Origin of the sequence: Streptomyces sp. NPDC020681 (assembly GCF_044334895.1) — a bacterium.
In the GTDB taxonomy this organism is placed as follows: domain Bacteria; phylum Actinomycetota; class Actinomycetes; order Streptomycetales; family Streptomycetaceae; genus Streptomyces.
In genome coordinates this window covers 169,420-224,411 of record NZ_JBIRTX010000014.1, presented here as the reverse complement: position 1 = coordinate 224,411, position 54,992 = coordinate 169,420, and the positions used below count along the sequence as shown (strand labels likewise).

Annotated in this window: 55 protein-coding genes (2 of these 55 only partly in view); 25 read left to right on the top strand and 30 right to left on the bottom strand. The window is 70.1% G+C overall.

The window, feature by feature from the left end:
• A protein-coding gene (locus ACH4YL_RS29185; protein WP_398510424.1) for an FAD-dependent monooxygenase crosses the window boundary here: on the top strand, positions 1-506 show its 3' portion. 904 nt of this gene lie to the left of the window's left edge; the window shows 506 of its 1,410 coding nt (coding positions 905-1,410); its start codon lies beyond the left edge, outside the window; the stop codon is at positions 504-506.
• Here the strand turns inward: ACH4YL_RS29185 and leuE are convergent.
• Both leuE and ACH4YL_RS29175 read right to left on the bottom strand, forming a co-directional pair.
• Positions 493-1,146, bottom strand: coding sequence for a leucine efflux protein LeuE (gene leuE / locus ACH4YL_RS29180; protein WP_398510423.1), 654 nt, complete (start codon positions 1,144-1,146; stop codon positions 493-495). The two genes, ACH4YL_RS29185 and leuE, sit on opposite strands and share 14 nt — an antisense overlap.
• Positions 1,147-1,217: 71 nt before the next feature.
• Entirely contained in the window at positions 1,218-2,816 is a 1,599-nt protein-coding gene (locus ACH4YL_RS29175) for a methylmalonyl-CoA mutase (protein WP_398510422.1), read from the bottom strand.
• Positions 2,817-3,006: 190 nt separating this feature from the next.
• On the opposite strand from ACH4YL_RS29175, the gene ACH4YL_RS29170 reads away from it, so the two are divergent.
• Positions 3,007-3,879, top strand: a complete 873-nt coding sequence (locus tag ACH4YL_RS29170; RefSeq protein WP_398510421.1) for a L,D-transpeptidase family protein — start codon at positions 3,007-3,009, stop codon at positions 3,877-3,879.
• Positions 3,880-4,094: 215 nt separating this feature from the next.
• Here ACH4YL_RS29170 and ACH4YL_RS29165 read toward each other — a convergent pair whose 3' ends face one another.
• The 5 genes from ACH4YL_RS29165 to ACH4YL_RS29145 all read right to left on the bottom strand — a co-directional run bounded on the left by ACH4YL_RS29165 (position 4,095) and on the right by ACH4YL_RS29145 (position 7,984).
• Positions 4,095-5,093, bottom strand: coding sequence for a hypothetical protein (locus ACH4YL_RS29165; protein WP_398510420.1), 999 nt, complete (start codon positions 5,091-5,093; stop codon positions 4,095-4,097).
• Complete coding sequence (locus tag ACH4YL_RS29160; protein WP_398510419.1) at positions 5,093-5,812, bottom strand: RNA polymerase sigma factor; 720 nt, start codon at positions 5,810-5,812, stop codon at positions 5,093-5,095. Before ACH4YL_RS29160 ends, ACH4YL_RS29165 begins: the two co-directional genes overlap by 1 nt.
• Positions 5,813-6,120: 308 nt before the next feature.
• Positions 6,121-6,849: a hypothetical protein gene (locus ACH4YL_RS29155; RefSeq protein WP_398510418.1), complete on the bottom strand. Its 729-nt coding sequence runs from the start codon at positions 6,847-6,849 to the stop codon at positions 6,121-6,123.
• A gap of 4 nt (positions 6,850-6,853) precedes the next feature.
• Positions 6,854-7,441, bottom strand: coding sequence for an RNA polymerase sigma factor (locus ACH4YL_RS29150; protein WP_398510417.1), 588 nt, complete (start codon positions 7,439-7,441; stop codon positions 6,854-6,856).
• 84 nt (positions 7,442-7,525) lie between these two features.
• Positions 7,526-7,984 carry a hypothetical protein gene (locus ACH4YL_RS29145; RefSeq protein WP_398510416.1) on the bottom strand — a complete coding sequence of 153 codons (459 nt, stop codon included), beginning with the start codon at positions 7,982-7,984 and terminating at the stop codon, positions 7,526-7,528.
• 212 nt (positions 7,985-8,196) lie between these two features.
• Here ACH4YL_RS29145 and ACH4YL_RS29140 point away from each other — a divergent pair, with 212 nt between their 5' ends.
• The gene (locus ACH4YL_RS29140) at positions 8,197-9,759 is read left to right on the top strand and encodes an SMI1/KNR4 family protein (protein ID WP_398510415.1); all 1,563 of its coding nucleotides are present in this window, start codon (positions 8,197-8,199) and stop codon (positions 9,757-9,759) included.
• 12 nt (positions 9,760-9,771) lie between these two features.
• On the opposite strand, the gene ACH4YL_RS29135 is transcribed toward ACH4YL_RS29140, so the two are convergent.
• The 6 genes from ACH4YL_RS29135 to ACH4YL_RS29110 form a co-directional block, all read right to left on the bottom strand.
• Positions 9,772-10,017: a DUF397 domain-containing protein gene (locus ACH4YL_RS29135; RefSeq protein WP_398510414.1), complete on the bottom strand. Its 246-nt coding sequence runs from the start codon at positions 10,015-10,017 to the stop codon at positions 9,772-9,774.
• Positions 10,014-10,835 (bottom strand): Scr1 family TA system antitoxin-like transcriptional regulator, encoded by an 822-nt coding sequence (locus tag ACH4YL_RS29130; protein WP_398510413.1) that lies wholly within the window; start codon positions 10,833-10,835, stop codon positions 10,014-10,016. The genes ACH4YL_RS29135 and ACH4YL_RS29130 overlap by 4 nt, the downstream gene beginning before the upstream one ends.
• 178 nt (positions 10,836-11,013) lie before the next feature.
• Entirely contained in the window at positions 11,014-13,044 is a 2,031-nt protein-coding gene (locus ACH4YL_RS29125; protein ID WP_398510412.1) for a hypothetical protein, read from the bottom strand.
• 290 nt (positions 13,045-13,334) lie between these two features.
• A complete protein-coding gene (locus ACH4YL_RS29120; RefSeq protein WP_398510411.1) occupies positions 13,335-13,919 on the bottom strand; it encodes a hypothetical protein in 585 nt (194 codons plus the stop codon).
• Between the two features lie 350 nt (positions 13,920-14,269).
• Positions 14,270-15,067, bottom strand: a complete 798-nt coding sequence (locus ACH4YL_RS29115) for a DUF4328 domain-containing protein (RefSeq protein WP_398510410.1) — start codon at positions 15,065-15,067, stop codon at positions 14,270-14,272.
• A gap of 142 nt (positions 15,068-15,209) precedes the next feature.
• Positions 15,210-16,817 carry a glycoside hydrolase family 20 protein gene (locus ACH4YL_RS29110; protein ID WP_398510409.1) on the bottom strand — a complete coding sequence of 536 codons (1,608 nt, stop codon included), beginning with the start codon at positions 16,815-16,817 and terminating at the stop codon, positions 15,210-15,212.
• A gap of 293 nt (positions 16,818-17,110) precedes the next feature.
• Between ACH4YL_RS29110 and ACH4YL_RS29105 the strand changes: the two genes are divergently transcribed.
• From ACH4YL_RS29105 to ACH4YL_RS29080, 6 genes are all read left to right on the top strand, one after another.
• Positions 17,111-17,635 carry a 2-oxo-4-hydroxy-4-carboxy-5-ureidoimidazoline decarboxylase gene (locus ACH4YL_RS29105; RefSeq protein WP_398510452.1) on the top strand — a complete coding sequence of 175 codons (525 nt, stop codon included), beginning with the start codon at positions 17,111-17,113 and terminating at the stop codon, positions 17,633-17,635.
• Positions 17,636-17,803: 168 nt separating this feature from the next.
• Positions 17,804-18,184, top strand: coding sequence for a succinate dehydrogenase, cytochrome b556 subunit (gene sdhC, locus ACH4YL_RS29100; protein WP_398510408.1), 381 nt, complete (start codon positions 17,804-17,806; stop codon positions 18,182-18,184).
• 9 nt (positions 18,185-18,193) lie between these two features.
• Complete coding sequence (locus ACH4YL_RS29095) at positions 18,194-18,685, top strand: succinate dehydrogenase hydrophobic membrane anchor subunit (RefSeq protein ID WP_398510407.1); 492 nt, start codon at positions 18,194-18,196, stop codon at positions 18,683-18,685.
• A 21-nt stretch (positions 18,686-18,706) separates the two neighbouring features.
• A complete protein-coding gene (gene sdhA / locus ACH4YL_RS29090; RefSeq protein WP_398510406.1) occupies positions 18,707-20,461 on the top strand; it encodes a succinate dehydrogenase flavoprotein subunit in 1,755 nt (584 codons plus the stop codon).
• A complete protein-coding gene (locus ACH4YL_RS29085) occupies positions 20,461-21,219 on the top strand; it encodes a succinate dehydrogenase iron-sulfur subunit (RefSeq protein ID WP_398510405.1) in 759 nt (252 codons plus the stop codon). Before sdhA ends, ACH4YL_RS29085 begins: the two co-directional genes overlap by 1 nt.
• Before the next feature lie 178 nt (positions 21,220-21,397).
• On the top strand, positions 21,398-21,940 hold the full coding sequence (locus ACH4YL_RS29080; RefSeq protein WP_398510404.1) for a hypothetical protein: 543 nt from the start codon (positions 21,398-21,400) through the stop codon (positions 21,938-21,940).
• A 119-nt stretch (positions 21,941-22,059) separates the two neighbouring features.
• Here ACH4YL_RS29080 and ACH4YL_RS29075 read toward each other — a convergent pair whose 3' ends face one another.
• Positions 22,060-22,503, bottom strand: coding sequence for an Lrp/AsnC family transcriptional regulator (locus ACH4YL_RS29075; protein WP_398510403.1), 444 nt, complete (start codon positions 22,501-22,503; stop codon positions 22,060-22,062).
• A gap of 77 nt (positions 22,504-22,580) precedes the next feature.
• On the opposite strand from ACH4YL_RS29075, the gene ACH4YL_RS29070 reads away from it, so the two are divergent.
• The 4 genes from ACH4YL_RS29070 (at position 22,581) to ACH4YL_RS29055 (ending at position 25,147) form a co-directional block, all read left to right on the top strand.
• A complete protein-coding gene (locus ACH4YL_RS29070) occupies positions 22,581-23,510 on the top strand; it encodes an SMP-30/gluconolactonase/LRE family protein (protein ID WP_398510402.1) in 930 nt (309 codons plus the stop codon).
• Between the two features lie 83 nt (positions 23,511-23,593).
• Entirely contained in the window at positions 23,594-24,031 is a 438-nt protein-coding gene (locus ACH4YL_RS29065) for a hypothetical protein (RefSeq protein WP_398510401.1), read from the top strand.
• Between the two features lie 7 nt (positions 24,032-24,038).
• Entirely contained in the window at positions 24,039-24,437 is a 399-nt protein-coding gene (locus ACH4YL_RS29060; protein ID WP_398510400.1) for a thiol-disulfide oxidoreductase DCC family protein, read from the top strand.
• An 11-nt stretch (positions 24,438-24,448) separates the two neighbouring features.
• Positions 24,449-25,147 (top strand): TetR family transcriptional regulator, encoded by a 699-nt coding sequence (locus tag ACH4YL_RS29055; RefSeq protein WP_398510399.1) that lies wholly within the window; start codon positions 24,449-24,451, stop codon positions 25,145-25,147.
• 48 nt (positions 25,148-25,195) lie between these two features.
• On the opposite strand, the gene ACH4YL_RS29050 is transcribed toward ACH4YL_RS29055, so the two are convergent.
• A complete protein-coding gene (locus ACH4YL_RS29050) occupies positions 25,196-27,646 on the bottom strand; it encodes an MMPL family transporter (protein ID WP_398510451.1) in 2,451 nt (816 codons plus the stop codon).
• A gap of 158 nt (positions 27,647-27,804) precedes the next feature.
• On the opposite strand from ACH4YL_RS29050, the gene ACH4YL_RS29045 reads away from it, so the two are divergent.
• Together ACH4YL_RS29045 and ACH4YL_RS29040 are read left to right on the top strand one after the other, a co-directional pair.
• Positions 27,805-28,491, top strand: a complete 687-nt coding sequence (locus ACH4YL_RS29045) for a response regulator transcription factor (protein WP_398510398.1) — start codon at positions 27,805-27,807, stop codon at positions 28,489-28,491.
• A complete protein-coding gene (locus tag ACH4YL_RS29040) occupies positions 28,488-30,035 on the top strand; it encodes a sensor histidine kinase (protein WP_398510397.1) in 1,548 nt (515 codons plus the stop codon). Before ACH4YL_RS29045 ends, ACH4YL_RS29040 begins: the two co-directional genes overlap by 4 nt.
• On the opposite strand, the gene ACH4YL_RS29035 is transcribed toward ACH4YL_RS29040, so the two are convergent.
• From ACH4YL_RS29035 to ACH4YL_RS29025, 3 genes are all read right to left on the bottom strand, one after another.
• A complete protein-coding gene (locus tag ACH4YL_RS29035; RefSeq protein ID WP_398510396.1) occupies positions 30,022-31,575 on the bottom strand; it encodes an ABC transporter substrate-binding protein in 1,554 nt (517 codons plus the stop codon). The two genes, ACH4YL_RS29040 and ACH4YL_RS29035, sit on opposite strands and share 14 nt — an antisense overlap.
• A 119-nt stretch (positions 31,576-31,694) precedes the next feature.
• Positions 31,695-33,017, bottom strand: coding sequence for a metallophosphoesterase (locus ACH4YL_RS29030; RefSeq protein WP_398510450.1), 1,323 nt, complete (start codon positions 33,015-33,017; stop codon positions 31,695-31,697).
• 13 nt (positions 33,018-33,030) lie between these two features.
• Complete coding sequence (locus ACH4YL_RS29025) at positions 33,031-33,282, bottom strand: SCO4848 family membrane protein (protein ID WP_398510395.1); 252 nt, start codon at positions 33,280-33,282, stop codon at positions 33,031-33,033.
• Positions 33,283-33,403: 121 nt separating this feature from the next.
• Between ACH4YL_RS29025 and ACH4YL_RS29020 the strand changes: the two genes are divergently transcribed.
• Positions 33,404-34,618 (top strand): D-alanyl-D-alanine carboxypeptidase family protein, encoded by a 1,215-nt coding sequence (locus ACH4YL_RS29020; protein WP_398510394.1) that lies wholly within the window; start codon positions 33,404-33,406, stop codon positions 34,616-34,618.
• On the opposite strand, the gene ACH4YL_RS29015 is transcribed toward ACH4YL_RS29020, so the two are convergent.
• Genes ACH4YL_RS29015 through ACH4YL_RS29000 form a run of 4 tightly spaced genes read right to left on the bottom strand, consistent with a single transcriptional unit; the run spans position 34,587 to position 37,403 of the window.
• Positions 34,587-35,486 (bottom strand): YihY/virulence factor BrkB family protein, encoded by a 900-nt coding sequence (locus tag ACH4YL_RS29015; RefSeq protein ID WP_398510393.1) that lies wholly within the window; start codon positions 35,484-35,486, stop codon positions 34,587-34,589. The genes ACH4YL_RS29020 and ACH4YL_RS29015 overlap by 32 nt on opposite strands.
• Positions 35,474-35,911 carry a GtrA family protein gene (locus ACH4YL_RS29010; RefSeq protein WP_398510392.1) on the bottom strand — a complete coding sequence of 146 codons (438 nt, stop codon included), beginning with the start codon at positions 35,909-35,911 and terminating at the stop codon, positions 35,474-35,476. Before ACH4YL_RS29010 ends, ACH4YL_RS29015 begins: the two co-directional genes overlap by 13 nt.
• Positions 35,908-36,855, bottom strand: a complete 948-nt coding sequence (locus ACH4YL_RS29005) for a decaprenyl-phosphate phosphoribosyltransferase (protein ID WP_398510391.1) — start codon at positions 36,853-36,855, stop codon at positions 35,908-35,910. The genes ACH4YL_RS29010 and ACH4YL_RS29005 overlap by 4 nt, the downstream gene beginning before the upstream one ends.
• Positions 36,852-37,403, bottom strand: coding sequence for a phosphatase PAP2 family protein (locus ACH4YL_RS29000; RefSeq protein WP_398510390.1), 552 nt, complete (start codon positions 37,401-37,403; stop codon positions 36,852-36,854). Before ACH4YL_RS29000 ends, ACH4YL_RS29005 begins: the two co-directional genes overlap by 4 nt.
• 172 nt (positions 37,404-37,575) lie before the next feature.
• On the opposite strand from ACH4YL_RS29000, the gene ACH4YL_RS28995 reads away from it, so the two are divergent.
• Positions 37,576-38,961: an FAD-binding protein gene (locus ACH4YL_RS28995; protein WP_398510389.1), complete on the top strand. Its 1,386-nt coding sequence runs from the start codon at positions 37,576-37,578 to the stop codon at positions 38,959-38,961.
• Positions 38,962-39,007: 46 nt separating this feature from the next.
• Complete coding sequence (locus ACH4YL_RS28990; protein WP_398510388.1) at positions 39,008-39,763, top strand: decaprenylphospho-beta-D-erythro-pentofuranosid-2-ulose 2-reductase; 756 nt, start codon at positions 39,008-39,010, stop codon at positions 39,761-39,763.
• A 26-nt stretch (positions 39,764-39,789) separates the two neighbouring features.
• Here the strand turns inward: ACH4YL_RS28990 and ACH4YL_RS28985 are convergent, their stop codons facing one another.
• On the bottom strand, positions 39,790-40,371 hold the full coding sequence (locus tag ACH4YL_RS28985) for a 2'-5' RNA ligase family protein (protein ID WP_398510387.1): 582 nt from the start codon (positions 40,369-40,371) through the stop codon (positions 39,790-39,792).
• A gap of 186 nt (positions 40,372-40,557) precedes the next feature.
• Positions 40,558-41,589 (bottom strand): tryptophan--tRNA ligase, encoded by a 1,032-nt coding sequence (gene trpS, locus ACH4YL_RS28980; RefSeq protein WP_398510386.1) that lies wholly within the window; start codon positions 41,587-41,589, stop codon positions 40,558-40,560.
• A gap of 46 nt (positions 41,590-41,635) precedes the next feature.
• Here trpS and ACH4YL_RS28975 point away from each other — a divergent pair, with 46 nt between their 5' ends.
• The 3 genes from ACH4YL_RS28975 to ACH4YL_RS28965 all read left to right on the top strand — a co-directional run bounded on the left by ACH4YL_RS28975 (position 41,636) and on the right by ACH4YL_RS28965 (position 43,995).
• Positions 41,636-42,262 (top strand): RNA polymerase sigma factor, encoded by a 627-nt coding sequence (locus ACH4YL_RS28975; protein WP_398510385.1) that lies wholly within the window; start codon positions 41,636-41,638, stop codon positions 42,260-42,262.
• A complete protein-coding gene (locus ACH4YL_RS28970) occupies positions 42,255-43,076 on the top strand; it encodes a hypothetical protein (protein ID WP_398510384.1) in 822 nt (273 codons plus the stop codon). The genes ACH4YL_RS28975 and ACH4YL_RS28970 overlap by 8 nt, the downstream gene beginning before the upstream one ends.
• A gap of 172 nt (positions 43,077-43,248) precedes the next feature.
• A complete protein-coding gene (locus ACH4YL_RS28965) occupies positions 43,249-43,995 on the top strand; it encodes a hypothetical protein (protein WP_398510383.1) in 747 nt (248 codons plus the stop codon).
• A 28-nt stretch (positions 43,996-44,023) separates the two neighbouring features.
• On the opposite strand, the gene glyA is transcribed toward ACH4YL_RS28965, so the two are convergent.
• Positions 44,024-45,292: a serine hydroxymethyltransferase gene (gene glyA / locus ACH4YL_RS28960; protein WP_398510382.1), complete on the bottom strand. Its 1,269-nt coding sequence runs from the start codon at positions 45,290-45,292 to the stop codon at positions 44,024-44,026.
• A 220-nt stretch (positions 45,293-45,512) separates the two neighbouring features.
• Here glyA and rocD point away from each other — a divergent pair, with 220 nt between their 5' ends.
• Positions 45,513-46,745, top strand: a complete 1,233-nt coding sequence (gene rocD / locus ACH4YL_RS28955; RefSeq protein WP_398510381.1) for an ornithine--oxo-acid transaminase — start codon at positions 45,513-45,515, stop codon at positions 46,743-46,745.
• Positions 46,746-46,769: 24 nt separating this feature from the next.
• Here rocD and ACH4YL_RS28950 read toward each other — a convergent pair whose 3' ends face one another.
• Entirely contained in the window at positions 46,770-47,951 is a 1,182-nt protein-coding gene (locus ACH4YL_RS28950) for a glutathionylspermidine synthase family protein (protein ID WP_398510380.1), read from the bottom strand.
• A gap of 20 nt (positions 47,952-47,971) precedes the next feature.
• A complete protein-coding gene (locus tag ACH4YL_RS28945) occupies positions 47,972-48,244 on the bottom strand; it encodes a hypothetical protein (protein ID WP_398510379.1) in 273 nt (90 codons plus the stop codon).
• 122 nt (positions 48,245-48,366) lie between these two features.
• Here ACH4YL_RS28945 and ACH4YL_RS28940 point away from each other — a divergent pair, with 122 nt between their 5' ends.
• Complete coding sequence (locus ACH4YL_RS28940; RefSeq protein WP_398510449.1) at positions 48,367-49,230, top strand: hypothetical protein; 864 nt, start codon at positions 48,367-48,369, stop codon at positions 49,228-49,230.
• Between the two features lie 83 nt (positions 49,231-49,313).
• Here the strand turns inward: ACH4YL_RS28940 and ACH4YL_RS28935 are convergent, their stop codons facing one another.
• Entirely contained in the window at positions 49,314-50,714 is a 1,401-nt protein-coding gene (locus ACH4YL_RS28935; protein ID WP_398510378.1) for a PLP-dependent aminotransferase family protein, read from the bottom strand.
• Between the two features lie 47 nt (positions 50,715-50,761).
• On the opposite strand from ACH4YL_RS28935, the gene ACH4YL_RS28930 reads away from it, so the two are divergent.
• Positions 50,762-51,262 carry a carboxymuconolactone decarboxylase family protein gene (locus ACH4YL_RS28930; protein ID WP_398510377.1) on the top strand — a complete coding sequence of 167 codons (501 nt, stop codon included), beginning with the start codon at positions 50,762-50,764 and terminating at the stop codon, positions 51,260-51,262.
• Between the two features lie 12 nt (positions 51,263-51,274).
• The gene (locus ACH4YL_RS28925; RefSeq protein WP_398510376.1) at positions 51,275-51,994 is read left to right on the top strand and encodes an isocitrate lyase/phosphoenolpyruvate mutase family protein; all 720 of its coding nucleotides are present in this window, start codon (positions 51,275-51,277) and stop codon (positions 51,992-51,994) included.
• A 160-nt stretch (positions 51,995-52,154) separates the two neighbouring features.
• On the opposite strand, the gene ACH4YL_RS28920 is transcribed toward ACH4YL_RS28925, so the two are convergent.
• Both ACH4YL_RS28920 and ACH4YL_RS28915 read right to left on the bottom strand, forming a co-directional pair.
• Positions 52,155-53,108, bottom strand: a complete 954-nt coding sequence (locus ACH4YL_RS28920; RefSeq protein WP_398510375.1) for an ABC transporter substrate-binding protein — start codon at positions 53,106-53,108, stop codon at positions 52,155-52,157.
• 75 nt (positions 53,109-53,183) lie between these two features.
• Positions 53,184-54,992, bottom strand: partial view of an ABC transporter permease subunit gene (locus ACH4YL_RS28915; RefSeq protein ID WP_398510374.1) — the 3' portion only. It continues 177 nt past the right edge of the window; only the last 1,809 of its 1,986 coding nucleotides appear in the window; the start codon falls outside the window, past its right edge; its stop codon occupies positions 53,184-53,186.

The following is a 54,992-nucleotide window of genomic DNA, read 5'->3' as shown; positions in this document are numbered from 1 at the left end:
ACACCAGCGTCCAGGACGCGTACAACCTCGGCTGGAAGCTCGGCCAGGTGCTGCGCCACGGCGCTCCCGAGTCACTGCTCGACAGCTACGAGCAGGAGCGGGAGCCCGTCGCCGCCGAGATGCTGGGCCTGTCCACCCGTATCCACCGAGGCGAGCAGCGGCGCGGCGCGGCCACCATGCAGCTTGGCCTCGGCTACCGCGGCGGCCCGCTCTCCGTCGGCGGCGCCGGTGCGCTGGAGGCGGGCGACCGCGCTCCGGACGGCCCGCTGCCGGACGGTCGGCGGCTCTTCGACCTCTTCCGCGGCCCGCACTTCACGCTGCTCGCCGTCGGCACCGATGCCGAACTGCCGCCGCTGGACGGCGAGTTGGTCCATGTGCACGGGATCGACGCGTACGAGCCGTACGGCAAGGGCGTCTTCCTGGTCCGGCCGGACGGGTATGTCGGCTGGGCGGGCGAGGACGCGACGGGCCTCACCGGCTATCTGGAACGGGTCAGCCGCTGCTGAGCGAGAGCTTCACCGCGAAGCCGAGGAACAGCGCCCCGGCCGCCGATGTCGCGCCCGCCGACAGCCGCTTGCGACGGCGGAACGCGGCCGCCAGATGCGTGCCGGTGAAGATCAGCAGCGTCAGGTAGAGGAAGCTCGCGAGCTGCGCGAGGACGCCGAGCACCACGAAGGACAGCGCCGGATAGGCGTACGCCGGATCGACGAACTGCACGAAGAAGGCGATGAAGAAGAGGATCGCCTTCGGGTTGAACAGGCTGATCACAAAGGCCCTGCGGAACGGCCGCTCGGCGGTCGATCCACCGTCCGCGGCCGGCTCCTCGATCGTCCGCTCACGGCGCGTACGCCACATCGACCAGGCCGCGCGCAGCATCCCGATCGCCAGCCAGGTCAGATAGCCGGCTCCGGCGAACTTCACGATCCCGAAGAGCACGGCGTTGGCCTGGAGCAGCGAGGCGACGCCGGCCGCGGACAGCACCATCAGCACGGTGTCGCCGCACCACACACCCGCGGCCGCCTGGTAGCCCGTGCGCACACCGCGGCGTGCGGCGACGGACAGCACATACAGCGAGTTCGGTCCCGGCAGCAGGACGATCAGGACAAGGCCCGCGAGATAGGTCGGCAGATCGGTAACACCCAGCATGAGGCGGAGTGTCGCACATGGGTACGACACTCCGCCTTTGTGTTTCGCATCTCGGAACCGCGGCGCCCGGCTCAGAACGCATCGGTCGGAACGTACGTGCCCCAGACCCCGCGCAGCGCATCGCACACCTCACCGACCGTGGCCCGCGCCTTCAGCGCGTCCTTCATCGGGTAGAGCACATTCGCCGTGCCCTCCGCCGCCTTCTTCAGCGCGGCGAGCGCGTCGTCGACCGCCGCCTGGTCCCGCTCGGCCCGCAGCTTCGCCAGCCGTTCCGCCTGCTGCGCCTCGATCGCCGGATCGACCCGCAGCGGCTCGTACGGCTCCTCGACGTCGATGGTGTAGCGGTTGACGCCGACGACGACCCGCTCGCCGCTGTCGGTCTCCTGGGCGATGCGGTAGGCGCTGTGCTCGATCTCGTTCTTCTGGAAGCCGTGCTCGATCGCGCGGACCGCGCCGCCCAGATCCTCGACCCGCCGCATCAGCGCCAGCGCCACCTCCTCCACGTCGTCCGTCATCTTCTCGACGACATACGAGCCGGCGAACGGGTCGACGGTGGCGGTGACATCGGTCTCGTACGCCAGCACCTGCTGCGTACGCAGCGCCAGCCGGGCCGACTTGTCCGTCGGCAGCGCGATGGCCTCGTCGAAGGAGTTCGTGTGCAGCGACTGGGTGCCGCCGAGCACGGCCGCGAGCCCCTGGACCGCGACCCGCACCAGGTTCACCTCCGGCTGCTGCGCCGTCAGCTGCACCCCGGCGGTCTGTGTGTGGAAGCGCAGCATCTGCGACTTCGGGTTCTTCGCGCCGAACTCCTCACGCATCACCCGCGCCCAGATCCGGCGCGCGGCACGGAACTTGGCGACCTCCTCCAGCAGCGTCGTCCGGGCGACGAAGAAGAAGGACAGCCGCGGCGCGAACTCGTCGACGTCCATCCCGGCGGCAACGGCGGTCCGGACGTACTCGATGCCGTCGGCGAGCGTGAAGGCGATCTCCTGCGCGGGCGAGGCGCCGGCCTCCGCCATGTGGTAGCCGGAGATCGAGATGGTGTTCCACTTCGGGATCTCGGCCTGGCAGTACTTGAAGATGTCCGCGATCAGCCGCAGCGACGGCTCCGGCGGAAAGATGTAGGTGCCGCGCGCGATGTACTCCTTGAGCACATCGTTCTGGATCGTGCCGGTCAGCCGGTCGGCCGGGACGCCCTGCTCCTCGCCCACCAGTTGGTAGAGGAGAAGCAGCAGCGCGGCGGGCGCGTTGATCGTCATCGACGTGGAGACCTTGTCCAGCGGAATCCCGTCGAACAGCACCAACATGTCGTCGACGGAGTCGATGGCGACGCCCACCTTGCCGACCTCGCCGTGCGCGATCGGGGCGTCGGAGTCGTGGCCCATCTGCGTCGGCAGGTCGAAGGCGACGGACAGGCCATGGGTGCCGTTGGCGATCAGCTGCTGGTACCGGGCGTTGGACTCGACGGCCGTGCCGAAGCCCGCGTACTGACGCATCGTCCAGGGACGGCCGGTGTACATGCTCGGGTAGACACCGCGAGCGAAGGGATATGCACCCGGTTCGCCCAGTTTCTCCGCCGGGTCCCATCCCTGGAGTGAGTCCGGACCGTAGACCGGCTCGATCGGCAGGCCACTCTCGGTGAATCGGCCACTGCCTGACTCGCGCGCCATTTCTCCGCCTCCGCTGGAGCTACTCACTGGTAACAAATCCTCGCCGCGGACTGTAGCGGCGGCTCCGCGGCGGTTGGAGTCCCGCCCGCTGGGAGCTTGCTCACAGCCCTTCCCCATAATGCGCGGGATTGTGCAACCGGGCAGTGCGGGAATCCATCTCTTCAGGCACAGGACTTACAGGGGGGCGCACATGCTTCGGAACATCGTCATACGCAGATCTCTCGCCGCGGCGGCCGTGCTGGTCGTGACCGCGGTGACCGCGGGCTGTACGGCACAGGCCGCCGTGTCCGACCGGCCGGCCGGCGCCGACGCCAAGCCGGGCAGCGCGTCGCCCGCGGCCGCCGCGACGCCGTCGGCAACCGACTCCGCCACGCCGACTCAGAAGCCGAAGGACACGGCGACTCCCGGCGAGCAGTCGAGCGCGCCGGCCGAGGTGCTGATGGCGAGCGGGTCGAAGGGCGAGAAGGTGCGTGAGCTCCAGGCCAGGCTCGCGCAGATCGGCTGGTTCGACGACCGGCCGTCCGGCACGTACGGTCCGGTCACCACGGCAGCCGTGAGCGGCTTCCAGGGCAAGCGCGGACTGCCGCAGACCGGCGACACGGACACCGTGACCTGGCAGCGGCTGCTCGGCATGACGACAAAGCCGACGCGTGACGAGCTCAACGGCAAGGAAGTCAACAAGCCGTCGGCGAAGCTGGATCCGCGCTGCAAGACGGGCCGGGTGCTGTGCATCAGCAAGACCACCCGCACGCTCTCCTGGGTGATCAACGGCAAGGTGCAGTCGACGATGGACGTGCGCTTCGGCTCGCAGTACACGCCGACGCGTGAAGGAACGTTCAGCGTGTTCCAGAAGTCCCGGGACCACGTGTCGACGATCTACCACACGCCCATGCCGTACGCGATGTTCTTCAGCGGCGGCCAGGCGGTGCACTACTCGTCGGACTTCGCGGCCCGCGGCTACAACGGCGCCTCGCACGGCTGCGTCAACGTCCGGGACAAGAGCGCGATCGCCTCGCTGTTCAACCAGGTCCACACCGGCGACAAGGTCGTCATCTACTGGTGACGAGCCGAAGGTGCAAAAGGCGGGGTTCGGGAGGCGGAGTGTAAGAGGCGCGGGCGGGACCGGGGGAACGTGTCCCGCCCGCGCCATGTGCGCCCTGCCGTAGGTACGGGGGGAACCCCGGCACGGGCGCGGCCGATGACCAGTCGGCTCACTTTCTACTGCGTCGTAGGCTCAAAAAACGTCACACCGACCGGCCGGTTTTATGAATCGCCTGGTCAGGAGGTGTGGAAGATGCCGCTCGGAGCCGGCGTGGGGGTGTTTTCGGACGGAGCGGGCGCGGGCAGCGGCTGCGGCTTCGTCCAGGAAACGGGTGGCATGGACGGGCCCGAGGAGCCACCGCCGTCGGAGTCCGGTCCGCCGTCGTCGCCGTCGTTCTTGCCGTCGCCGGTGCCGCCGCCGTCGTGGCTGCCGTCGCCGCCGCCGTTGCCGTCCCGCGAGTCACCGTCGAGGAGCCGGTCGCAGAACTCCTGCACCCTCCCCGGGCCGTTGGCGACGATCTCGAGTCGCTTCTTGCGCTGCGGGTCGATGGTGCCGTCGCGGTACTGGCGGCAGGCCTCGACCGTCTTGCGGTACAGCTCGGCGCGCCGCCTGTCCTTGCCGTCGCTGTCGCCCCTGTCGTCGCCGTTCCCGTCGCCTCTGCCGGTCGGGTCCGGGCTTGCTCCGCCGCTCGCGGGCGGTGAGACCGGCGGTGAAGTGACCGGCCCCGGCGTCTCGACGGGAGGCGCGAGGGTGCCGCCGGACGGCGACTCGGAGAGCAGCGGTCCCGGTGTCGCCGCGGCCGAGACCGAGGATGCCGGCAGCGGTCTGCTGTCGAAGGGCGACGGGAGCAGACCCGTGCCCGCGGCGACCGCGACCCCGCCGAGCGCGCAGCCCGCCACGGCGGCGGCGAGCCCGAAGCGGACCGGCCTGCGCAGGCGTGCGCCCATCGTGGAGCCCGGCGCGGACGTCGCGAGACGGATGGTTCCGAGGCTGTCGCCGGGATCTGCCGCGGCGTCCGCCCTGGCTTTCCGGAAGGCCGCCAACGCACTGGCCTCACCTGGCATTTCGCCGTCTTCGGGGTGACTGGGCACGACGGGGCGACCCGCGGCGTACAGTGCGCGGGACAGTCGCGCGGCCTGTGTGCGGGCGTGTTCGTCAGCGGTCTCGACCGGTTCGCCGCGCAGCAGCCGTTCTGCCGCGTGCTTGTCCAGCCACTCGTACCGCTCGTCGGCCATCACATGTCCTTCTGCGTCCGCACGCGTGATTGCGTCACACCGGCGGGCGCCGTCGCACCGGGCCGGGGACCGCGCTGCGGAGGCACGCCGTTGAGATCCACGCCGCGGTCGGCGGGACCGGTCACGCTGTCGGAAGCGGAGTCCGAGCCGATGTCCACGGCCACCGCGCCTTCCGCGCCCAGCAGCTCGGAGAGCCTCTTCAGCCCGCGGTGCGCCGCGGTCCGTACGGCTCCGGGCCGCTTGCCGAGCGTCTTCGCGGCGCTCTTCGCGTCGAGGCCGACCACGACGCGCAGCACGACGGCCTCGGCCTGGTCCTGCGGCAGCTGGGCGATGAGGGCCATGGTGTTGCCGGTGGCGAGTGCCTCCATCGCCTCGTCGGCCGTGTCCGATTCGGCCGGTTTTGAAGTGAGTTCGGTCTCGTCGGCGCCGACGGCCGGACGGCGGCCGCGCATCCGGATGTGATCGAGGGCCCGGTTGCGGGCGATCCGCGCTGCCCAGCCGCGGAAGCGGTCCGCGTCGCCGCTGAACCGGCCGAGGTCCCGGGCGATCTGCAGCCAGGCCTCGGATGCGACGTCCTCGGCGTCCGGATCGCCCACGAGCGTCCGCACATAGCCGAGCAGCCGCGGGTGCACGGCGCGGTACACAGTACGGAAGGCGGATTCGTCCCCGTCCTGTGCCGCGAGCACCGCGGTGGTCAACTCCGCGTCGTCCCCCAGCACTACCTCAACCTGTCTCAAATCGCAGCTGGTCATGACTGCCGCGCCATGCGCGAATCAGCACGCTACGTCCTTCCGCAGGGCCACGTCCATGCCTTGTACAACCTGCAACAATTTGCTGACCGAGCGCGGTGTGACAGAAAACGCACGCTCGGCGCTGAGAGAAGTACGGGGCGGCCCTGCCGCCCCGTAGGACGACGACCGGGGCCTCTCCTGTGGGGGGTGGCGGCCCCGGTCGTCCTTCCACCTCACAGGTTTCGCAGGCGTCACGGGTTTCGCACGCGTAACAGTCGCGGCGTCCGGACGGCCGGTCAGCGGGACCGACTGTCGGCCCCTTGCCCCTTTTCGGCAGCTTTCTCCCCGGACTCCGCCTCGGGGGGCTCCACTTCGGCGGACTCCACATCCGAGGGCTTCCCGTCCACCGGGCTCTGCCCGGTTTCCTCCTGCTCGGCCGCCAACTGCCGCTCGCAGTAGTCCCGTACCTCCTGCGGGCCGCCCGCGGCCGCCTCGAGTTCGGCCATCGCCTCGCCCCGCGGCGCCTTTCCCCGTCGCGAAACGGCGTCCAGGTACACCCGGCAGTGGGCCGCTGTGTCCCGCGTCGTGCCCGGAGGCTGAGACGGGGCTCCGGACGTCGGGACGGGCCGCACCGATTCCTCAGGTGCGCCGCGCCCACGCTCCTCGCTCTGCCCGGGACCGGGCTCCGCGGGCGCGCTCGGTACCGGCTTCGGCTCCGAGGCGTCCACGAACGGGAAAGGAATCGGACCGTCCCCGGCCGCGACCGCGACCCCGCCCAGCCCTGTGATCGCCACCACACCCGTCACCAGGGCTTTGAGGGCCCGCGCCCGGCGGCGGGCACCGGCCGGCCGCCAGTCGTCCCGGCTGCGCCGCCACCGCACCGCGCGCACGCCCTCCGCACGCGCCGCGCGGAACGCCAGGAGAGCCCGCTCCTCAGCGGCCGGATCGAGCGCGCCGTGGCGGCGCGCCGCCCCGAGCAGCGCGTCGAGTTCGGCTGTGTGCGGGTCTTCCCGTTCGGGTTTCATGAATTCATCCTTTGGCGTGCGGTGTTGCCAGTAGCTCCGCGAGTCCTTTCAGTCCCCGGTGAGCCGCGGTGCGCACGGCTCCAGGGCGCTTCCCCAGCACCCGTGCGGCGGCCGGCCCGTCGAGCCCGACGACCACCCGCAGCAGCACGGCTTCCGACTGCTCGCGCGGCAGTCTGCCGATCAGCTCGAGGGCCGCCTCCGTCGAGAGCGACTCCAGCGCCGCTCCGGCCGTGTCGTGCCCGCCCGCAAGTTCCAGTACGTCCTGGTCCAGCAGCGAGGTCCGCGGACGCCGCTTCTGCTTGCGCAGATGATCCAGGGCGCGGTGGCGGGCAATCGTCGCCGTCCAGCCCCGGAACCCCGCCCCGTCGCCCCGGAACCGGCCCAGATCACGGGCGATCTCCAGCCACGCCTCGGCTGCCACGTCCTCGGCCTCGTCGCCGACGAGCCCTCGGACATAGCCGATCAGACCCGGCTGCACCAGCCGGTAAGCGATCGCGAAGGCGTCCTCGTCGCCCTGCTGCGCCCGCTCGACAGCGGCCCCGAGCTCCGCGTCGTACGACCCCACACTTCCCTTTCCGTACGAACTCCGCATCACCTCCCGCGCACACGCCGCGGCGGTCGACGCCCCTTACATCTCTGCGTACGAAGACGAAGAAACGTCACCACGACGGAGAGGTCACCGTCCGCAGGCGACTTTCAGGCCCGGCTCGTCGGCCCTGCGCGCGCGTCCGTGCAGCAGCAGATAGAGGCGGCTCACGGACTCCTCGGGTCCGCCGAGCTCGAACCGGTTGACGACCTTCCCGAGCGGATTCCACTGCCGCCCGTCGGGCATCCGGATCCCCACCGGCTGCCCGAACAACTCCCGCTCCTCATTCCCGAAGTCCACCCATCGGGCCCCCGCCCGCCGCACGATCACCTCGCCGGCGTAGGCCCCCAGCCCTTGAAGCAGCCCGGCGACCTGCCCGCGCTCCGGACGGCCGCGCCGCACGCCGTCCACCATGAAGTCCACGAGCCGCAGGCTGGCCACGGAGTAGTCGAACGGCAGCCGGCTGCGCTGCGACAGACGGTCGACGACCCCGGCGACGTACGGGCGCATGTCGGCAGCACGCGGCAGCACTCCAAAGTCCGTATCCATGTATGACCCAGCGGCGGGCGGGCGCAGAACATCACGCGATGCGGGAGTGTTCGTTGTCACACCGGAGTTCGAGCCACCGGAATGCGACGGCCTACACGAGGCGCATTGTCCGCTTTGTCCGATCGCGTGTGTCGCGACGCGGCACTCATGTATAACCGCTGCGCCGTCCGACGGAAATACGGATCCCCCAACTCCGAACACAGGAGAAGTGCATGGTGGAGCAGGCGGTACGACCGATAGTCGAGGCGATCGTCGCGAACGCCCCGAGCGGCTGGACGGACGCAGTACTGCACAGCAAGGCAGGGCCTGGCGGTACCTCGGTGACCGGCGGCTACACCCCGCGGAGGGGCCGCTGGAACGACGGTGTGCCCAACCCCTACGTGGAACTCATGGCACTGGCGTTGACACTCCGCGAAGACCGCGGCTGGGAATCCGTCAGCCTCGAGATCCGGTGCCGGCCGTCCGGCGAGTACCGGCTCGTCGCCTTCCACGACGCCGTCACCCGCGTGACCGGTACGGGCGGCGGCTTCCAAGTGGTCCTGGACCCCGACTACCAGTTGCCCCAGCCCGGCTTGCACCAAGAGCCCTGCACCGCCGCACCGGCAGGCGACTCCGAGCTGGCCGTAACCCGCTTCCGCGCCTACCTCGAGCGGCGTGCCACGATCCTTGGGCAGCCCGACGAACTGCCCCCGCCCGCCACCGCCGCCGCGATCGACGCAGCCGAACGCCGCCTCGGCCGCCGCCTGCCCGCCGACCTGCGGGCGCTGTACGCGATCGCCGACGGCGACGGCCTGGGCTACGAGACCCGCGGCCTCTTCCGGGGCAACACGTGGCTGTCGCTGGAGAGCCTCGTCGCCGAGCGCACCGAGTGGGCCAGTGAACGGCCTTGGTTCGGCTGGGACTTGGAATGGGACTCCGTCGTCTTCGACACCACCCCCGCCAATACCGTCCGCCGCTGCGGAGGCCACCGCGGCTGGGTGCGCTTCGCCACCAGCGAGGACGGCAACTATCTGGCGGTCGACACCGACCCGGCCCAGGACGGCCGCCCCGGCCAGATCATCCGCACCGGCCGCGACTACCACGACGGGCCCTCCTACGTCGCCGAGTCGGTCACCTCACTCCTCGGCCACTACCTGGAACTGCTGGACCAAGGCGCATACGAGATACGCGGCGAATACATCTCCCTGCTGGAACCCGCCCGCGCCCACGCCCCGCAGCAGATCATCGGCGACATCCCCGACGAGGTCCCGTCCACCATCCAGGCAATCCACATCAACGACGCCACCGCCCTCGTCGACCTCGCCCCGCTCACCGCGGCCCCCAACCTCCGCCGACTGCACCTCAACCGCTCCACCACGGCCGACCTGACGCCGGTGCGCGAACTGCCCGTCGAATCTCTGCGCATCACGCTCGACGACGGCAATCTGACCGCGCTCGCAGGCCACCGCCACCTCGCCTCGCTCGACCTGACCACCACCGCGCCGACGGACCTCGCTCCGCTGCGCACCGTCCCGCACCTGCACGGCCTCGACCTCTCCGGAGCCGACGTCCCAGACCCGACCGTCCTGGCCGAACTGACGGGCCTCCGCTATCTCTCCCTCACCGGAGGCCAGTGGACCACTCTGCTGAACGAAGGCACGGTGCCATCCACCGTCACCGCCGCCCGACTGGCCGACGAAGACTCCTCGCTCGACGACGCCCTCGCCTGGGCAGCCCGCCTCGGCCTCAACACCGAGAACGCGCTCCGCGTCACCGGCACGCTCAAGCAGCCTTGAGCCGTCGCGTTCTTAGCTGGCCGCGAAGGAGACGAAGGATGCCCAGGCGGCGGGGCCGAGGGAGAGCTGAGGGCCGTGCTGGACCTTGGAGTCGCGGACGTGGACGGTGTCCGGGCAGGCCGCGACCTCGACGCAGTCGTCACCATCGCCGCCGCTGTAACTGGACTTGTGCCAGGAGAGGGCGACTTCGACGCAGTCGTCACCATCGCCGCTGCTGTAGCTGCTCTTGAACCAGGCCAGTTCGTCGTTGCCGCTCATAGCGCTCCTCGCAGTCGCATCAGCAGACCCCGGGAATCCTCCGGAGTGAGAGCCTGCGAACGCAGTTTCGCATAGCGCATGTGGAGCACACTGATCTCTTTCGGATCAGCGACGAACAGACCGCCGCGCTGCCCCTCGCAGTACCCGAACCACTGATGTTCCGGCGTCTCCAGCGACCAGATCGGCCCGCCCAGCCCTGCATGCTCCTCCCGCTCCAGCGGCATGACCTGAATCTCGACATTCCGCAGCTCCATCACCTCCAGGACATGCTCGGTGAGCTCCCGCGTCACCTCCACCCCGCCCGTACGCCGCAGAAACAGATGCTCTTCCAGGATGAAGCTGAACGCGGTGTTCGGCCGCTCCCGCAACAGCCGTTGACGCTCCAGCCTCGCCGCGAGCTGCGCGTCGATCTGCTCGTCACTCAACGGCGGCAACTGGCCCCGGAACAGCACTCGCGCGTACGCCTCCGTCTGCAACAGCCCTGGAATCAGCCGGGATTCATACGTGTCGAGGCTGATCGCATGCGTCTCAAGCCCTGCCCACTGCACAAACCACGCCGCCAGCCCCTGCTTCCGCGACAGCTGCCGCGCCGCCTTGCGCAGCACGCCGCGGGCGTCCAGCGCCGTCTCCGCCCGCTCGATGAACTCGTGCGACGGGAACCGTCTGCCCTGCTCGATGGAGGCCAGGTAGTGCGCCGAGTACTGCATCTGCGGTGCCAGCGCCTCCTGCGTGAGCCTCGCGTGCTCCCGGAACGCCTGGAGCGCGGCACCAAAGGTCTTGAGACTGTCGGACGGTTCGGACTCGGTTACTTCTGTCATGCCGGTGACCCCCGGGTCGTTCACGATCAACCCTGCCAAGTCACCCATGGTCACAGTCAGTTACCCGTACCGTCCACCCTTCGCGCTCGTACAGTCACTCACTGTACGAGTTGCCCGGCACGGGCCTGCTACGACGACAGCGGCCGGGACCCTTCCGCAGGGCCCCGGCCGCTACTCATCACTCTGAGGCGACCTTGCCCGGGACCACATGTGCGGTCCCGTCGGAGTCCAGCCAGGCCACGTTGCCGCTGAACTTGTCCACGTCGTAGTTCTTCCACATCGACACGGCGGGCAGGTCCGCGAGGACGATCGGCGCCGTGGCCGTACCGGTGCGGAAGTCACTCAGCCTCAGCTTGCCCGCGGCCTTGTCGTGGCCGACGACAAACCCGTTCCCGAGTTCACCGCGCACCGGCAGGCTGATGTTCGCGCCGGTGACCAGGTCGTGGACGCCGAAGGGATACGCGGCGGGGTCACCGGTGCTGTCCGGGAGCAGGCAGTCCCAGTACACGTACCGCCCGACGGTCTGTATGTCCTTGATCTGGCAGTCCGCGCCGACAGAGAGCGGAGTGACGGTCCCGGTCGCGAGGTCGCGGGACTCGATCTGCCCCCAGGTGCCGTCCGTGGTCCACAACTTGCCGTCCCAGACGGAGGCCGCGGGCTGGTTCAGCTCCTGGACGACCGCGCCGCCGCCGGGTGCGTCGAGGTCGATGACCAGGCGCTGCGAGCCGCCGCCGTAGACCGCGTACCGGCCGGCCGCGTCACGGAGCCCGAGCCCGGAGGTCTCCGGCGTCGGGCGGTCGAACGGCGTCATCTCGGTGCTCGCGCCGGACGCCTCCGTCCGTACGAGCACATCGCGTTGCGTGGCCGCGTCATGGCGGACGTGGAGCAGGCCGCCGTCCCCGGTGCCGACCGGCTGGCCGTAGGCGTCGCCCAGCGGGGCCGTGGTGAGTTCCGTGCGCGGGCCGGCCTCCGGCGTCGGGTTCAGCTTCACCTTCCGGGTCTGGTACGAGGGGTTGGCCGCGCTGTCGATCTCCTTCGTGACCAGGTGGCCGCCGGACAGCGAGATACCGCGCACGACGGCCGGCCTGGCCGGCACCTCGGCGAGCGTGCGGAGCGTCGGCGTACCGTCCGCGGCGGTCTCGACGCGGCGCACCGCCCAGTCACCGGACGCGCTGCCGCCGACCGCGATCGCTCCGCCGCCGGGGATCTGCGCGAGGCCCGGCTGAGCCGCGGCAAGCAGGGTGCGTACCGGGCCGCCGGCGAGCGGAGTGGCGTACAGCGGTCCGCCGAGCCCCGCCTCCGGGGCCTGGGACGTGGTGAGCAGCCAGTCACCGGCCAGCCCGACGGCGGCGGTGCCCTCCGGCGGGGCAGGCAGACTCAGTGCCGTCTGGGCCCCAGTGGGATCGTCGCGTCGCACCACCCGGGCCTGGCTCGCGTCCTGCTGGTACCAGGCGATATGCGTCGGCGAGAGCGCCGCCTGGAGGCGGAACGATTCGTCGATCGGGACATGCGCGGCGATCTCGGTGAGGCCGCCGGTCTCGAGGTCGAGCAGGCCGATCGCGTAGGCATGGGTGAACCGCACGAGCACGGAGCGGCCGTCACCGGCCAGCACGGGTTGCTTGTCGAAGCGCAGGCCCGACGGCGCCTCCACCGCGACGTCGCTGGTCACGCCGTCGCGCACCTGAAGGATGTGCAACTTGTCGACCTGCCACACCTCGTTGTACGAGATCGTGAGCACGGTCCTGCCGAAGGATGCGGCGGTGTACTGCCCGTCCGGCAGGGTGAGTTCGGTCGACTCGCCGGTCGCCGGGTCGCGGAGCTGCACCGCTCCGCTTGCGCTGTTCGGCACCGGCAGGATGTCGGTGCCGGCCGCGTAGTGGCCGTACTGGCCGGGAAGCGTGCCGTTGAAGTTGTCGACGGTCCGCTCGGTGCCGTCGTAACCGCGCCACTGGTACGGGCCGGCCGAGCCGTCGCTCGTCTCGCGGCGGTGGAGGTAGCCGGTGTCACCGGCCACGTACAGCGTGTCCTGGACCGGCGCGTAGCGGTCGGGCGCGGCGATGGTGAGTCCGGCCGGGTCGTCCTTCGCGCCTGCCAGCGCCGCGGGCGCGAGCAGGGGCACGGTCCCGGCGGCAAGTGCGAGGGCGGCCACGGTGGCCATACCGCCGCGGCCGAGGGTGAATCGAGAAGAGGACAGCTGTCGTCCCGTCACACATTCCTCCAAGTGTCGTACGAGGAACGGCGTCACGAGGCGCCCCCGGAGTGTTCACGAAGGGCGCCGGCCGTCCCTCCGGAAGCGCGCGAAGGTATAACACGCCGCCGAAGAACCGGGCCATCGAGCGGACAACCCTCCGATCAGCGCGGAAGAGTCATGAAGTGGGCCAAGAAGGGCGCCAGTACGGCCGACGCGGTCATCGAGCCCTCTTTGCGCAGGGGCTCACCACACCTCACCCCTCGGCGCCGGGGGCACCGAGGGTGGCCGGGCCGCCCGAGCCCAAAGCGTCAGCGCTTGACGCGCGCCCTGCGCGAGACCACCGCGCGCAGCACCCGCTGCCCCTCCGTCGAGACATCCAGCGCCTGCCGCAGCCCGACGCCGCCCTCGCCCTCCGCCAGGATCTCCAGGACCTGGATCTGCCGCCGCAGTTCACCGGCGACCAGCGGGCCGGCACCGTCCGGCTCGCCCTCGCGGCAGCTCTTGAGCACCTCGACGACATCGGCTGCCGCCGGCTCACCGTCGCCGTGGCCGGAGTCGAAGCGGTAGTGGAGTTCGAGCGCGGCCACGGAACAGTCGTCCGCCCACTCGCGCAGCAGGTCCGCGACCCACTCCGAGGGTGCGGCGCCGAGCATCTGACGTACGAGAGCGGCGGCTTCGTCCTCGGCGTCGGTGCTCTCCATCGCCTCTCTGGCCGCGGCGAGGCGTACGGACCAGTCGCCTTCGCCGTCCACAAGCCCGGCCCAGAGCGGACGCAGCGCGTCGGCCTCGGAAGCCAGCAGCGGCAGACAGCGGTCCAGGCACGCGAGCCCGCTCGCCGCCAGGCCTCGTTCATCCGCCTGTGCGATCAGTTCCCTCAGGCTCTTCGATGCCACCGGACGCCTCCCATTGCGGACGCTGTACTTCCTCTTTCTGCGTCCCGTGGCTCGATTCCGTCACTCCCACGAGCCGGAAACCCGGTTCTTCCAGGGATCGGGCGAAAGCTCCTCGGCGAGGGCCTCGGACCGCTTGGCGCAAAGTACCCCCTGGGGCGGTGCGGCCGCCATGGTTGTGCGGAGCTGTCCGTTCCCGTGCACCGCGACATCAATTCCGCGCCACTCGCACACATTTACGCCACAGCTCTGTTACATTCTGCGCACCCGGAACTCGGCCCGTGGAGCGCCCTGTTGGGGACGGCCGTTGCTCCGGACCACCGCGGTGTGAGCCCGCGCACCCCCGGGTGGGCTCACACCGCGATCTGCTGAGCACCTTCCTGTACGCCGCCCATCGCCCTGCTCTGCTGCATACGCGTCAGCCGGCGTACGACGACGATCGCGAGCGCCGCCGCAGCGATGTCGACGAAGCCGTCGACGATGAGCGCAACCGCAGCCGCCTTGAGTCCGTCGAGCGTCTCGGCCCCTTCGTACTGGCTGCCGGCGACAGCGTCGACGACTTGCGAGACGAGCCATGCCGCCCACCAGAAGTTGATGACGGTGTGCGGCTGCTGGGACTTCGCCGCGTACGGGTCCGGGCGGCTCGCCGCCCAGACGTCGACGGCGATCCCGCGCGGGATGTAGAGATTGCCGAACGGGATGAACCAGCCGCCGATCGCCCAGCCGCGTCCGCGCCGCTGCAGGTCGGGCGCGAGAACGTCGGCGTTGGACCGGACGCGGTGGAACCAGACGATGAAGACGACCACCGTCGCCACGAACGCGACGAACTCCAGCCCACCCACGGCGTCCATCAGTACGTCGGACAGCTCCGTGTCCGCATCGCCGAGGCGCTCGACACCGTCGCTCCGCAGCTGGTCCATCAGGCTGCTCAGATGGACCGAGGCGACCACCTGGAAGACATCGATCGCGATGACGAAGGAGAGCAGCGCGACAACGGCCTTCGAGAGCCCGACCGGCGAGCGCAGCCGAGCCGCGGGCTCCGCCACGGGCTTCAGGTGCGGCAACGCGGTGTTGGCCCGGGCGACGGCGCAGGTGTCGCAGAGCCCTTCGCCGGTCGTGGCGTTGTTCGTCCTGCATTCGGAACAGAGCACGGCTGAGCCGACCCCCCACGGGTGAAAACGGGTGGACGACACCCCTCCCCAGAGGCGTCACTGAAACGCGGCCGACAGCGCGCGGCCGCCGCCCGCGGACGATATGCCGCGGACGGTCACGCCGTCCACCAGGAACCCCTGCTCAGCCCAGCTGTCCCGCCAGTTGCACGAAGCTCTGCCAGCTCCGCGCCGGCTTCTTCGGGTCCCACAGCTTCTGGGCCGTCGCGTACAGCGGCATCCGGATGCCGCGTGCGATCTGGTCCTGGGTCTGGGAGTTGGCCAGGTCGCACCAGATGGCGAAGCGGCCGCCCAGGATCTGGTCCGAGTACCTCGCCGGGACCGGCGAGGTGCCGCGCAGGACCAGCGGGGTCCACTGTTCGTAGATCCGGCGGCCCGTCGGATAGACGAACTCGTTCGGCTCGCCGAGCACGTAGTACATGTACTCGTCGTTGACGTTGATCACCTTGCGGCCCGCGCTCAGATACTCCACCGGCGGCCGCGCGCCGATCTCCTTGCCCGTCCAGTACTCGACCTGGATGTCCTTGTCCGCCGCGACCACGCCGCCGCGGAAGAAGCCGTCGTTCCAGGCCTTGGGAGTGCGGCCGAGCGAGCGGACCACCGCCGCGCGGTCGTTGAGCCAGGCCGTCGCCAGGTCCTGTATCCGGCCGCGCGGGCCGTACTCCTGGCGGGCCAGGGCCGCCAGGGCCGGGAAGGACGCCTCCGGGCTGGAGCGGGTCAGCGCCTGGTACTCGTCGCCGCCCAGATGCCAGTACGCGCCGGGGAACAGCTCCGCGTACTCGCGCAGCAGGTCGTCCACGATCCGCGACGACTCCGGCTTTCCGATGTCGATCGCGCCGCGCACCGCACGGCCCGCCGTGTCCCGCAGCTGGAGTTGCGGATGCGCCGCGAGCACCGCGCCGAGGTGGCCCGGTGAGTCGATCTCCGGGATCACAGTGATGTGCAGCGACGCGGCAAGCGAAACGATCCGCCTGACTTCGGCCTTGGTCAGCCGCTGCTGCGAGACCACCTCGGGATGCGATTCCGATTCGATCCGGAAGCCCTGGTCGTCGGAGAAGTGCAGCCCCAGCTGGTTGAGCTTGATGTCGGCCATCTCCCGCAGCCGCGCCTCGATCCAGCCGGCCGTGAAGTGCTTGCGCGCGATGTCGACCATCAGTCCGCGCTGCGCCCGGTCCGGACCGTCCCGTACGACGCCTTCCGGCATCGCGCCGCCGGACTTCACCGCCTGCTTGAGCGTGCGCGTTCCGTAGAAGACGCCGGCCTCGCCGGGGCCGGTGATCCTGACCCGGCCGCCCTTCGTGACAACGTTGTACGACTCCGCCGCGCCGTCGCCCGCGAGTGCCAGCTCGACATCACCGGCGCGTGCGGCCACCGTGCCGCGGTAGCCGATCTTGAGCTCGCCTGCTATGAGCCGGCCCTCGTCCGCGAGAGCCTCGTCCGCGACGACGACCCCGGTGGTTGACGCGGGCCGCCAGCCCGGGCCACGGGCCGGCTCGAAGGCGCGTACGGAAGGGATGGTCGCGGGCGCGGTGGAGAGTGGATACGTCCGGGACGGCGATGGGGCCGCGGCCGCCTTGGTGGCACTGGGGCTGCCCGCCGCGTCCGGCGTGTCGCGCGCCTCGGGTTCTCCGTTCGAACAGCCGGCCAGCGTCGTCGACAGTGCCGCTGCTGTGGCGACGATCACGCAGGTGAAGCGGGCGCGAGTACGGCGCCGCCCAGAGTGGCGTATCACTCGGATACCTCCCATATATGGCGTTACTACGGCGAAGCACCCCCAACATCGTCCATCACATGAACCGAAACTCTCCCTTCCGGGTGAAAGTCGCGCATCCGTCGGACAACTGCTCGCACACCTCGATAGCGTTGTGACCCATCCAACCCTCCCTCCCCAGCGGCCCCGCTGTCCTGTTCGAGGAGCCCACGCTGTCCCGCGAATCCCACACCGGGTCCCGCGATTCCCACGCCGGCCTCCCGAAGCGACCGCCGACACTCCACCACACTCCCGGGTCACACGCTCACCCGGCGATACCGTCCTCGCTCCCTGCTCAGCGCAGGGGCGCGCCCGGCCTGGACCGCTTCAACACCGTCGCCGAAGACCTGGCCGTCGCCACGCTGCTCGCCTGCTGCCGCAGCCTCCGCTGGGCCCAGCGCATGGCCGACCACCGCCCCTACCCCGACCTCGACGCCCTGCTCGCCGCCGCCGACGAGGCCGGCTACGACCTCGCGCCCGGCGATATCGCCGAGGCCCTCGCCCACGAGTCCTCCACCGGTCTGCACCCCGGTGCCCCCGCTGCCGCGCACACCGCGCTGGGCGCCGCCCACGCCGCGTACGAGAGCCGCTTCGGCCATGCCTTTGTGATCTCCCTCGACGGCTTCAGGCCCGAGGAGTACCTCGACCAGGTGCTGGCCGGCATCCGCACCCGCCTCGCGCACGAACCGGACGAGGAGCGGGCGGTCTCCGCCGAGCAATTGCGCGGCCTCGCCCGCTCGCGACTGGCGCATGTAGTGGCCAACCATCCGGAATCAGACGTCGCGGGGGCTTCCCGATAGCCCGTCCGAGGCTGTTTGATTGCCTGTTTGATCACACCTGTGGACCCCGGGCGAGCGAACCGACAACTCGTCGCTACGATGGCCAGGGCCGGTGGACCGTACCCGGCCGGGCCAGACCGACACCCACAAGCCGGCAGGCCCCAATCCCCGCTCCCGGAGGGTTCTTCCGTGCCGGCTGGAACGCTGTACCGCGGCCGGGAAGGAATGTGGTCCTGGGTGGCTCATCGAGTCACCGGCGTCCTCATTTTCTTCTTCCTGTTCGTACACGTGCTCGACACCGCTCTCGTCCGCGTCTCGCCAGAGACGTACGACGATGTCGTTGCCACGTACAAGACGCCGATCGTCGCGCTGCTCGAATACGGCCTGGTGGCCGCGATTCTCTTCCATGCGCTCAACGGCCTGCGTGTCATCGCCGTGGACTTCTGGTCCAAGGGCCCGCGCTACCAGAAGCAGATGCTCTGGACAGTGATGGGCATCTGGATCGTGCTGATGGTGGGCGCCCTGTACCCGGTGCTCGGCCACGCCGTTCGTGAACTGTTCGGGAGCTGACGCGAGACCATGTCTTCAAACAAAACAGTTGCTGACACCTCTTCCACGATCGGTCCCGTCGAGGGCGCTTCCCTCTACGACGTGGACAACCCGGCACCGTACATCGAGGCCCCTCGCAAGCGCACCGGCAAGACCCCCAAGTCGACACGCGGCAACTTCGAGATGGCCGCGTGGCTCTTCATGCGCCTCTCCGGCGTCGTCCTCGTCGTCCTCGTCATCGGCCACCTGCTGATCCAGCTGGTGCTCGACGGCGGCGTCTCCAAGATCGGCTTCGCCTTCGTGGCCGGCCGCTGGGCGTCCCCGTTCTGGCAGACCTGGGATCTGCTGATGCTCTGGCTGGCCATGCTGCACGGCGCCAACGGCCTGCGTACCGTCATCAATGACTACGCGGAGCGCGCCAACACGCGGCTGTGGCTCAAGGGCCTGCTGTACACCGCCACGGTGTTCACCATCCTTCTGGGCACGCTGGTGATCTTCACCTTCGACCCGAACATCCGCTAGGCACGGGGCTGAGGTTTTCCCATGAAGATTCACAAGTACGACACCGTCATCGTCGGCGCCGGCGGCGCCGGCATGCGCGCCGCCATCGAGGCGACGAAGCGCAGCCGCACCGCCGTGCTGACGAAGCTCTACCCGACCCGCTCCCACACGGGCGCCGCGCAGGGCGGCATGGCCGCGGCGCTGGCCAACGTGGAGGAGGACAACTGGGAGTGGCACACCTTCGACACGGTCAAGGGCGGTGACTACCTGGTCGACCAGGACGCCGCCGAGATCCTGGCGAAGGAGGCCATCGACGCGGTCCTCGACCTGGAGAAGATGGGCCTGCCGTTCAACCGCACCCCGGACGGCACCATCGACCAGCGCCGCTTCGGCGGCCACTCGCGCAACCACGGCGAGGCCCCGGTCCGCCGGTCCTGCTACGCCGCGGACCGCACCGGCCACATGATCCTCCAGACGCTGTACCAGAACTGCGTGAAGGAGGGCGTGGAGTTCTTCAACGAGTTCTACGTCCTGGACCAGCTGATCACCGAGGTCGACGGCGTCAAGAGGTCCGCCGGCGTGGTCGCGTACGAGCTGGCCACCGGCGAGATCCATGTCTTCCAGGCTAAGGCCGTGATCTACGCGTCCGGCGGCACCGGCAAGTTCTTCAAGGTGACCTCCAACGCGCACACGCTGACCGGTGACGGCCAGGCCGCCTGCTACCGGCGCGGACTGCCGCTGGAGGACATGGAGTTCTTCCAGTTCCACCCGACGGGCATCTGGCGCATGGGCATCCTGCTGACGGAGGGCGCCCGCGGTGAGGGCGGCATCCTCCGCAACAAGGACGGCGAGCGCTTCATGGAGAAGTACGCGCCTGTCATGAAGGACCTGGCTTCTCGGGACGTCGTTTCGCGGTCCATCTATACAGAGATCCGAGAAGGGCGCGGCTGCGGTCCCGAGGGCGACCACGTCTATCTGGACCTCACCCACCTGCCGCCGGAGCAGTTGGACGCCAAGCTCCCGGACATCACCGAGTTCGCGCGTACGTACCTCGGCATCGAGCCCTACACGGACCCGATCCCGATCCAGCCGACCGCGCACTACGCCATGGGCGGCATCCCGACCAACGTCCAGGGTGAGGTCCTTCTGGACAACACCACCGTCGTGCCTGGTCTGTACGCCGCCGGTGAGGTGGCCTGCGTCTCGGTGCACGGTGCGAACCGTCTGGGCACCAACTCGCTGCTGGACATCAACGTCTTCGGACGCCGCTCCGGCATCGCCGCCGCCGAGTACTCGACGAAGGCCGACTACGTCGAGCTGCCCGAGAACCCGGCCTCCCTCGTGCAGGAGCAGGTCGAGCGGCTGCGCAACTCGACGGGCAAGGAGCGGGTCGCGGACATCCGCCGCGAGCTGCAGGAGACCATGGACGCGAACGTCATGGTGTTCCGCACCGAGCAGACGATCAAGACCGCGGTCGAGAAGATCGGCGAACTGCGCGCCCGCTACAAGAACGTGTCCATCCAGGACAAAGGCAAGCGTTTCAACACGGACCTGCTGGAAGCCGTCGAGCTGGGCAACCTGCTCGATCTGGCCGAGGTCATGGCCGTATCGGCGCTGGCCCGCAAGGAGTCGCGCGGCGGTCACTACCGCGAGGACTACCCGAACCGCGACGACGTCAACTTCATGCGCCACACCATGGCGTACCGCGAGGTGGGCGACGACGGCACCGAGTCGATCAGGCTCGACTACAAGCCGGTCGTCCAGACCCGCTACCAGCCGATGGAGCGTAAGTACTGATGGCTACCCCGACTCTGGACAAGGTCGAGGCGGAGGCTGCCGCCTCGCCGTACATCACGGTCACCTTCCGGATCCGCCGCTTCAACCCCGAGGTCTCCGACGAGGCCCAGTGGCAGGACTTCCAGATCGAGATCGACCCGAAGGAGCGTGTGCTCGACGGTCTCCACAAGATCAAGTGGGACGTCGACGGCTCGCTCACCTTCCGGCGCTCGTGCGCCCACGGCATCTGCGGCTCCGACGCGATGCGGATCAACGGCAAGAACAGGCTCGCCTGCAAGACGCTGATCAAGGATCTCAACCCGGATAAGCCGATCACGGTCGAGGCCATAAAGGGCCTGACGGTCCTCAAGGACCTGGTCGTGGACATGGAGCCGTTCTTCCAGGCGTACCGCGATGTGATGCCGTTCCTGATCACGTCCGGGAACGAGCCGACGCGTGAGCGTCTGCAGACCGCGGAGGACCGCGAGCGCTTCGACGACACGACCAAGTGCATTCTGTGCGCGGCGTGCACGTCGTCGTGCCCGGTGTTCTGGAACGACGGGCAGTACTTCGGCCCGGCGGCGATCGTCAACGCGCACCGCTTCATCTTCGACTCGCGTGACGAGGCCGGTGAGCAGCGTCTTGAGATCCTCAACGACAAGGACGGCGTGTGGCGTTGCCGCACCACGTTCAACTGCACGGACGCATGCCCGCGTGGCATCGAGGTGACGAAGGCGATCCAGGAAGTGAAGCGCGCGCTGATCACGCGTCGCTTCTGATTTCGCCTGGCCAGCGGCAGAGAAACCGAAGAAGGGTCCCGCCTCCCCCAGTTGGGAGGCGGGACTTTCTCCGTATCAGCTTCGGAACCAGCTTCGGTACGGGGTTCACCGACCGTGCCGATACCTGGCAGGATCGGAGGACGTCTGACATGAGCAGTTTGAAAGCGGGGACGAGACCATGAGCGAGCCGAATCCGTACGCGGGGAACGAAGGGCCCGAGTACCAGTGGGGGCCCACCCAGCCACCGGGCAGCACGCCCGCGTACGGCTACCCCAACGCCACGCCCGGGTACGGCTATCCGCAGGACAACCCCGCCTACCAGCCGACGCAGGCAGCTCTCCCCGTGCCGGCCGGCGCACCGGCGGGGATGGGCGGCGCGCCGCTGGTGACGATCGGCGACATCACGGTCATGGGCGACTCGATCGTGACACCCGCGGGCACGCTGCCTCTGCGGGGTTCGGTGTGGAATGCCACGGACATGTCGCACACCGAGGAGAAGATCCCGACGCACGCCATCGTGCTGGCGATCGTCTTCTTCATCTTCTGCCTGCTGGGTCTGCTCTTCCTCCTGATGAAGGAGAAGAAGACCACGGGCTTCATCCAGGTCACGGTGACCAGCGGCGGCAAGCATCACTCGACGATGATCCCGGCGCATGGCCCTCAGACGTTCCAGCAGGTCATGGGACAGATCAACTACGCGCGGTCGCTCAGCAGCATGTAGCGCCCGTTCACTGAAGACGGCCCGCCAGGCGATGATGCACGCCGTGGCGGGCCGCGGTGCGTCCAGGGAGCTGCGATCCTCGCAGCGCCGAGGCGGACGCGTCCGGCCGGCGCGGCCGGTCACGCGCCCTTCGGCGAGACCTGCCGCTCGAAGAAGGTCTCCAGCGACACCGTGGCCTGTGTGCCGCTGACGCCCTCGATGGCGTACAGCCGCCGCAGCACGTCCTGGAGTTGTTCGGTCGTCGAGGTCCGCACCTTCACCAGCACGGACGCGCTGCCGGCGATGATGTGCGCTTCCTGGATCTCCGGAATCGCGGCGAACGCGGCGCCCGACTCGCCCATCCAGGCCGACGATTCGACCATCACGAAGGCCAGCACGGCCTGTCCGAGCGCCTTCGGGTCCACCTCCACCGTCGTACGGCGGATGACGCCGCGCTCGCGCAGTTTCCGCACCCGTTCGTGCGCGGCCCCGGCCGAGAGACCGACCGCCTTGCCGAGCGCCGCGTAGGGCTGGGCGGCGTCCTGCTGGAGCAGGGCCACGAGTTCACGATCAATGCCATCCACGCTTGCGACCATATCTCATTCTGTCATACTCGTACTCCTCAGAAGCTCATTCGGTTCAATGACTGGAGTACCTGACCATGTCTCGCATCGCCAGCCCTTCGATATACGAGATCCTGGACGACCGCTTTCGCGCCGGACGATGCGCCAACGGAGACGAACGGCTGGAGAGGCTCCACGAGGACTGCCGCTGGGCCGAAGGACCCGTCTATCTGCCCGCCTGGCGGCAGTTGATCTGGAGCGACATCCCCAACGACCGCATGCTGCGCTGGGACGAGACGACCGGCACGATCGGCGTCTTCCGCTCACCGGCGGGCCACAGCAACGGCAACACCCTCGACCGCGAGGGCCGCCTCATCAGCTGCGAGCAGGGCAACCGCCGCGTCACCCGCACCGAGCACGACGGCACGCTCACAGTCCTCGCCGACCGTTTCGACGGCAAGCGCCTCAACAGCCCGAACGACGCTGCCGTACGGTCCGACGGCTCGGTCTGGTTCTCCGACCCGGACTTCGGCATCACGAGCGACTACGAGGGCTTCCGCGCGGAGAGTGAGATCGGCGCGTGCAATGTCTACCGCGCCGACCCGGCGACCGGCGAGGTCCGCCTCGCCGCGGACGGTTTCGGCGGGCCGAACGGCTTGGTCTTCTCGCTCGACGAGCGGCAGTTGTACGTCTCCGACACCCGCGCCGGCCAGATCCGCGTCTTCGACGTCCGCGCGGACGGAACCCTCTCGGACGGCAAGGTCTTCGCCGAAGCGGCGGACAGCGTCAGCCGTTTCGACAACATCCGCTTCGACGACGAGGGCCGGCTGTGGGCGGCGGCCATGAACGGCGGCGTGCACTGCTACGACCCTGACGGCACCCTCATCGGCCGGATCGATGTCCCCGAAGCCGTCTCCAACATCGCCTTCGGCGGCCCCAAGAACAACCGCCTGTTCATCACGGCGACGACGACGCTGTACTCCCTCGTGATGTCCGTGACGGGCGCTCCGCGGATCCGCCGGCCGTAGGCGGCTTCTTGCTTGAACATGTTCAAAAGAAGGTCTACAGTCCATGACACCAGCTTTTGAACACGTTCAAGGGAGGGTGGGGGATGGACCTCACTGTCGTGGCCTATGTCGTCTACCTGCTGATCAGCGTCGCGCTCACCGTCTGGGTCGCGCGCACGCTCAGCCGCAACGGCCGGATCTTCCTCGCCGATGTGCTGCAGGGGAACGAAAAGCTCGCCGACGCCGTCAACCACCTTCTGGTGGTCGGCTTCTACCTGGTCAACCTCGGCTTCGTCGCCCTCTACCTCAAGGCCGCCGACGCCGTCGAGAACGCCCGCGGCCTCTTCGAGGCGCTCTCGGTGAAGATCGGCGTCGTCCTGCTCGTCCTCGGTGTCATGCACCTCGGCAACGTCTATGTCCTCAACAAGATCCGCCGGCGCGGCATGATGGAGCGCGAGCAGGTTCCCCCGGTGCCGCCGCAGGGCTGGACCGGGACCGCCGGCAAGGGCGGGCCCTGGGCAGCGCCCGCCACCGGGGCGTGATCCGGACATGGGCGTACCCGTGAAGCGGCTGACCGTGCTGTACGACGCGCAGTGCTCGCTCTGCGTCCATCTGCGGCACTGGCTCCAGCGGCAGCACCAGCTCGTGCCGCTCGATCTGGTCCCGGCGGCGTCCGAGGAGGCCAGGCGCCGCTTCCCCGGTCTCGACCATCAGGGGACGCTCTCCGAGATCACCGTGATCGGCGACGCCGGACAGATCTACCGCGGCACCTCCGCCTGGATCGTGTGTCTGTGGGCGCTGGCCGAACACCGGCCCCGGGCCAACTGGCTGGCCACCCCGGCCGGCGCGCCCTTCGCCCGGGTGACGGTGCTCGCCGCCGCCAAGTACCGCGAGGTCACCGCGCCTGCGTGCGGCGGGCGGTGCGAGGTATCCGGTCAGCCCGGTTAGGCTCGGACACCGTGACTGAAGCGAAGGCCCCGAAGAGCGAGCAGACCCGCACGCTCATCCTCGAAACCGCGCTCCGGCTCTTCCAGGAGCGCGGTTACGACAAGACGACCATGCGGGCCATCGCCCAGGAGGCCGGGGTCTCGGTAGGGAACGCGTACTACTACTTCTCCTCCAAGGAACACCTCGTCCAGGGCTTCTACGACCGGATCGGCGCCGAGCACCAGGCGGCGGTCCGGCCCATCCTCGACCAGGAGACGGACCTGGAGATCCGGCTCGCCGGGGTGCTGACGTCCTGGCTGGAGATCGCCGAGCCGTACCACGAGTTCGCCGCCCAGTTCTTCAAGAACGCCGCCGACCCTCAGAGCCCGCTCAGCCCGTTCTCGCCCGAGTCGGAACACGCCCGCGAGGCGGCCCTCTCCATCCACCGGGAGGTGCTGGCCGGTTCCAAGGCCAAGGTCGCCGACGAACTCGCCGACGTTCTGCCCGAGTTGATGTGGCTGTCGCAGATGGGACTGGTCCTGTACTGGGTCTTCGACCGCTCGGAGGGCCGTGAGCGCACCAGAGGGCTGGCCGAACGCGGCGCCCGCCTCACCACGCGCGGTGTTGCGCTTTCCCGGTTCCGGGTGCTGCGGCCACTCGTACGCGAAGTGCACGAGCTTTTCACGGACTTCCTGCCGGGAATGGCGGAGACCGTCGCCCGCAAGAAATAGCGGAACACCCCGGCCGGAGCCGAGGTGTTCGTCGCAGGACGGGATCGCTCAGCGGCTGACTCCCAGATCCGACAGCACCACGTCGTGCACCAGCGGATCACCGCCGATCACGATGTGCCGGGCCCAGGGCTCGTGGACTCCGGCCGACGCGGCGAGCAGATACGCCCCGCCCGCCGGCGCGGACAGGATGTACGAACCGTCGGCCAGCGACTCGACCCGGTCGACCTGACGGCCGTCCGGTGAGACCAGCGTGAGGATCGCGTCCGCGACCGGCTCGCCCTGCTGCGTACGGACGAAGCCGTGGACCACGGATCCGCCGGGCACACGAGCAGCCGGCTGGGTCCGCTGCACCGGCATGTCCGCGGCAACGACTGGTGCGGGCGCCTCCTCCCGCGGCTCCACCGCCAGATGCGGCAGCCGCTTCTCCAGACCCGCGGGCAGCCACCAGTTGGACTTCCCCAGCAGATGCATGGCCGCCGGCACCAGCGCCGTACGCAGGATGAACGCGTCCAGCGCCACCGCCGCCGCCAGGCCGATGCCCGCCATCGCGCCCTCCATGTCGCCGCTGAGCACAAACGCGCTGAAGACGCAGATCATGATCAGGGCGGCGCAGTTGATGACCCGGCTGGTCTCGGCGAGCCCGACCCGTACGGCCCGCGCGTTGTCCTTCGTGTGCACCCATTCCTCGTGCATCCGGCTCACCAGGAAGACCTGGTAGTCCATCGAGAGCCCGAAGAGCAGCGACAACATGATGACCGGCAGGAACGCCGTGATCGGGCCCTCCTTGCCGAGGCCCAGTGCCTCCGCGCCCCAGCCCCACTGGAAGATCGCCACCAGCACGCCGAAGGAGGCTGCGGCCGCGATCAGATTCATCAAGGCGGCGGTCAGCGGCACCACCAGCGACCTGAACGCGATCAGCAGCAGCAGGAATCCGAGCGCGATGATCGTCCCGATGAAGAGCGGCAGCCGGTCGCCGGTCACCTCCGCGAAGTCCTTGAAGATGGCGGTGACTCCACCGACATGCACGGTCTGGCCGGATTCGGGGATCACGTCGTCGCGCAGGACGTCGATCAGCCGGTCCGTCGCCTCGGACTGCGGTGAGGTCGTCGGCACGACCTGGATCACGGTGATCCCGGAGTCCGGCGGCAGCGGCAGCGCGGCCGCCTGTGCGACGCCGTCGGTGGCGCGGACCTGCCGCACCAGTTCCTCGACGGCCGCCGGTTCGGCGTTCTCGGCGACCAGTTGGAGCGGCCCGTTGAAGCCGGGCCCGAAGCCTTCGGCGAGCAGGTCGTACGCCTGCCGGGTGGTGGTGTCCTCCTTGTGGTTGCCCTGGTCGGTCGCGCCGAGCCGCAGGGACAGCACCGGGATCGCCAGCGCCGCCATCACCACGAGAGCGACCACGGCAATGGACTTGGGCCGCTTCTGCACGGTGGCGGACCAGCGGGCGGCCGCGCCCGCGGCCTCGGCGGACTCCGGCCCGTCGGCGGCGAGCCGACGCCGCTGGCGCCTGCTCAGCACCCGCTTGCCCAGGACGCCGAGCAGCGCCGGCAGCAGCGTGATCGCCGCCAGCACGCTCAGGACGACGGTGAGCGAGGTGGCGATGACCACGCCGTCGAGGAAGCGCATGTTCATCACGAGCATCCCGGCGAGCGCGATGCACACCGTGCCGCCCGCGAACAGCACCGCGCGCCCGGAGGTGTTGAGCGCGGTGACCGCCGACTCCTCCGGCTCCAGGCCGCGCAGAATGCCCTTGCGATGGCGCGTGACGATGAACAGCGCGTAGTCGATGCCGACGCCGAGACCGATCAGCGAGCCGAGCAGCGGGGCCACTTCGGGCACGTCGGTGGCATGGCTGAGCAGCGTGGTCGACAGCATTCCGGTGCCCACGCCGAAGATGGCGATCACCAGCGGCAGCACCATCGCGAAGACCGAGCCGAAGGCCAGGAAGAGCACGACCGCCGCGGCCGCGATGCCGACGAGTTCGGCGGTGCCGGTCGGCGGTTCCTGGATGCGGGTGATGGCCTGTCCGCCGAGCTCCACCTGCAGGCCGTCGGCCCGGGCGTCCTGCGCGGTGTCGACGACGTCCTCGACCAGTTCCTTCGGCACGGCGTTGGCCTGCTCGGCGAAGGTGACCTGCGCGTAGGCGGTCCGGCCGTCCTCGCTGATCTGTGCCGCACCCGCCGGTGCGTACGGGCCGACGACCTCGCCGACGCCTTTCATGCCCGCGATCTCCTTGAGCGCGGGCTCGATCCGCTCCCGTACCGCCGCATCGCGTACGGACCCTTCGGAGACCCGCCACACCACGGTGTCGGTGTCGCCCGAGCGCTCCGGGAGCGCCTTGACCATCAGGTCGTACGCGTGTGTGGAGTCGGTGTTCGGAAGGCTGAAGCTGTTCGAGTAGTTGGTGCCTGCCGCGCTGCCGGCCGCCCCCAGGCCGAAGAGCGCACCCACCCACAGCACCAGGACCACCAGCCGATGCCGGTAGCACCACCGTGCCAATGCCGCCACGATTCCTGCCCCTCTCGATCCGTCTCCCCCGGGCCGGGCTCCAGAATCGGCCGTCGACGCGATCCGTGGCGTGGCTCGGCCATGACTCTCAAGGAACTCCAAGACAGCGACCCACCCCTGCGCAGGCGGATCACGCCGATACTTGGGGCATGGACCACGAGGGAGCGACCGTGCTGGTCGTCGAGGACGAGCCGAGCATCGCCGACGTCCTCGCCATCGCACTGCGCTATCACCGTTTTGAGGTGATTACGGCCGGAAGCGTCCGACAGGGTCGCCAGTCGGCGGAGCAGACGCGCCCCGATGTGGCACTGCTCGATGTGATGCTTCCGGACGGCGACGGCCGTGCGCTGGGACGTGAGCTGCGTGCCATGTATCCGGAGACGGCTGTCGTCTTCGTCACCGCACGGGACGCCCCGGCCGAGATCGTGGGCGCGCTGGGCTTCGGCGACGACTACATCACCAAGCCGTTCAATGTCGACGAGGTGGTGGCCCGGATCAGGGCCGTACTGCGCCGGACCAGGCCCGCCGATGTGCTGCCGGTGCGGCCGCCGCTGCGCTACGCGGACCTGGAGCTGGACGACGCGACGTGCGAGGTGCGCCGCGCGGGCCGCTCCGTGCAGCTCACGCCGACCGAGTACGCGCTGCTGCGATTCCTCGTACGCAATGGAGGCCGCATCGTGCCCAAGGAACAACTGCTGCGCCATGTCTGGCAGTACGAGCACCAGGCCGAGTCGACCGTGGTCGAGACGTACATCAGTTATCTGCGGCGCAAACTGGACCCGCTGGGACCGCCGTTGATCACCACGCGTCGCGGCATCGGATACGGACTCGCATGATCCGCCTGCATCCGCGCCCGGCGCGCTGTCACCGTGGCATCCACTCGCTGCGCGCCAGACTGACCCTTGTCAACGTCTGCCTGCTGGCCCTCAGCATCGTCGCCGCGACCGCGGTCAGCCTGATGGGCATGCGGCACTACCTCCTCGAACGCGTCGACGCCGAGCTGCTGATGAGCCGCAACGCCCTGGCGGGCTCGGGCTTCACGCAGAAGGAGATCGATTCGCTGAGCGCCATCGGAGCGCTGCGCGAACAGTTCCTGCCGGACGCGTCCGGAGCGGGCAGTCTGCCGCGTGCCACGACGGTTCTCGTCGCCCTCGACGCCGGCCACGAGCCGATCGCCTTCGCGCAGATCCCGCCCACCGGGCGGCAGCTCGAACTGGCCGATGCCGTCGACGATCCCGACGCGCTCGCCGCGTCCGCTGAGGCAGCCGATGTGAACCTCGACTCGGATCCGTACCGCGTGGTCGCCAGCCGGCTCGCCGACGGCACGACCGTCCTGATGGCCACCGACACCGGAGCCGTCCATGTGGGCATGAAGAAGGCGCTGAGGCTGGATCTCGCGCTGGGCACCGTCCTGTTGGCGTTCCTCGCCGTCGCCACCATGCTCGGCGCCCGCCACCGGCTGCGGCCGCTGGAGGACATGGTGGAGACCGCGTCCGCCATCGCGGAGGGCGATCTGACCCGGCGGGTGCCGGCCGGACGCAACCCGGTCACCGAGATCGAGCAGCTTCGGGTCGCCCTCAACTCCATGCTCCACCAGGTGGAGTCGGCCTTCGAGACCCGCGAGCGCAGCTCGGCCCAGCTCCGCCGGTTCGTCGCGGACGCCTCGCACGAGCTGCGTACACCACTGTCCGCGATCCGCGGCTATCTCCAGCTGTACGACAAGGGCATGCTGCGCGAGCCCGCCGACCGGACCCGGGCGCTGGCGCGGATGACTGCCGAGGCCGACCGGATGGGACGTCTCGTCGAGGAGCTGCTGACCCTGGCGAAGCTCGACCAGCAGCCCCAACTGCGGCTGTGCGGGGTCGATCTGAGCCGACTGGTGCGGGACGCGGCCGACGATCTCGGGGCCCAGCAGCCGGGGCGGCCGGTCACCGTCAGCGCCGAAGGATCGATGGTCGTGCAGGGCGACGAGTCGGGACTGCGGCAGGTCGTCGGCAATCTGCTCGCCAATGTCCGCGCCCACACTCCGGCCGACGCGCCGGTCCGGGTGGAGCTGACCCGCGAGCGCGGCGAGGGCAACGGCGGCGGGCCGGGCGCGGTGCGGCTGCGGGTCGCGGACGAGGGTCCGGGCATGACCGCCGAGCACGCGGACCGCATCTTCGACCGGTTCTTCCGCGCGGCAGTCGAAGCGGTCGACGGCGAACCGGTCCCGGCGGGCAGCGGGCTCGGCATGGCGATCGTGCACGCGGTGGTCTCCTCGCACGGCGGCACGGTCACGGTGGCGACGGCACCCGGCGAGGGCCTGGCCGTCACGGTCGAACTGCCGGCAGCCGCGCGTACGGTCTCCGTCCACAAGGCCGTCGCCGTCAGATCCGGCTGAGCTCCCACAGCCGCCATACGCCGGTGCCGTCCGTCAGATACTGCGAGCCGCTGACGTCCTCGGTGCTCAGCACATAGTCCTTGTTCTGCCACAGCGGCACCAGCGGCACGTCCTTGGCGACCTCGCGCTGCAGCGCCTTGAAGTCCTGCGTGGCCCGGGCACGGTCGCTGTACTGCTGGGTCGCGGTGATCAGCCGGTCGACCTGCGCGCTCTCATAGCCGTTGTGGAGCGTGGAGCCCTTGCCGACGAGCGGCTGGCAGAAGCTGTCCGGGTCCGGGAAGTCCGGGATCCAGCCGATGGTGTACGCGTCGTACTTGCCGTTGGCGTACCCCTTCTGGAAGACCTTCCAGTCCTGGGCGGCGACCTTCACCTTGAACAGTCCGCTCGCCTCCAGCTGCCGCTTCAGCTCGGCGGCCTCCTGCGCCGGGCCGCTGTCCGCCCGGTGCACCAGGGTGAAGCTCACGGGAGTGTCGATCCCGGCGTCGTCCAGCAGCTCCTTGGCGCGCTCGTCGTTGGGCTCCGGATAGGCGTCGAAGAACGGGTTGCTGTGCGCGAGCGTGCCGACCGGGATCAGCGAGTACAGCGGCTGCACGGTGGACCGGTAGACGGATGTCGCGATCTTCGACCGGTCGACGAGCGAGGCGATCGCCTGCCGCACGGGCTTGCGGGCCATCGGCGATCCGGGCCGCACATTGAAGACGAGATTGCGGATCTCTGCGCTCTCCGACTCGTTCATGCGGATGCCGGGGTCGCTCGGGTCGAGAGCGGCGAGCTTCTTCGCGGGCAGCTGGCGGTGCGTGACGTCGACCTTCTTGTCCTCCCAGGCCGCCGCGAGTTCGTCCGCGCTCTTGAAGTAGCGGACCTCGACGGGGCCGCCGGTCTTGGTCAACGCGCCCTTGTAGGCGGGGTTGGGCACAAGGCGGGCGCGGACTCCCGGCTCGTACTCCTTCAATAAGTACGGTCCCGAGCCGTCCACGGAGTTGCCCTCGCGCAGGGTCTTCGCCTCGTACCGGGTGCGGTCGACGATCGCTCCGGCGCCGGTGGCGAGCTTCTGCGGGAAGGTCGCGTCGCGGGAGCCGAGGTTGAAGACGACGGTCTGACCGGTGGCGGTGATGCTCTTGAGCGTGTGGAACAGCGGCTGCGGGCCGACGTCCGACTTGATGCCCAGCATGCGGTCGAAGGAGTACTTCACGTCCTCGCCGGTGATCTTGCGACCGCCCGCGAACGTGAGGTCGTCACGCAGCTCGCACGTGTACGTCTGAAGGTTCAGGCCGGTGAACTCGCAGCTGCGGGCCGCGTCCGGGACCGGGGTGACGCCGCCGGGCTCGAGTGTCAGCAGCGACTGGTAGATGTTGCTGAACATGGCCCAGGAACCCGCGTCGTACGCGCCGGCGGGATCCAGGGACGTCACCACATCGGTCGTGCCGACGGTGATCGCGTTCCCGTTCGCCCCCTTGGACGGCAGGAGTTGCCAGCCTCCGACTGCCGCGGCGAGTACCACGGCACAAGTGACGAGAATGCGCAGACGGACCGACTGCATGGGTGCTCCCTTTTCACGCCCACCCCAGTACGTGAACGCATTCACCCAACCACAGTGCGTAGGCGGGAGGAAGCCGGATCTGTCACCTCACAGTTAACTTCGTCCTCTGTTAAACCTGCCTACGCCTGGCGAGCGGCGAGTTGTACGACGGTGATGTCCGAGGTCGCGCCCACGCGCACGGGCGGGCCCCAGGCGCCGGCTCCCCGGGTTACATACAACTGCGTGTCGCCGTACCGCTCGAGACCTGCGACGGTCGGATTGGCAAGCTCCGCAAGGTAGTTGCCGGGCCACAGCTGACCGCCGTGCGTATGGCCGGAGAGCTGGAGGTCGACGCCGTGGTCGACGGCGTCATGAATGACCACGGGCTGATGCGCCAGCAGCACGGCGGCGCGGGCCGGGTCCCGGTCGCCGAGCGCCTTGCCGAAGTCGGGGCCGTCGCCCTCGCTCTCGCCGGCGACGTCATTGACCCCGGCGAGATCGAACCCCGCGGTGCCGCCGATCTCGGTCCGCTGGTTCTCCAACGGCCGCAGCCCCAGCTCCCGTACGTGCTGGACCCACTCCTCGGCGCCCGAGAAGTACTCGTGGTTGCCGGTCACGAAGAAGGCGCCGTGGCGCGCCTGGAGTTGTGCGAGCGGCGCGGCGGCGCTCCCGAGATCGGCCACGCTCCCGTCGACGAGATCGCCGACCACGGCGATCAGATCGGGGCTGGTCGCGTTGATGGTGTCGACGATCCGCTGAGTGTGCGCGCGCCCGAGGACGGGCCCGAGGTGAATGTCACTGACAACGGCGATCCGGAACCCGTGCGCGCGGCGAGGCAGCTTGGCCAGCGGCACGGTGACCCGCTTCACGCGTGGCCCACGGAGGACTCCGTAGGTCCCGTACCCCACGGTCCCGAGAGCGAGCGCGGCCGCGCTCCCGCCGACGGCACGGGACACGAACATCCGCCGCGGGATCTCGCTCTTCGCGTGAGCCTCGCCGTCCGGCGACGGGTCGGCGGTCCCGGGGCCTTGGCTCCCGGTGCCGGGAAGGGGCCGGGTCGGGGGCTTCTCGCCCAGCCCGGCGCCGACGGGCGCACGCTCGGCGGCAGCGGGCGCGGCCTCGTCACGCACGGGCGGCTCAGGGGCTCGCGCCTTCAGCCGCCGGAGCCAGACCGCGCGGACGATCTCGCCCACACCCAGCGCCAGCACCAGATACAACAGCACCGCCAGCCACAGATAACCGGGCCATGCCAGTACTCGTTCCAGCCAGAACGGCGCTCCCGCACGGCCCGAGACCAGCGCGCCCACCGACAGCAGCGGCAGCAGCCACACCAATACGGTGCCGACGCGGCGCGCGAGACTGCCGGGCATCGACGTGTCGCGGACCAGGCGACGCCAGACGTACCAGTGGACGGCGGCCAGCAGCGCAAGCACCACCGCCACCACAATCAGGACGACCACCAGCACGTACAGCTCCCTATCCCTCGCGCGGCGCGTGGCGCAAAGCCCGCACCCCACGGAACCCGATCACCCCGACGACCGTCCCCAACAGCAGGGACGTCAACGCGAGAACCAGATGCACCCAAAAGTAGCCCGTCGGGTCACCTGCGTCGTCGAAGGCGAGCCCGCTGCCGTCCTGCCACAGGTTTTTGACGAAAGTGATCCAGATGAACCAGCTCCACACCCCGAACGCGAGCAGGAACCAGGAGACGGGGCGGCTGAGCTTCATGGACTCAGTATCGTCGTCGTACTCCGACCGGGTCCTCCGGGGTGCGCCGTCCTGGCGGAGCTCTCGGCGCGTCATCAACCCGATAAGCATATTTTCTGCGATGCCCTGTACGTTCTCGTCCGTGTCTGCACTGAAGAAGACCGCGCTGACGGTCGCCGCCGCCTCATTGCTGCCCGTACTCGTCGCCGCGCCCGCATCGGCGGAGACGACCGACGACAAGGCACCGAAGAATCCGAATCCGCCGGCCTCCATGTCGACGGTCGGCGGCGCAGCACTCGGCAAGGCCGGCACTCAGGTCAGCCTCGGCCCCGGCGCGCCCGTGCTGCCGAAGGCGCTGAGCGGCCGGTCGTGGATCGTCGCGGACGCCGAGAGCGGCGCGGTGCTCGCCGCGCACAACGCCCACTGGCGGCTCCCTCCGGCCTCCACGCTCAAGATGCTGTTCGCGGACACGCTGCTGCCGAAGCTGCCGAAGACCGAGGTCCACAAGGTGGCCCAGCGCGAGCTGGCGAACGTCGGCGAGGGCAGCAGCCTGGTCGGCGTCAAGGAGGACCACACCTACTCCGTCCACGATCTGTGGCTCGGCGTCTTCCTCCGCTCCGGCAATGACGCGGTCCATGTGCTGTCCGGGATGAACGGCGGCGTGCGCAAGACCGTCCAGGACATGCAGGCCCACGCCGACGAGCTCCAGGCGCTCGACACCCATGTCGTCTCGCCGGACGGCTACGACGCCAACGGCCAGGTCTCCTCCGCGTACGACCTCACTCTCATCGCCCGCAGCGGCATGCAGAAGAAGGACTTCCGCGAGTACTGCTCCACGGTCCGCGCGCAGTTCCCGGGCGAGAAGGTCAGGGGCAAGAAGCGCGAGTTCTTCGAGATCTCGAACACCAACCGGCTGCTCACCGGCGAGAACGGCGTCGCTCCGTACCAGGGCATCGCGGGCGTCAAGAACGGCAACACCACACACGCGGGCGCGACCTTCACCGGAGTCGCCGAGCGGAACGGCAAGGTGCTGCTCGTCACCGTCATGAACCCGGCGTCCCAGGAGGGCCAGGCCGTCTACAAGGAGGCCGGCCGGCTCCTGGACTGGGGCTTCGCGGCGGCCGGGAAGGTCAAGCCGGTCGGCGAGCTGGTCCCGCCGAAGTCCGCGACCATCGGCGACTCAAACGGTGCGGAACCGGCCAAGAACGGCGCTCCGGCGAAGGCGAAGACCGTGGCTTCGGCGAAGGACAGCTCGGGCGGCGTCGGCACGGCGCTGGCGGTCGTCGGCGGGGTGCTGGTGGTGCTGGCGGGGGCCGTGTTCCTGGTCAACCGCCGCTGGCCGCTTCGCCGCCGGTAGCACCGGCGGACACGGGTGCCTTGCTGCCCGTCGCCGTCCACGCCGAGCAGTACAGCAGCAGCTTCGCCGAGAAGTTGATCCACAGCAGCAGCGCGATCGGCACGCCGAACGCGCCGTACATGCTTCTCGTCGCTACGCCGCTGATATAGCCGCTGAGCAGCATCTTGAGCAGTTCGAAGCCGACCGCGCCGAGCAGCGCGGCCACCACCAGACGGCGGCGCGGCGGCTGCACGCCCGGAAGCAGCGTCAGCAGATAGAGCAGCAGCAGGAAGCCGGCGACCGCGGCGATCGCGACGGCCAGAACCCTCAGCAGCACACCGCCGGCCCCGCCGTGCTCGATACCGATCCGGTCCGCGGTCCAGCCGACCGCGGTCGATCCGAGGGCCGAAGCGCCGACCGAGGCGAGGGCGGTCGCGCCGAGGCCGATCAGTACGACGCCGTCCTTGAGCTTGCGCAGGACGGGGTTGCCCTCGTCCTCGTCGTCCAGTTCCCAGACGGCCCGCAGGCAGTCCCGCATCGCGCCGATCCAGCTGATGCCGGTGACGAGAAGCAGCGCGCCCGCGACGAGTCCGACCGTTCCGGCGTTGGCGACCAGCGAGTTGAGGTCGAGCTGGTCGGAGATGCCGGGCACCTGCTCGGCGAGCTTGTCCTGCAGCTTCTTCAGCTGCTCGCTGTCGAGCAGGGCCGCGCCGATCGCCGCGGCGACGGTGATCAGCGGGAAGAGCGCGAGAAAGCTGAGGAAGGTGATCGCGGCGGCGAGCCGGGACCAGTGCACCCGGTCGAGCGTCTCGTACGAACGCCAGGCGTGGGTCTGCATCAGCCGGGCCACCAGGGGGCCGATGACGGGAAGCTTGGTCAGCCAGTCCATGTCGTACGCCTACCCTCCGCACGGAACACCAGCGTCCGGGTCCCCCAGAATCGCAGGCAGGTGGCGAGGAACATGCCGACGCCGAGTCCGGAGACGGTGTCGGCGCGGGCCGAGGTGAGGCCGAGGCCGTGGTGCGAGACGGCGATACAGAGCAGTTGGACGGCCGCGCCCGCGAGATTCACGCCGAAGAAGACGGCGTACTCGCGCAGGCCCGCACTGCTGCGCCGGTAGGTGCCCAGCGCGTTGCCCAGATACGCCACGGTGCATCCGGCCAGGAAGGAGACGGCCTTCGCGGTCAGCGGGTCCCAGCCGTACGGTCCGCGGAGCAGGGTGAAGACGGCCAGGTCGGCGACGTACGCGAAGACTCCGACAAGCCCGAACGCGGCGGCCTCGGACCAGGTGACGGACCACCGGAGCCGTTTCACAGGTCGGCGACCGCCAGTGCGTACATCGCGGCCCACACCAGACCGATGACGGCGAGCGCCCGGTCGCGCAGCACCACGTCCTCGGGCGCGCCGGCGGTGCCGCGGTCCGCGAAGACGGCGTACCGCAGCACCGCCAGAATGAACGCGATCATCGACAGCTGCCGCCAGGGCAGCAGCGCCTGCGCCGCCACACCGCCGCTCTCCAGGGCCCACAGGCAGTAGCCGAGCACGGCGACGCCGGCCGCGAGCTGCCAGACGAACCGCAGATAGCCGGTCGTGTACTCGTTCAGCAGCGCCCGGGTCGTGCCCTTGTCGCCCTCCAGCTGCACGGCTTCCGAGTACCGCTTCGCCGCCACCATGAACAGCGCGCCGAAGCCTGTGGTGATCAGGAACCAGCGGGAGAGCGGGATGCCGAGCGCGACACCGCCGATCATCGCCCGCATCAGGAATCCGGTGGTGACGACGGCGAGATCGACGACGAGTACGTGCTTGAGCCAGATGCAGTAGGCGAGTTGCATCGAGAGATACGCGGTGAGGAGTGCCCCGGTCATGGCGTTGCAGAAGGCCGCGGCCCCGACGATCGCGGCGGCGCCGAGCACGGCGCCCGCGCCGTACGCGAGGGTCACGGGAACGTCCCCGGCGGCGACGGGCCGCCGGCACTTGGCCGGGTGGGCGCGGTCGGCCTCGGCGTCGCGGGCGTCGTTGACCAGGTAGACGGCGGAGGCGGCGGCGGTGAACAGCACGAAGACCACGGCCAGTTGCACGGCGGTGTGCCGCCCGATCTCGCCGGCGGCCGCGGGCGCGGCGACGACCAGCACGTTCTTGACCCACTGCCGCGGCCGAGCGGTCCTGAGCACGCCGAGGGGCAGACTCGCGCGCCGCGCGACCGGCTCCCGTCGCGGCCGGCCGGTCCGCTCCAGCAGTGCGGTCCGGCGCTCGGTCACCGGGCCCGCCTCTTGCCGGGGCGCGCAGCACCGGCGGGCAGCCACCGTGCCCCCAGACACGCCGCCAGCCCACCGAGCGCCACGCCCGCCGCGACATCCGTCGGATAGTGAACGCCCGCCACCAGCCGCGACACGCACATCGCCGCGGCCACCGGCGGCACCAGGCCCCGGCCGGCCGGGTGTACTGCGCCGAAGGCGACCGCGGCCGCTGCCGCGGACGCGGCGTGCGAGCTCGGAAAGGAGTGGCGGCCTGCCGTGCGGACAAGCGGCCGGCCCGGCGGCCGTGGCCTGCGTACCGCCCGCTTCACGCCCATGCTCGCCAGATGCGCCGCGCCCACCAGCGCCGTCGCCCGCAGCCATGCCCGGCGCCGTTCGCGGTCGCCCGTCGCGCCCGCGAGTCCCGCGGCCAGCCAGAGCGCGCCGTGCTCACCGGCGAAGGAGAGCGCGCGGACGGCCGCCGCGATGCCCGGTGATCCGCCGCAGTCGCGCAGCGCCGCCAGCAGCCGCCGGTCGGCGGCTCGCGCGGCCGCGATGTCCACGTGTCTCATCCGCACCCCTTGTCACCGAGCCCTCACGAGCTCTCACGAGCCAGGGGCGACTCTTCTCGGCGATCGGCCGACTTTCGCGTCATTCTTTGATGACACTCGTTTAATCACCCATTTCGGCGAGTCCATAAGAGAGTCCGAATAACAGGGCATAAGCGGCGATACGGTCACGCGTATGGCTGCCGACACCTCCACCGCCCACGCCGCCGCCGCGCATGGCGAGTTCGTGTCCGTCACCGGCTGGGGCCGTACGGCTCCGACGAACGCGCGCCTGCTGCGCCCACGCACCCCCGACGAGGCGGCAGCGGCGGTACGGGACTGGGGCGCGCGCGGCGGGATCGCGCGCGGGCTCGGCAGAGCGTACGGCGACGCGGCGCAGAACGCGGGCGGCGCCGTGCTCGACATGACCGCCATGGACCGCATCCTCGCCGTCGACGCCGAGTCCGGCCTGGTCGAGTGCGACGCAGGCGTGAGTCTGCACCGGCTGATGGAGGTGCTGCTGCCGCTCGGCTGGTTCGTCCCGGTGACGCCCGGGACCCGCCAGGTCACCGTCGGCGGCGCGATCGGCGCGGACATCCACGGCAAGAACCACCATGTCTGCGGCTCCTTCTCGCGCCATGTACGCGCGCTGGAACTGCTCACCGCCGACGGCACGATCCACACCGTGCTGCCCGGCACCGAGCTCTTCGAGGCGACCGCGGGCGGCATGGGCCTGACGGGCGTGATCCTCTCGGCGACCGTGCAGCTGCACCCGGTGGAGACGTCCCTGATGTCCGTCGACACCGAACGGGCCGCCGGCCTGGACGACTTGATGGCCCGGCTCGCCGCCACCGATCACCGCTACCGCTACTCCGTCGCCTGGATCGACCTCCTGGCGCGCGGCCGTGCGCTGGGGCGCGCGATTCTCACGCGCGGGGAGCACGCACCAGTGGACGCGCTGCCTCCGCGCGCCCGGCGCACGCCGCTCGCCTTCCGCCCCGGACGGCTGCCCGCCGCACCGGAGTTCGTCCCGCGGGGCCTGCTCTCCCGCGCCACCGTCGGGCTCTTCAACGAGTTCTGGTACCGCAGGGCGCCGAAGTCGCGCCGGGGTGAGCTCCAGCGGATCCCGGCCTTCTTCCACCCGCTGGACGGCGTTCCGCACTGGAACCGGATCTACGGCCGCCAAGGCTTCGTGCAGTACCAGTTCGTGGTCGGCCACGGGCAGGAGGAGGCGTTGCGGGGGGTCGTACGGCGCATCGCGCGGCACGGCTGCCCCTCCTTCCTCGCCGTGCTCAAGCTCTTCGGCGAGAGCGATCCGGGCTGGCTGTCCTTCCCGATGCCCGGCTGGACGCTGGCCCTGGACATCCCGGCGGGCCTTCCCGGCCTCGGCGCGTTCCTGGACGGGCTGGACGAGGAGGTCGCCGCGGCCGGCGGCCGGGTCTATCTGGCCAAGGACTCACGGCTGCGCCCGGAACTGCTCGCCTCGATGTACCCGCGGCTGCCCGAATTCCGCTCCCTGCGGGCCCGTCTGGACCCGTGCGGAGTCTTCACCTCCGACCTCTCCCGCCGTCTCTCCCTCTGAGTCTCTCGCCGCCCCTCCATCCAAGTCGTTCAAGGAGCACGTCATCGTGAAGGACGCCTTCGGCACTCCGCAGTCCCTGCTCGTCCTCGGCGGCACGTCCGAGATCGGCCTGGCCGTCGCCCGCCGCCTCATCGCCCGCCGCGCCCGCACCGTCTGGCTCGCGGGCCGTCACTCGCCCGACCTCGAGTCCGCCGCGGACGGGCTGCGCGCGCTCGGCGCGGACGTCCGCACGGTGGCCTTCGACGCACTGGACTGCGCCGCCCACGAGACGGTGCTGGGCAAGGTCTTCGCGGAGGGCGACATCGACCTGGTGCTGCTGGCCTTCGGCGTACTGGGCGACCAGGCCAACGACGAAGGAGACCCGCCGGCCGCGGTCCGCGTCGCCCAGACCAACTACACGGGGGCGGTCTCGGCGGGACTGGTGTGCGGAGCGGCCTTGCAGCACCAGGGCCACGGCTCCTTGGTGGTGCTCTCCTCGGTGGCGGGCGAGCGCGCCCGGCGCACCAATTTCATCTACGGATCCAGCAAGGCCGGCCTGGACGCCTTCACCCAGGGGCTGGGTGACGCGCTGCACGGGACCGGCGTGCACGTGATGGTCGTACGCCCCGGATTCGTACGGACGAAGATGACGGCGGGAATGCCCGAGACGCCACTCGCCACCACGCCGGAGGCTGTCGCCGCGGCCGTGGAGCAAGGGCTGCGGCGCAGGTCGGAGACGGTGTGGGTGCCGGGTGCGCTGCGCGTGGTGATGTCGGCGCTGCGGCATCTGCCGCGGCCGCTGTTCCGCAGACTGCCCCTGTAAGGCCCCGTCAGAAGGGTTCAGAAGGGTCAGAGGGTGGTGGCGGGCTCGTCCACCGGAGTGCCCTGCGCGGGCACGCCCGCGATGCCGCCGCCGAAGGCGTACTCGTGGAGCTTGCGCCACACGCCGTCCGGGCCCTGCTCGTACAGGGCGAACGAGGCACAGGTCCAGGCCGCCTCGTAGTCGGCCAGCGCGTCGTACGCGCGGTCCATCGCCTCCTCGGCGATGCCGTGCGCCACGGTCACGTGCGGGTGGTACGGGAACTGCAGCTCGCGGACCAGTGGCCCGGAGGCGTCCCGTACCCGCTTCTGCAGCCAGGAGCAGGCCGCCGCGCCCTCGACGACCTGGACGAAGACGACGGGCGAGAGCGGGCGGAACGTTCCGGTGCCGGAGAGCCGCATCGGGAACGGGCGGCCATTCATCGCGACCGCGGCGAGATGCGCCTCGATCGCGGGCAGGGCCTCGGCGTCGACCTCGGTCGGCGGGAGGAGCGTGACGTGCGTGGGAATGCCGTGCGCGGCGGGATCCCCGAAGCCCGCGCGCCGCTCCTGGAGCAGGCTGCCGTAGGGCTCCGGGACCGCGATCGAAACGCCGAGCGTTACGGTCCCCACGTCGTTCTCCTCAGTCGTCGGTAGGTCTTCGGTAGGTGTCGCCGGCCGGTCGCCGGCGAGGGTGTGCAGCCGCCAGTGTGGCGGCTGCACCGTGAGTGTGGCCAGAGTCCTTGGACCCTGCTTGCTCTCACCTTGGCCCGAGTGCTTCGGGAGTGTTTGGCGTGCACGTGGCGTCTCTGCCCGGTTTCAGTGCTTCGCCGGCAGGAAGCCCACGCGGTCGAAAGCCGAGGCCAGAGTCTCGGCGGCCACCGCGCGGGCCTTCTCCGCACCCTTCGCCAGGATCGAGTCCAGCGTCTCCGGGTCGTCCAGATATTCCTGCGTACGGGTCCGGAACGGAGTGACGAATTCCACCATCACGTCGGCCAGGTCCGTCTTGAGAGCTCCGTACCCCTTGCCCTCGTACTTCTGCTCCAGCTCCGCGACGGCCGTGCCGGTGAGCGTGGAGTAGATCGTGAGCAGATTGCTGATGCCGGGCTTCTCCGCGGCGTCGAAGCGGATCACCGTGTCGGTGTCGGTGACCGCGCTCTTGACCTTCTTCGCGGTCGTCTTCGGCTCGTCGAGCAGATTGACCAGGCCCTTGGGCGTGGACGCCGACTTGCTCATCTTGATCGTCGGGTCCTGGAGGTCGTAGATCTTGGCGACCTCCTTGACGATGTGCGGCGCCGGGACGGTGAAGGTGTCGCCGAACCGGGTGTTGAAACGCTCGGCCAGGTCACGCGTCAGCTCGATGTGCTGGCGCTGGTCCTCGCCGACCGGGACGGCGTTGGCCTGGTACAGCAGGATGTCCGCGACCTGCAGGATCGGATACGTGAACAGGCCGACGGTGGCGCGGTCCGCGCCCTGCTTGGCCGACTTGTCCTTGAACTGCGTCATCCGGGAGGCCTCTCCGAATCCGGTGAGGCAGTTCATGATCCAGCCGAGCTGGGCGTGCTCGGGGACATGGCTCTGGACGAAGAGCGTGCAGCGCTCCGGGTCGAGACCGGCGGCCAGCAGCTGGGCCGCGGCGAGCCGGGTGTTCGCGCGCAGCTCGGCGGGATCCTGCGGCACGGTGATCGCGTGCAGGTCCACGACCATGTAGAACGCGTCGTGGGTCTCTTGCAGCGCCACGTACTGGCGGATCGCTCCGAGGTAGTTGCCGAGGTGGAACGAGCCTGCCGTGGGCTGGATGCCGGAGAGAGCACGAGGTCGGTCTGCGGCGCGGGGTCGGTCTGAGGCCATGCCCATCATTCTCTCAGGTGTGGAACCGATCCCCGGCCGCCGGTGTATGAAAGGTGTGAGGACGCGGGAGGGGACCCTGGAGGCGGGTCCGGAGGGGGGCCGCATCGTCGTTGACGAGGCCGCGGTGATCGCGCGGGTGCGCGCCGGAGAGCCGGAGGCGTACGCGGAGCTGGTGCGCGCCCATACGAGTGTCGCGCTGAAGGCGGCCGTGGCGTTCGGCGCGGGGGCGGACGCGGAGGACGTGGTGCAGAGCGCCTTCCTCAAGGCGTACCAGGCGCTGGGCCGGTTCCGGGACGGCGCGGCGTTCCGTCCGTGGCTGCTGCGGATCGTGGTCAACGAGACGAGGAACACGGTGCGCTCCGCCGTGCGGCTGCGGGCGCTGGCCGGGCGGGAGGCGCTGCTGCTCGGCTCCGAGCCGCTGATACCGGATTCGGCGGACCCGGCGGTGGCGGCCGTCGCCGGCGAGCGCCGCACGGCGCTGCTGGCCGCGCTGGAGGAGCTGACCGAGGAGCAGCGGCAGGTCGTGACCTGCCGCTACCTGCTGGAGATGGACGAGGCGGAGACGGCGGAGGCGCTGGGCTGGCCGCGGGGCACGGTGAAATCCCGGCTGAACCGCGCGCTGACGAAGCTGGGGCGGCTCATAGGAGGCAAGGGAGGTGAGGAGCATGAGTGACGACCGTGACGATCGTCCTGGTGAGGAGCATGAGGACCTGGCCGAGGAGCTGCGCGGGCTGGGGCGCGGGATCAGGATTCCGGACGTCGACGGCGAGACGATGGCCGAGCGGGTGCTGGCTCAGCTCCTCGCCGACGCGGTGCCCACGCCTGTCGTGCCGAGCCGTGCCGAGCGCTTCAGGGGCTGGACGCGCAGAAGGTGGCGGGCGCTGACCGTCGCCGTGTCCGGCGTCCTGGTGGTGCTCGTGCTCACGCCTCCGGTGCGGGCGGCGGTGGCGGACTGGTTCGGCTTCGGCGGCGTCGAGGTGCGGTACGACCCTTCGGCCACGCCGCGGCTGCCGACGGAGCCGCCGTGGTGCGACGCCCCGGTGTCGCTGGCCGAGGCGGAACGGCGCGCGGGGTTCCGCGCGCGGGTGCCGGCCGGTCTCGGCGATCCGGACGCGGTCTCGGTGACCGTGGGGCCACGGGGCCGGTCGGTGGTGAGTCTGTGCTGGCACGAGCGGGACGGGACGGTCCGGCTGGACGAGTTCCCGGCGAAGCTGGATCTGGGCTTCGCCAAGCAGGCGCGGCTCATGCCGCAGTTTGTGACGCTGCCCGGCGGCGACGGCCGGCCGGACGGGACCGGTCTGTGGTTCGCCGAGCCGCATCTGCTCCGGTTCGGGATGACCGACGCCCGCGGCGAGGCCTGGACGCTGACCGAGCGCACGGCGGGCCCGACGCTGCTGTGGATGACGGCGGACGAGCGGACGACGCTGCGGCTCGAGGGCGTGGCGTCGCTGCCGCGCGCCATGGAGACGGCCGAATCCACGCCCTGAACTCAGGCCCTGAAACCGGGCTCTGAAATCGGGCTCTGAAATCCGTGCTGCCCAATCCGGAACCTGGCGGCGTCGGGCGGTGTACCAGAGGTGACGCGGTACGGACGGGCCGTGCCGGGCGTCGGCTGGGGGACGTATGCGAACGTCACAAAGGACGCGGAGTCCGCGAAGTGTGCGAAGTGCGCGACTGCTGCGGCGACTTGCGGCACTGGCGACGGTGCTCGCACTGAGCTGGACCTTCGCACCGAGTGCGGTGGCCGGAGGACCGACGAGTGTGCTCGTCACCTCTCCGGAGAGCGGCGAGACCGCCTCTCTCTACTACTCCGACAAGGACTACGAGGCTCTGCTGACCCTGCTGGGCGACGGCCCGACCAAGGGCCAGACGGACAGGCCGCCGTCGCTGGACATGGCGGTGGGGTCGCGGCAGATCAACGTGACCTGGCTGGCCCACGATGTGTCGCCGTGGCGGGTGGACCAGGCCTATCCGAGCGACCGGCCGGGGACGGTGTGGATACACACGTCGACGGAGATGGGGTCGCGGAAGGGCTACTGGCATCAGGCGCGCCAGCCGAAGCAACTGACCGCGCTCTTCGCCGAGCTGGGCCTGATGGGCGAGAAGAACGGTGGCCAGGGCGTGGCCCAGTTCCCGCCGGCCTGGGACGAGGCACAGGGCGAGGAGCAGGGCGAGGGACAGGGCGCTGAGAGTGCCGCTCCCCAGCAGGAGGGGCGGCAGCAGACCGCGGCAGCCACGTCCACCGACACCTCCGCCGGCTGGTGGTGGGCGATACCGGGCCTGGCAGCCGGAGCGGTGCTGGCGCTGCTGGTGCGCCCGCTGGCCTCCCGGCTCCCGCGCCCGCCGTTCGGAAGGAACGACGGCACGCGGGACCCGGGCCCGCGCCAGCAACTGCTCGACGGCTAGACGGTGAGCCCGGGCGCCGGGTAGGCGGCTAGACGGTCAGACCGGGTGCCGGGTAGGCGGCCATCAATTCCGCGACCTCGGCGCGAATCGCGGCCAGCGCGTCCTCGTCACCCGCGCCGGCCGCGGTCACACCGCGGTCGATCCAGTCGGCGACGGCGGCCATGTGCTCGGTGCCGAGGCCGCGCGAGGTGAGAGAGGGGGTGCCGATGCGGATACCGGAAGGATCGAACGGCTTCCTGGGGTCGTACGGAACGGTGTTGTAGTTGACGACGATCCCGGCCCGGTCGAGGGCCTTGGCCGCCACCTTGCCGGGGACGTCCTTGGGAGTGAGGTCCATCAGGATCAGGTGGTTGTCGGTGCCGCCGGAGACCAGGTCGAAGCCACGGGCGAGCAGTTCGTCGGCGAGCGCCTTGGCGTTGGCGACGACGGACTGGGCGTAGCTGCGGAAGGAGGGCTGGGACGCCTCGTGGAGGGCGACCGCGATGGCCGCGGTGGTCTGGTTGTGCGGGCCGCCCTGGAGGCCCGGGAAGACCGCCTTGTCGATGGCCTTGGCGTGCTCCTCGCGGGACATCAGGATCGCGCCGCGCGGCCCGCGCAGGGTCTTGTGCGTGGTCGTGGAGATCACGTCGGCGTGCGGCACGGGCGAGGGATGGGCGCCGCCCGCGATCAGTCCGGCGATGTGGGCGACATCGGCGACCAGCACCGCGCCGGACTCGCGGGCGATCTCGGCGAAGGCCGCGAAGTCGATGGTGCGCGGCAGCGCGGTGCCGCCACAGAAGATGATCTTCGGCCGTTCCTTGAGGGCAAGTTCGCGCACCTCGTCGAAGTCGGTGAGACCGGTGTCGTGGCGGACGCCGTACTGGACGCCGCGGAACCACTTGCCGGTGGCGGAGACGCCCCAGCCGTGGGTGAGGTGGCCGCCCATCGGCAGGGCCATGCCCATCACGGTGTCGCCGGGTTCGGCGAAGGCGAGGTAGACGGCGAGGTTGGCCGGCGAACCGGAGTAGGGCTGGACATTGGCGTGCTCGACGCCGAAGAGGGCCTGGGCGCGGGCGATGGCGAGCCGTTCGACCTGGTCGATGTTCTGCTGGCCCTCGTAGTAGCGGCGGCCGGCGTAGCCCTCGCTGTACTTGTTCTGCAGCACCGTGCCGGAGGCTTCCAGCACGGCCCGGGAGACATAGTTCTCGCTGGGGATCAGCCGAAGGGTTTCGGCCTGGAGCTGTTCCTCCGCGCCGACGAGGGCGGCCAGTTCGGGGTCTGCGGCGGTGAGTGCGGGATGCGGCAGGGGCAGAGTCATGGTGTCCTCCGGGTCACTCGCTGTAACGGTGTCCCCAGGCGGGCGGCACTCCGTGCGGTGGGCCGCGCACGGTTTCCCCGCGGTTTCTTCCGCGTACGCCAGTCGCCGTGCGTACGGTCAACCTTAATGCTCGGGCCGCACAACAAGGTTTCTTCGTCCACCATCCGAGCGACGATAGAAACAGGGGCGTCACCCGCCCCAGGACGGATGTCTTGTCTCTATGAACGGAGATCCCGTGTCTGCATCTGAGAGTGCCATCGAGAGCGCCATCGCCTCCGCGGAGGCGCACAGCGCGCACAACTACCACCCGCTTCCCGTGGTCGTCGCCTCGGCGGACGGCGCGTGGATGACCGATGTCGAGGGCCGTCGCTACCTCGACATGCTCGCCGGGTACTCGGCGCTCAATTTCGGCCACGGAAACCGCCGGCTGATCGACGCCGCCAAGGCGCAGCTGGAGCGGGTCACGCTCACCTCCCGCGCGTTCCACCACGACCGCTTCGCCGACTTCTGCACGCAGCTCGCGGAGCTGTGCGGCATGGAGATGGTGCTGCCGATGAACACCGGGGCGGAGGCGGTGGAGACCGCGGTGAAGACCGCCCGGAAGTGGGGGTACAAGGTCAAGGGTGTGCCGCCGGGCCAGGCGAAGATCGTGGTCGCGGCCAACAACTTCCACGGCCGTACGACCACGGTGATCAGCTTCTCCACGGATCCCGAGGCACGGGCGGACTTCGGCCCGTACACCCCCGGCTTCGAGATCGTTCCGTACGGCGATCTCACCGCCTTGCAGGCCGCGGTCAGCGCCAACACGGTGGCCGTCCTGCTGGAGCCGATCCAGGGCGAGGCCGGGGTGCTGGTGCCGCCGGCCGGCTATCTTCCCGGGGTCCGCGAGCTGACCCGCGAGCGGAACGTGCTCTTCATCGCGGACGAGATCCAGTCCGGCCTGGGCCGGACCGGCAAGACCTTCGCCTGTGAGCACGAGGGCGTCGTGCCGGACATGTATGTGCTGGGCAAGGCGCTGGGCGGCGGTGTGGTGCCGGTGTCGGCGGTCGTCTCCTCCAAGGACGTGCTCGGCGTCTACCGCCCCGGAGAGCACGGCTCGACCTTCGGCGGCAATCCGCTGGCCTGTGCGGTGGCGCTGGAGGTCATCGCGATGCTGCGCACCGGCGAGTTCCAGCAGCGCGCCACCGAGCTGGGCGACCATCTTCACCACGAGCTCGGGCTGCTCACGGGCGGCGGCGCGGTGGAGGCGGTGCGCGGCCGCGGGCTGTGGGCGGGCGTCGACATCGTGCCCAGCCGCGGCACCGGCCGGGAGATCTCCGAGAAGCTGATGGACCGCGGTGTCCTGGTCAAGGACACCCACGGCTCCACGATCCGGATCGCACCGCCCCTGGTGATCAGCAAGGAGGACCTGGACTGGGGCCTGGACCAGCTCAGGGCCGTGCTGAGCGCGTAGCCCCCGCGCCGGACCGCCCCGGGATCAGAGGATGACGTGGGGCAGGAAGCGGGCGTACTCGTCCGTGACCAGCCCCGCCGATTCCCGGATGCCGAGCCCCGCCGCCTCGTCCTCGACGACCCAGGCGCCGAGCACCACGCGGTTGCCGTCGAACTCCGGCAGCGGGGCCAACTCCTGGTAGCAGCACGGCTCGTCACGCAGTACGGGATCGGCGCCCGGCTGGTGGATCGTGACGCCCGCGCCCTCGCGGCCGAGCAGTGGTTTGGCGACATAGCCGCGCTCGGCGGCGAGTTCGCGCGGGCCGTCGAGATAGGCGGGCAGCAGATTGGGGTGGCCCGGGTGGAGCTCCCAGAGGATCGCCAGCAGGGCCTTGTTGGAGAGCAGCATCTTCCAGGCGGGCTCTATCCAGCAGGTGGTGCCGGTGCCGCCGCCGTTGTCCAGGGTGTCGAGGACATGCGGCCCGAAGCGGTCGGTGGTCAGCCACTCCCACGGATAGAGCTTGAAGCAGCTGCGTATGAAACGCAGCCGGTCGTCGACGAACCGGCCGGACAGCCGGTCCCAGCCGATCCGTTCGACCGAGAGCGCCTCGGTGGCGAGTCCGGCCTGCTGGGCGGTCTCCCGCAGATACGCGACCGTCATCAGGTCCTCGCCGAGCTCGTCGCCGTCGGAGTGCACGAAGTGCACCGGGCCCGGCGGCAGCAGCGGAGCCTGGCGCTTCCATGCGGCGACGAGGCGCTCGTGCAGGGAGTTCCACTGGTCGGCGCCGGGGAAGCGCTCCTCCATCCAGAACCACTGAGGGCTGGCCGCCTCCACCAACGAGGTGGGGGTGTCGGCGTTGTACTCCAGCATCTTGGCCGGGCCTGTGCCGTCGTAGCGCAGGTCGAACCGGCCGTAGATCGACGGCAGTTCGGCGCGGCGCCGCCAGGATTCGGCGACGCGCCTCGCCAGCCGGGGGTTCGTGATGCCGAGGTCCGCGAAGCGGTCGTGCTCCACGATGTGCGCGGCCGCGGCCAGGCACATGGTGTGCAGTTCCTCGACGGCCTCCTCCAGCGCCTCGATCTCGGGCAGCGAGAACTCGTAGTACGCGCTCTCGTCCCAGTACGGGCGCAGGGAGCCGTCCGGGTAACGGGTGAGCGGATAGATGCAGCCTTGCTCCTCGACGGTTTCCTGCCAGCCGGGGCGCGGTTCTATGGTGTGGCGCTTCATCGGTACGTACGTGTCCCGGCTCAGCCGCCGCCGCTGCCGGAGGAGCCGAAGCCGCCGCTGTCCACGGCCGATTTGTCGTAACTGCCGCCCGAGACCTTTCCGCTGCGCACACTGCCGCCGTAGTAGTGGCGTCCGCTGCCGTCGTCGTCGCACTCGTAGTCGGGCAGAACTTCGTACGTCACCGGATCGACGCACCTCTCGTCCGGCTCCGAGCCGCAGGAGGTGAGCGTCGCCGCGAGCACCCCCATACCGCCGAGCATCACCGTGCTCGACCTCAGCCTGCGTCGCGCCATCAGCCGGTCTCCCCCGTTCGAATCAAGCCATTGAGCCGCCCGACAGACTAGAGGGCCGCCTCGCGCTGCGCTGACCCGGTCCTCCAACGCTCCTGATCTACAGTCGCTTTGTGCTCATTGGGATGATCTGCGCGCTCGCTTCCGCCGTCTGCTTCGGCACGGCCTCCGTACTCCAGGCCGTCGCCGCGCGTGCCACGGAACCGGGCACCGGCTCCGGCGTCGACCCGGCGCTGCTGCTGCGCGCGCTGCGGCAGTGGCGATACATCGCCGGACTCGCGCTGGACGGGCTCGGCTTCCTGCTCCAGATCATCGCCCTGCGTTCGATCCCGATCTACGCGGTCGGCGCGGCGCTCGCCGCGAGCCTCGCGGTGACCGCCGTGGTCGCCTCGCGGCTGCTCCATGTCCGCCTCAGCGGTACGGAGTGGACGGCCGTGGCCGTGGTCTGCGCGGGCCTGGCCATGCTCGGGCTCTCCTCCGGCGCGGAGGGCGACGAGGAGGGGTCGACCGCGCTGAAGTGGTCCATGCTCGGCGTCGCGGTCGGGGTGCTCCTCGTCGGCGCGGTCGCGGGCCGCCTCCCCGACCGGTCGCGCGCGCTGGCGCTCGGCCTCGGCGCGGGCTTCGGATTCGGCGTGGTCGAGGTCTCCGTCCGGCTGATCGACTCGCTCGCGCTGCCCGGCCTCCTGGCCAATCCGGCGTTGTATGCGCTGCTGGTCGGAGGCGGTGCGGCGTTTCTGCTGCTCACCTCCGCGCTGCAGCGCGGTTCGGTGACGACGGCCACGGCGGGCATGGTGATCGGCGAGACGATCGGCCCGGCGCTGGTGGGCGTCATCTGGCTCGGTGACCGTACGCGGGAGGGCCTGGCCTGGCTGGCGATCACGGGCTTCGCGGTGGCGGTGGCGGGAGCGCTCGCACTGGCGCGATTCGGCGAACCCCCGGCCCCGCTCGAGCCCGCACCCCAGGAGGAGTCCGCACCCCCGGGCCCTTGAGCCGGTGAGCCCGCGCACCCGTGAACCCATGCGCCCGGGAGCCCGTGCGCCCGCCCACCCGTGCGCCTTGCGAACCGGAGGCCTTACGGCAGCGCCCTGCACAGCGCGTCCAGCGCGCCCGTCCATGCGCTGTCGGGTGGTGTCGCGTACCCCACCACCAGCGCGTCCCTCCCCCGCCCCGCCGCGTCCCCGTGGCGGTAGCGCGACAGGCCCTCCACCGCCAGGCCCTGCCACGCCGCCGACCGGACCACCGAGTGTTCCGTGCCCGGCGGGAGTTCGAGGACCGCATGCAGTCCGGCCGCGATGCCGCTGACGCTGATGCCCGGGGCGCGTTCGGCGAGCGCGGCCACCAGTTGGTCGCGCCGTCTGCGGTAGCGCAGCCGCATGCCCCGCACATGACGGTCGTACGCACCGGACGCGATGAACTCCGCGAGCGTCAGCTGGTCCAGCGTGCCGGACGCCCAGTCGACCGTGCCCTTCGCCTCGAGCACCTCGCCCACCAGGTCCTCCGGCAGCACCATCCAGCCGAGCCGCAGCCCCGGCGCCAGCGACTTGCTCGCCGTGCCCAGATAGACCACGCGGTCCGGGTCGAGGCCCTGGAGCGCGCCGACGGGCTGGCGGTCGTAGCGGAACTCGCCGTCGTAGTCGTCCTCCAGGATCAGCCCGCCCGTCGCGCGCGCCCAGTCGACGGCGGCCGCTCGCCGGTCCGGATGCAGCGCGACACCCATCGGAAACTGGTGCGCGGGCGTCAGGAGCACCGCCCCGGCCGCGCGCAGCGACCCCAACTCGCCTGTCGCGGACCCCTGTTGGCCGAAGGGCAGCGCGCGCAGCCGCAGACCCGCCTCGATCAGCAGGTTCCAGTGCAGTTCGAGCCCGTACGACTCGACCGCGACCTCGCGCGCCCGGCGCCGCCTCAGCACCTTCGCCATCAGCATCAGCCCGTGCACAAAGCCCGAGCAGACCACCACCCGCTCCGGGTCCGCGTACACGCCGCGTGCCCGCGCCAGGTAGTCGGCGAGTACGGTCCGCAGCTCGATGCGCCCGCGCGGATCGCCGTATCCGAACGCCTCGTACGGAGCGGTGGCGAGCGCGCGGCGGGCCGCCTTCAGCCACTCGGCGCGCGGGAAGGAGGCGAGGTCGGGAGCGCCGGCCCGCAGGTTGTACTCCGGTCCGGGGCGGGCCGGCCGGGGCCTGGCCACGCCCGCGGGCCGCCGCGGTACGGCCCGCCTGGCGACCCGCGTCCCCGAGCCCTGCTGCGCGACGAGCCAGCCCTCGGCGACGAGCTCGGCGTACGCGTCGGCGACCGTGTTGCGCGCGATGCCCAGGTCGGCGGCGAGCGAACGGGATGACGGCAGCCGCGTTCCAGGAGCCAGCCGCCCACTGCGCACGGCCTCCCGCAGCGCGTCCATCAGGCCGGTACGGAGCCCGGAACCACGCAGTTCCAGATGGAGGTCGGCCCCGAAAGTGGCCCAGGAATCCGTCATGGAAGTGGACCATACTCCTGCGCCACACACGTACTACGTTCGTAGCCATGAACGCAGCGGAGAACACCGGTCACCTCCCCGAACACGTCCCCCGCCTGTCCTGGGCGGAGCTCGCGCCGGAGGTCTACAAAGCCATGGTCAAACTCGACGTGGCGGCCCGCCAGGGCGTCGACCCCGTGGTCCTGGAGCTCGTCAAGATCCGTGCCTCGCAGCTCAACCGCTGCGCCTTCTGCATCGACATGCACTCCAAGGACGCGCTGGCGGCGGGCGAGTCGGTCGAGCGGATCATCCAGCTCAGCGCCTGGGACGAGTCGCGGCACTTCTACACGGCGAAGGAGGTCGCCGCGCTGGAACTGACCGAGGCGGTCACGGTCCTGACGGACGGTTTCGTGCCGGACGAGGTGTACGAGAAGGCGGCGAAGGAGTTCGACGAGACGGAGCTGGCCCACCTGATCGCATCGATCACGGTCATCAACGCGTGGAACCGCTTCTCGGTCGCGTCGCGGATGGTCGCCGGCCACTACACACCCGGCCGGCACAAGCACTGAGGAGCTCTCAGCATGACCGTTCAGGCCTTCCGTGCGCTCCACCACGACCATGCCGCGGGCGATCCGCTCGTCCTCCCGGGGCCGTGGGACGCGGCGAGCGCCCGCGTCTTCGCCGACGCCGGCTTTCCGGCACTTGCGACGCCGAGCGCGGGGGTCTCGGCGTCGCTCGGTTACGAGGACGGGCAGACGCCCGCGGACGAGATGTTCGCGGCGGTCGCCCGTATCGCACGCTCGGTGGACGTCCCGGTCTCCGCGGACATCGAGGCGGGCTACGGCCTGCCGCCGAAGGAACTCGTCGCCCGGATCCTCGACACCGGCGCTGTCGGCTGCAATCTGGAGGACTCGGACTCGGCGACGAAGTCCCTCAAGGACCCGCGGCAGCATGCCGACTGGCTCGCGGAAGTACGCGCGGAGGCGGGCGAGAGGCTCTTCATCAACGCGCGGGTCGACTCGTTCCTGCGCGGAGTGGCCGACCCGGCGGAGGCGATCGGCCGGGCCCGGCTGTATGTCGAGGCGGGCGCGGACTGTGTGTATCCGTTCGCCGTCCCGCCCGAGCAACTGCCGCTGCTGCGGGCGGAGATCGACGCGCCGATCAATGTCGCACCGCTCCCGGGCAGCCCACCGATCCCGGAACTGGGCCGCCTGGGCGCGACGCGGATCACCTTCGGCCCGGGCCTGCACCAGCAAGCGCTGAAGGCGGTCCAGCAGATCGCCGAGTCCCTGCGCGCCTGACCGTCGGCGCAGCGCGGCGCGGACGGCATCAACATCGACGATGCCGTCCGCGTCACACTGTTCAGCCGGAGCCGAGCCGGAGCGGGTACCGGAGCCGGAGCCGGAGCCCAGCCGACCAAGCACCAAGCCCAGGCCCAAGCTCAAGCCCGAGCTCAGCCGCCTACTTCTTCGGCAGCCACGCCTTCCACGTCGACTCGTTCTCCTTGACCCACTTCTCCGCCGCCGCCTCCGGCGACATCTTCTCGCCGGCGATCATCAGCGCCACCTCGTTCTGCTGCTCGGTGGTCCACTTGAAGTTCTTCAGGAACTCCGCGGCCTCGCCGCCGTCCTTCGCGAAGTCCGCGTTGAGGAACTTCTGCAGCGGCGTGTTCGGGTAGGCGCACGCGACCTTCTTCGGGTCCGCGTCACAACCCTCCTTGTACTCCGGCAGCTTGACCTCGACCATGTCGATCTGCGCGTTCAGCCACTGCGGAGTCCACCAGTACGTCAGGAAGGGCTTCTTCTCCTTGGCGTACTTCTTGATCGCGGTGATCTGCGCCGCCTCGGAGCCCGAGTAGTTGGTCTTCAGATTCAGCTTCAGGTTCGTGATGATCGCGTCGTCATTGGTGACATAGTCCGGGGAGCCCTCGAGGATCTCGCCCTTGTCACCGCTCTCCGCGGTCTTGAAGTCCTTGGCGTACTTGTTGAGGTTCTTGTAGTCGGTGACGTCCGGGTGCGCGTCCGCGAAGTACTTCGGGACGAACCAGCCGATGTGCCCGGTGACCCCGAGGTCGCCGCCCTTGACGACCGTCTTCTTCGTCTCGACGTACTGCTTCTCCTCCTTGGGGTGGCCCCAGTCCTCCATGATCGCGTCGATGTCGCCCTTGGAGAGCGCGTCCCAGGCGAGGACCTCACCCATCTGCTGGGTCTTGACGGTGTAACCCAGCTCCTTCTTGAGGATGTATCCGGCGACGGCGGTGTTGGCCTGGGCGCCGACCCAGGACGGGACGGTCAGGGTCACGGTCTTCTTGCCGCCGGCGTCGTCCTTCTTCCCGGTCTCGGCGGCGCCGCACGCGCTGAGGCCGAGGACGGAGGCGACGGTGAGGACGGCGGTGGTTGTACGGAGGGTGCGCATGGTGCTCCTGAGTTTCGAGAGAGAGTTCAGTCGAGCGTTCGGTCGTTCCCCGAGCGTTCGGACGTCCTTGGGAGTTCAGTCGTTCTTGCGGGCGCGAGCCCCTGGCTGAGTGAGCCGGTCCAGTACGAGACCGAGGCAGACGATCGCGACTCCGGCCGTCATCCCGATGCCCATCTCGCCCCGGGACAGGCCCTTGACAACGTCGTAGCCGAGCGCGCCGCCACCGACGAGGCCGCCGACGACGACCACCGCCAGCACCAGGACGACGCCCTGGTTGACGGCGAGTTGCAGCGCCGGCCGGGCCAGTGGCAGCTGGACCTGGAGGAGTTGCTGGCGCGTCGACGCGCCGAGCGAGCGGGACGCCTCCAGGGCCGCCGGGTCGACATCGCGCAGGCCCTGGCTGGTGATGCGGACGACGGCGGGCAGCGCGTACACGACGGCCGCGATGATCGCCGATGCGCGGGTGACGCCGAACAGCGCGACGACCGGGATCAGATACACGAACTGCGGCATCGTCTGCATCGCGTCCAGCACCGGCCGCAGCCAGCGCTCAAGACGCCCTGCCCGCGCGGACAGCACGCCCGCCAGCACACCGAGCACCAGCGTGACGACCAGCGCCGCGAGCACCTGCGAGAGCGTGTCCAGCGACTTGGTCCAGACGCCGAGGACGCCGATCGCGCCCATCGACAGCGTGGCAGTCAGCGCGGTCGCCCAGCTGCCGACCAGCCAGGCGACGGCCGCGACCAGCAGCAGCAGCGACCACCACGGCAGCCAGATCAGCGTGTCGCGCAGCGGATTGAGGATCCACAGCGTGAACTCGCGCGACCAGGCCTCGGTGAAGGTGAGGTTCTCGGTGATCCACTCCTGGGCCTTGTTGACCGGCGTGGAGATCTCGTACGTCCAGCCTTCCGGCCACGCCTTGCCGACCCCGGCCCCGAACCGTGCCACGGACGCGGCCACCACGCCCGCGAGCACCAGCGCCCAGGCCGTCCCACCGTGCAACGGCCCCTCGCCGGGCTCGCTCTCGCCGATACGGTCGCCCGCGGCCGCCGTCGTACGGTCCAGCCAGACGGCGATCAGCACGATCGGGATACCCGCGGCGAGCGCCTTGCCGACGTCGACGGTGGAAAGCGCGGAGTACACCTCCTCGCCGAGTCCGCCCGCTCCGACCAGCGCGGCGATGACGACCATCGAGAGCGCCATCATGATCGTCTGGTTGAGGCCGAGGAGCATCTGCTTGCGGGCCAGCGGCAGCCGTGCGGTCCACAGCCGCTGCCGTCCGTTGGCGCCGAGCGAGGCGGACGCCTCGAGCACGGCGGGGTCGGCGCCGCGCAGCCCGAGCGCTGTGAGCCGGGCCATCGGCGGGGCCGCGTAGATCACCGTGCAGAACAGCGCGGCGGGCGTGCCGGTGCCGAAGACCAGCACGAACGGCAGCAGATACGCGAAGGCCGGCAGCACCTGCATGGTGTCGAGCACCGGCCGCAGCGCCCGGTCGACCCGGTCCGACAGGCCCGCGGCAAGCCCGATCAGCGCGCCGAACAGCGCGGCGACGGCCACGGAGACGACCATCAGCGCGATGGTCAGCAGCGTGGCGTCCCACATCCCGAGCAGCCCGCACACCGCGAAGGCTCCGAACGCTGTCGCCGCGACCCTGATCCCGCGCCGCCCGAGCCCGGCGGCCCGCCAGGCGAAGAGCACTCCGGCGACGAGGACGCCGAGCCAGCCCATGGCGTCGAGGAGTTGGTAGACGGCGTCGACCGCGTCGGTGGCGGTGTTGGAGAAGTGGAGCAGGAAGTAGAGGAAGAGGGGGTGGGTCTCGCGGTTGTCGACGACCCACTGGTTGACGTCGTCGAGAGGTCCGGAGACGTCGACGGTCAGCTCGGC

What these genes read in the sequence shown, in the direction of transcription:
- sdhA (WP_398510406.1), top strand. Translation starts at nt 18,707, where the DNA reads ATGAAGATTCACAAGTACGACACCGTCATCGTCGGCGCCGGCGGCGCC.
- ACH4YL_RS29165 (WP_398510420.1), bottom strand. Translation starts at nt 5,093, where the DNA reads ATGGCCGACGAGCGGTACGAGTGGCTGGACAAGCACGCGGCAGAACGG.
- ACH4YL_RS29095 (WP_398510407.1), top strand. Translation starts at nt 18,194, where the DNA reads ATGTCTTCAAACAAAACAGTTGCTGACACCTCTTCCACGATCGGTCCC.
- ACH4YL_RS28925 (WP_398510376.1), top strand. Translation starts at nt 51,275, where the DNA reads ATGACCGTTCAGGCCTTCCGTGCGCTCCACCACGACCATGCCGCGGGC.
- rocD (WP_398510381.1), top strand. Translation starts at nt 45,513, where the DNA reads ATGAACGGAGATCCCGTGTCTGCATCTGAGAGTGCCATCGAGAGCGCC.
- ACH4YL_RS29060 (WP_398510400.1), top strand. Translation starts at nt 24,039, where the DNA reads ATGGGCGTACCCGTGAAGCGGCTGACCGTGCTGTACGACGCGCAGTGC.
- trpS (WP_398510386.1), bottom strand. Translation starts at nt 41,589, where the DNA reads ATGGCCTCAGACCGACCCCGCGCCGCAGACCGACCTCGTGCTCTCTCC.
- ACH4YL_RS28975 (WP_398510385.1), top strand. Translation starts at nt 41,636, where the DNA reads ATGAAAGGTGTGAGGACGCGGGAGGGGACCCTGGAGGCGGGTCCGGAG.
- ACH4YL_RS29000 (WP_398510390.1), bottom strand. Translation starts at nt 37,403, where the DNA reads ATGAGACACGTGGACATCGCGGCCGCGCGAGCCGCCGACCGGCGGCTG.
- ACH4YL_RS29035 (WP_398510396.1), bottom strand. Translation starts at nt 31,575, where the DNA reads ATGCAGTCGGTCCGTCTGCGCATTCTCGTCACTTGTGCCGTGGTACTC.
- ACH4YL_RS29065 (WP_398510401.1), top strand. Translation starts at nt 23,594, where the DNA reads ATGGACCTCACTGTCGTGGCCTATGTCGTCTACCTGCTGATCAGCGTC.
- glyA (WP_398510382.1), bottom strand. Translation starts at nt 45,292, where the DNA reads ATGACTCTGCCCCTGCCGCATCCCGCACTCACCGCCGCAGACCCCGAA.
- ACH4YL_RS28950 (WP_398510380.1), bottom strand. Translation starts at nt 47,951, where the DNA reads ATGAAGCGCCACACCATAGAACCGCGCCCCGGCTGGCAGGAAACCGTC.
- ACH4YL_RS29015 (WP_398510393.1), bottom strand. Translation starts at nt 35,486, where the DNA reads ATGGACTGGCTGACCAAGCTTCCCGTCATCGGCCCCCTGGTGGCCCGG.
- ACH4YL_RS29135 (WP_398510414.1), bottom strand. Translation starts at nt 10,017, where the DNA reads ATGAGCGGCAACGACGAACTGGCCTGGTTCAAGAGCAGCTACAGCAGC.
- ACH4YL_RS29045 (WP_398510398.1), top strand. Translation starts at nt 27,805, where the DNA reads ATGGACCACGAGGGAGCGACCGTGCTGGTCGTCGAGGACGAGCCGAGC.
- ACH4YL_RS28920 (WP_398510375.1), bottom strand. Translation starts at nt 53,108, where the DNA reads ATGCGCACCCTCCGTACAACCACCGCCGTCCTCACCGTCGCCTCCGTC.
- ACH4YL_RS28940 (WP_398510449.1), top strand. Translation starts at nt 48,367, where the DNA reads ATGATCTGCGCGCTCGCTTCCGCCGTCTGCTTCGGCACGGCCTCCGTA.
- ACH4YL_RS29040 (WP_398510397.1), top strand. Translation starts at nt 28,488, where the DNA reads ATGATCCGCCTGCATCCGCGCCCGGCGCGCTGTCACCGTGGCATCCAC.
- ACH4YL_RS28970 (WP_398510384.1), top strand. Translation starts at nt 42,255, where the DNA reads ATGAGTGACGACCGTGACGATCGTCCTGGTGAGGAGCATGAGGACCTG.
- ACH4YL_RS29025 (WP_398510395.1), bottom strand. Translation starts at nt 33,282, where the DNA reads ATGAAGCTCAGCCGCCCCGTCTCCTGGTTCCTGCTCGCGTTCGGGGTG.
- ACH4YL_RS29085 (WP_398510405.1), top strand. Translation starts at nt 20,461, where the DNA reads ATGGCTACCCCGACTCTGGACAAGGTCGAGGCGGAGGCTGCCGCCTCG.
- ACH4YL_RS29145 (WP_398510416.1), bottom strand. Translation starts at nt 7,984, where the DNA reads ATGGATACGGACTTTGGAGTGCTGCCGCGTGCTGCCGACATGCGCCCG.
- leuE (WP_398510423.1), bottom strand. Translation starts at nt 1,146, where the DNA reads ATGCTGGGTGTTACCGATCTGCCGACCTATCTCGCGGGCCTTGTCCTG.
- ACH4YL_RS29140 (WP_398510415.1), top strand. Translation starts at nt 8,197, where the DNA reads ATGGTGGAGCAGGCGGTACGACCGATAGTCGAGGCGATCGTCGCGAAC.
- ACH4YL_RS28945 (WP_398510379.1), bottom strand. Translation starts at nt 48,244, where the DNA reads ATGGCGCGACGCAGGCTGAGGTCGAGCACGGTGATGCTCGGCGGTATG.
- ACH4YL_RS28995 (WP_398510389.1), top strand. Translation starts at nt 37,576, where the DNA reads ATGGCTGCCGACACCTCCACCGCCCACGCCGCCGCCGCGCATGGCGAG.
- ACH4YL_RS29070 (WP_398510402.1), top strand. Translation starts at nt 22,581, where the DNA reads ATGTCTCGCATCGCCAGCCCTTCGATATACGAGATCCTGGACGACCGC.
- ACH4YL_RS28935 (WP_398510378.1), bottom strand. Translation starts at nt 50,714, where the DNA reads ATGACGGATTCCTGGGCCACTTTCGGGGCCGACCTCCATCTGGAACTG.
- ACH4YL_RS29150 (WP_398510417.1), bottom strand. Translation starts at nt 7,441, where the DNA reads ATGCGGAGTTCGTACGGAAAGGGAAGTGTGGGGTCGTACGACGCGGAG.
- ACH4YL_RS29130 (WP_398510413.1), bottom strand. Translation starts at nt 10,835, where the DNA reads ATGACAGAAGTAACCGAGTCCGAACCGTCCGACAGTCTCAAGACCTTT.
- ACH4YL_RS29175 (WP_398510422.1), bottom strand. Translation starts at nt 2,816, where the DNA reads ATGGCGCGCGAGTCAGGCAGTGGCCGATTCACCGAGAGTGGCCTGCCG.
- ACH4YL_RS29170 (WP_398510421.1), top strand. Translation starts at nt 3,007, where the DNA reads ATGCTTCGGAACATCGTCATACGCAGATCTCTCGCCGCGGCGGCCGTG.
- ACH4YL_RS29080 (WP_398510404.1), top strand. Translation starts at nt 21,398, where the DNA reads ATGAGCGAGCCGAATCCGTACGCGGGGAACGAAGGGCCCGAGTACCAG.
- ACH4YL_RS28930 (WP_398510377.1), top strand. Translation starts at nt 50,762, where the DNA reads ATGAACGCAGCGGAGAACACCGGTCACCTCCCCGAACACGTCCCCCGC.
- ACH4YL_RS29155 (WP_398510418.1), bottom strand. Translation starts at nt 6,849, where the DNA reads ATGAAACCCGAACGGGAAGACCCGCACACAGCCGAACTCGACGCGCTG.